Raw genomic sequence first — 54,607 nt, forward strand, 5'->3', positions numbered from 1 at the left:
AGGCTAAAACCCTTATCGAGTCGAAGATATCCTGCAGCGAGCTCACAGATGACCAGCTTGAGGAGATCGGAGATTACGCCATGGAGCAGATGCACCCTGGCGACGCGCATGAGCTCATGGATCAAATGATGGGAGGTGAGGTGTCTGAGCAGCTGAGACAGGCGCATATCGCAATGGCAGGGAGATGGTATTGCGGTGATACCTCTGGCACTCGATATGGGATGATGGGGGCATTTGATGGGGCAAGCTACGGAGGAATGATGGATGGATTTAATGGCATGATGGGAGGAACGATGAACATGATGGGAGGTGGAATGATGATGGGAGGCTATCCTTATGGATATGCATACAGTTGGAGTGGAATGATTGGCGGATTTCTGTTGATGGTGTTGTTCTGGGGCCTTGTGATATGGTTCATATTCTGGCTCATAAAATCAGGCTCAAAGCAGGAGTCAAGGCAGGAATCAGGGTCTGCAATGGATATCCTCAAGAAAAGGTACGCCAAAGGCGAGATCAGCAAGAAGCAGTTTGATGAAATGAAGAAGGAGTTAAAATGAGGGAGCAGAAAAAGCGGCTGAATGAGGCTGCGCTTGGCTTCAGCATTGCCGTTGTTTCAGCAGCATGCATGCTGCTCCTCGGGATCTTGGCTCCGATGGGGATGTATATGGGAGCATCCAGGATGATGGCACAGTGGCATATGTTCTATTCCCTGAGCCTGACAGGCATGATTGCGGGGATTATTGAAGGCGCAATAATCGGCTTTGTTCTTGGCTACGCAATTGCCTACCTCTACAACAGGTTTAACAACTAAATCTGTTTATTCCTATTTTTTCTTATTTTTGCATTCTTAATTGCCTTAGGCGGCATTGGGAAGATATGCAGCGGCCTTTGTGAGGTCATGATAAGAAGATAAGCGCATCGACAAGGGAGTTGCCCCCTACGGGGAATGTCGATATAAAGAGAGGAAAGCCCGAACCGAACCTGCCGCTGCCGAGCAACACGTGCGTCTTTTCAACCCCTCCCATCCATCGAAATTCTTATTAACATGCACATCCACGCCTTAATCATGGATCCTGTGAGTTCTCTCCGATGGATTGAGAAGCAGCATTTGGGGTATTACTGCAGGCCAAGTGTGGGGATATTTGAGCGGGTCCTGAAGACCTGCCTCCCAAAAGGAGAATCTATGCTGATTATCAGTGATTTTGGCCTGCCGCATCAGAACATTGCTGCCGAGATCTCCTATGCCTATTATCTTGCTGGCCAGAAGCTTGGCCTAAATCCAGGCATGATCCTGCAGTCCCAGAAGACCCGAGGCCAGGAAGCAGACAGGGACGTGATCAAAGCGCTTGAAGCTCTTCCAAGCAACAGCCTTGTTGTGGTCAATATCTCAGACAGGCTTGGGAGCATGGGCAGGCTTGGCAAAAGCTTCAGGAGCTACTGCAAGGCACAGCACCTTCCGTTTATCTCCATGCCAAGCCTTGGCTACCTCGATACACAGCAAGTTCCGCATTTGCTTGCTGCAATTGACATTGACTATAAGGCCCTCAGCCAGAAGCATGATTCAGTTAAGGCTGATATGGACTCTGCAAACACAATCCGGATTACAACAGATGCAGGAACTGATGCTGTCTTTGATGTGGAGGGAGTCATAAGCCGCAAGGCTGATGGCTTGTATGGAGGAAGCAGGCTGGGCGGCAACCTTCCTGCAGGCGAGGTCTACCTTGCTCCCAGAAATGCAGAGGGCAGGATTGTGGTGGATGCGAGCTCAAGAAACAGGCACAGCACAAGGCTAACTGGAGATGAGCCCATAGTGCTTGAAATCAGGAACGGCTCTGTTGTTCGGGTTTCAGGAGGGAAAAACGCCGAGATCCTGGAGCGCTCGCTCCTCTGGGCTGAGAAGCAGGCAGTCTACCCTGACCGCGTGAGAAGGGTTGCTGAGCTTGGAATCGGCCTGAATCCAAGGGCAAAGGTGATAGGTTCAACGATTCTCGATGAAAAAGCCGCCGGAACAGCGCACATTGCCATAGGCTCAAACCACTGGTTTGGAGGGGATAATTCAACAATCATCCACCTGGACCAGGTCTTCTTCAAGCCGGAGATTGAGTTCTTAGAAAGAATGTAGAGACCGGCCAATAACCGAAAGGCTTATATATTTAACATTATTTAATATCGTTTAACATGCGGATTATAGCCGATGCGTGCTCTATTATACTCCTTGCAAAGGCGAGTGTGCTGGAAGCCCTTCTGGATTGGAGGGATATATCGGTCCCAAGAGAGGTATATGGTGAGGTTATTGAAGGCAAAGAAAAAAAGCATTATGATGCCTTATTAACAGAAAGGCTTGTAAAGGATAAAAAGATGCATATCACGGACATTAAAAACAAGAGATCCTTGAAGAGGTTTGAAGAGAGTTATGGACTAGGAAAAGGCGAGGCAGAGGTACTGGCAGGTTACCTCGAAGGAAAATTCCAGGGGTTATTAACGGACAATAAGCAAGGAAGGAAAACGGCAAAAATCTACAACATACATCCTTTGGGAAGCCCGGATGTTATTATGGGCCTCTTTAAAGCAAAAAGATTAAATAAAGAAAAGGCAATGAATGCGTTGCATACCTTAAGAAAATACGGCTGGTTTGAGAATTCCCTCATTGAGTACGCGTTGGTTGAGGTTAACAATGGCTGAGACTAAATTTTTTGGAGCGAGAATTGATCCTAAGGAGTTTGAGATAATTGAGAAGGTCTCAAAAGAAAAGAAGGTTGATAGGACGTCAGCTATAAGAATTTTGATAGACAGGGGATGGAAAGGGCTTCAGTTGGAGAACGCCATGGAAGACTACAGAGATGGCAAGATTTCACTCGACAAAGCAGCAAGAAAAGCGGGCCTTACTGTGCATGAAATGATGAATGAGGCTGCTGCCAGAGGGATTACCACTGAGGAAGGGATAGAGGATTTAAGAAATGGGATTAAGATCCTTTTGGGGTCTTAGGGTTGTCATTATGAGCTTCAAGCAAGTAATCGTAGTCCGGCAGGATCTGAATCTTCCCAAAGGCAAGCTCGCCAGCCAGGTCGCTCATGCATCTGTAGAGGGGGTATTGCATTCAAAGAGAGACGTGCTCCAGGTATGGAGGGAGCACGGGATGAAGAAGGTTGTTCTGAAGGTGAAGGGTGAGAAAGAGCTTCTTGAGCTCAGGAAAAAGGCCCTGGCAATGAAACTCGTGGCCAATCTGATCCATGACGCCGGCAGGACCGTTGTAGCTCCCAACATGCTCACCTGTTTAGGCATCGGGCCTGATGAGGAAAAGAAGATTGACAAGCTCACAGGAAAGCTGAAGATGGTGTAGACACTCAGTTTACCAGAGTTTAATACCTACTTAGTCTGAGGAGATAAAGCTTCAATAGTAACATTGTCTGATTTGTAGGTATAGAGATTACGCAAGTCCCCAAATCGAGCTTGATCTTTGGGAATTTGGTCTCCTGGTTTGTGGTTGCCAACAGCACTGACCAAAAAGTCTATGGAAGGCATAAGCACTACAGATTCAATTAAACCATATCCTTCATTAGCCATATATTCCCTTTGACGGCAAATTCCAATTACACTTAATTCAGCTGGACTCGTAGTTTTCCTTCCCGTAATTATTGCATTCTCGTGAATGATGTAAGAAGCCGCATCGCCAGTAACCTGAGGCAAATGCGCCAACTGACCTTGGTACATAAAGTATTGAGAGTCTGTTCAAGTATAAAAAGTTTTCTATGGGGACCAAGTCAAAGTTGCTGAAATTAAGGGTTGAAGCTGACGTAACCTGCGTGTAGATAGTTTTTTAAATCATAGATTTTTCTTTTGGTTTAGGGGCTCGTAGCTCAGTCTGGTAGAGCACTCGACTCTTAACTTTGAGAGGTATCGAGTGGTCGCGGGTTCGAATCCCGTCGGGCCCATGTTTCCTCAGAAAGATAAGAGAGCTTACTTCTCCCTCATCGCAGGAAAGAACAGCACATCACGGATAGAAGCCGAGTTCGTCAGCAGCATCACAAGCCGGTCCATTCCGATGCCGATGCCCGAAGCAGGAGGCATTCCCACCTCTAATGCTTTCAGGAAATCCTTGTCGGTTCTCTGCGCCTCTTCATCTCCTTTTTTGAGGAGCTGCTCCTGCTGTTTCCAGTTTTCTTTCAGGATCCCCGGGTCGTTCAATTCTGTGTAGACATTTGCGATCTCCCTTCCGTTGATGACTAATTCGAAACGCTCAGTGAAATCAGGATTGGCGGGCTTTGCCTTTGCAAGGGGAGAGACTTCTTTCGGATAATCCAGGATGAAGGTCGGCTGGATCAGTTTTGATTCAACAGTCTCGTCATAGACTGCTGCAAGGATTGCTCCTTTTGTCTCCTTGTTTTCCAGGGGAACCTTGAGCTTCTGGGCTGCTTCTTTTGCCTGGGCTGCGTTCAGGTTTGTGAAGTCAACAGGGGTATGCTTTTTTACCGCTTCCAGCATCGTCATCTTTGCGAATGGAGGCTTGAATGATATTTTTGTTCCCTGGTATCCAATCTCCGTTGTGCCGAGAACAGCTTGGCAAACCGATGCAAGCATCTCCTCGGTAAGCTTCATGCTGTCATTGTAGTCATGATACGCAGTCATCGTCTCCATGAGGGTGAATTCAGGATTGTGCTGAGTATCAATGCCCTCATTCCTGAAATCCTTTGAGAATTCAAAGACTTTTTCAAAGCCGCCTACTAAAAGGCGTTTGAGGTATAATTCATTTGAGATTCTTAGGTAGAGATTCATTCCCAGGGTGTTGTGCTTTGTGGTGAACGGCCTGGCAGCTGCGCCGCCGTAGACGGGTTGCAGGATCGGAGTCTCAACCTCAACATAGCCTTTGCTGAGCAGGAATTCCCGCATCGCCTGAAATATCCTGGAGCGCATCTCAAAGGTCTTTTTGACTTGTGGATTCATGACAAGATCGGTGTAGCGTTCCCGGTAACGCAATTCAGTGTCAACAAGGCCATGGAATTTTTCCGGAAGCGGCTCTAGGGACTTCGCAAGAAGCGATATGGTCTTTGCCTCAACAGTGAGCTCTCCGGTTTTTGTCCTGAAGATGCTGCCCTCGATGCCCAGGATATCCCCGCGGTCAATGAATTGAAGAAAGCTGTAATGAGAGGTTCTATCCTGGCTCATGAAGATCTGGATTGATCCTGTGGTGTCCAGGAGATGGCCGAAAGCTGACTTTCCCATTCTTCGCAGGCTCATCAAGCGGCCTGCCACAGCCACCTTTACAGCCGCCCTTCCTGTCTTCTTTTCCCCATTTTTCTTTTCCCCAGTGTCCCCAAGATCGGCCGTATGAGCGTACTTCTCCTGCAGAGCTCCTGCATCATGTGTTTTCTTGAAAGAAGCAGGATAGGGATCAATTCCCTGCTTCCTGATGTCCTGGAGCTTTTTTAGGCGCTCCTGCCTGATCCGATCCTCAGTATTCATGCTCTCTGCAAAAGCCTGCTTCCTTTTTATAAGTATCGATTGGCTGGAAACATTCCTAAACGAAGGTTGCCGTCCTTTCTGCGAGGCTCTTACTGCAAAACATCACGCTGACAAGGGGGGTGTCCCTATGGAGGATATGTCAGCCCTCAGAGATCCCAGATAAGCCGAGCCTGACGGCAACCCGAGTATACGCGAGACTTAGGACAGAGCCGATTGGCTGCCTGATAAGCAAATATTTTAACGCTATATCGCTGACTATGGCGGTGCGACGGTTTTGCTTTGCAAAACCTGCTCGGCATCCCGTAGGGAGCATCCCCTGCCTCGCCGCACGCCACGTCGTGCCTGACGAAAAGGGGGTTGTCCTAATCAGTTGAGTAGTTTTCTTTACACTGCCATAATCTTTAAATACTGTGCTTCAATCGAATCATTCATGCGGGTTACCATTGGGTTGGTTGAGCCTATCACTCTTATCGGAGCCAACGGCAGGCTCACCACGTATGCCAAGGTGGATACAGGCGCGACAAAGTCAAGCCTGGACAGCAGGCTTGCAAAAGAGCTTAGCCTTGGCCCGGTGCTGAGGCGCAAGATCGTCAAGAGTGCATCCGGAACAAAGGTGAGGCCAGTAATCAAGGTCACGGCAATCCTTAAAGGAAAGGAGATCACCACACACTTCACCATTGCTGACCGCCAGGACATGAAATACAAGGTCCTGATTGGGCAAAATATCCTTAAACATCATTTCCTTATCGATCCAAAAAAATGAGCCAAATGAATAGAAGATGAAAGCATCAAAAAAATGAAAGCGGCGTTAATCTCCCTGGGAAGCGAAAGCTCGAAGTGGACTCTTAAAGCGATGAAGAAGTATTTCCAGAAAGTGGACGACTTTGACATCCGCAAGATGGAAGTTGCCATGACAAAGAGAGGGCTTGATGCCCTCTTTGAAGGCAATCCTCTCGAGGATTATGACTGCGTCTATGCCAAAGGCTCGTTCCGCTACCGGGCATTGCTAAGATCTATCACTGCTGCATTGTATTCAAAGTGCTACATGCCTGTGTCTGCCGCTGCATTTTCCACAGGGCACAATAAGCTATCCACCCAGCTTGAGCTGCAGAAGAACAACGTCCCTATGCCGAACACGTATTTTGCCGCAACGCCGAGGGCTGGCCGCAACATCCTCAAGCGGGTCAGCTATCCGATTGTCATGAAGTTCCCGCAGGGAACACAGGGCAAAGGAGTCATGTTTTCTGACTCTTTTGCGTCAGCAAGCTCTCTTTTGGATGCCCTGGATGTCATGAACCAGCCATTTATCATCCAGGAGTATATCGAGACAGAAGGCAGCGACATCCGTGCGATTGTTGTCGGAGAGCAGGTGGTGGCCGCAATGAGGAGGACAGCGCTGAAGGGAGAGGTCCGCTCCAACATTCACGCAGGAGGACATGGCGAGCCTGTGAGCCTTGATTTCCAGGCCAGGAAGATAGCGGTTCAGGCTGCAAAAGCCATTGGTGCTGAGATATGCGGCGTGGATATCCTGGAGTCTGTGACAGGGCATTTAGTCATAGAGGTAAACCTGTCTCCTGGCCTGAAAGGAGTGACGAGAGCAACAGGGATAGATGTCGCTGACAAGATCGCTTCGTATCTTCATAGCCAGACAAAGCAAAGGGTTGATACGTCCAAAAAGAAAGGAGCAACAAAGATCATGAAGCAGATTGAGCCTGAGCAGCTAAAGGAGTTCATCACCACCCTGAGCTTTAGGGGAAACCGGATTCTATTGCCTGACACAGCCAACAACATTGCAAAGTTTAAGGATGATGAAGAAGTCACGATTCACGCCGAAAGGGGAAAGATTGAGATCAAGAAAACTGGATTCTGAGTTTTCAGTATAGAAATGTTTTTATAGCTTAGAACGTTTTCTTTAGCATGGGACCTAAGGGTGAGAGTATTGATCTTGATTCTGTTTTGGCAGGTCATACATTGGTCGATTCCGCAAGCGAGTTTTTTGACGTTTCAGGAGCGATTCCGTAATGATGGGAGGGAGAGGGCCAATGCCAGACACAAACCAGAATGCATCTGAAAGACCGTATATAAGCCCCAAGATATCTGAAAGCCTGAGCGAATATTTAATTCTTCCCTGGTGGGTCACCGCAAAACCCGAAGAGGTCTCCCTGGAATGCAATCTGGGGAATATAAAGCTGCAATACCCGTTTATGACTGCGCGAATGCAGTCCGTTGTAGGGCCGGAGATGGCCGTAGCTGCAGGAAGGAACGGCATCTTGACGATGGTTCCAAGAAGCCTGAGGGATGAGGATAAACAGGCGATACTCGATGCGAATAATAATGCCCGCCTAAAGGCAGGAGATATTGAGTATCAAAGTAATTTTGTCTCTGCGCAACCGGAAACGAGATTTGACAATGTGGCAAAACTTGTTGAGACCTTTGGCTACTCAGTGATCCCTGTGATAGATAGGTTTTCAAAGCTCTATGGTGTATATGTCCATGATCCGAATAATCAACCTTCGGCTCCACCCTATACTCCTATTAAAGAACTCATGCTTCCTTTAAGAAAACAAGGGCCGGGCAGGGGAGTTCAGTGTATTACTCATCGTGACGACCAGAAGATTAAAGAGATTGCGGCGAGCGAGGAGAAGAAGTTTATTCCTATAGTCAACGAAGCAGGCATTCTCCAAGAGATTGCATTCTTGCGCAAGTTTGATACAAATTATGCAGGGATAGCAATAAGTACCAGAGATGGCCGTTGGCAGGAAGATCTGGAGAAATGGGGGCCTCAGGTGGACACCCTTTGTATTGACTCGTCAAATGCATGCTTTGATGATGCCCTCAAGATTCTTAAGGCAGCCAAAGAAAGGTTCCCTGATAAGCCGTTTGGGATAGGCAACATTGTCCACGGCGCACATTATAGACGATTTGCGGAAGATGGAGCAGATTATGTTATCGGAGGGATGGGTGTTGGTTCTATCTGCCAGACAGGAAGCGAGAGGGGGAATGGCAGGGGCCAGATGACTGTTGCCCATGAACTTGCCGTGGTGCGGGATGAATTGGAGGAAGAAGGGAAAAAGGTGCCATTTGTTATTGATGGGGCTATAGAGACTGTTAAGGATATGACCATTGCGCTGGCGCTGGCTGATCTCATTATGATGGGTAATTTCTTTAACAGATTTTATGAAGCTGCAGGAAGAAAGTTAACAGAGAAAAGAAGCGGCAAAAATATAACTTATATTGAGACCGGCGATGAATCTCTTATCAGTCACGTGGAGACTTGGGGGGAGGGCCATCCAACTGCAGGATTGGTTGCGATGTACGGGCTGCGTTTTAGAGAGGCCCTAGCCAAAGGATCTTCATCAAACAACGCCGAGGTTGCTGAGCGGTACGGACACTCAAATCTTTCAAGTTCTACGATAGAGGGAGTAGTTGGCGTAACGTCATACGCAGGGAGGCTGAAGCCCGGCATCGAGAAGGCGGGGAGGTATATTACAACAACCATATCCAATTCAGGCGGCCATGATCTGGCGAGCTTCAGAAAGTCTGTCAGGGAGAACCAGCTCCTTGAGCGAGCATCACAGAGAACAATCGAAGATATGCTTCCTCATGGTATTATAGTTACAGAAAGATAGGGGGTACAACGCATGCTATTAGAGTGTCTCCTGGGAAAGGCCCAGGTTGCAGCAGTCGTCTGCAACCAATGGGGGGATACAGGCAAAGGAAAGATCGTTGATTTATTTGCAGCCCAGTGGGCTGACGTGATTGCAAGGGGAACTGGCGGGAATAACGCAGGCCATACCGTTATTGTGAACGGCAAGCAAAGGATATTCCATCTTCTTCCTTCAGGGATTACCTATGATGAGCAGGGAAAGGTAAACTTAATGGGGAATGGAATGGTTATTGATCTTGGAGTTCTTTGCCGCGAGCTTGATGCTTTGGAAAAAGACGGTGGAACCTACCGGAATCTTATGATCAGCAGGGATGCCCAAGTCACTATGCCTTACCATATACTCAGGGATAAGGAAGATCAGTCTCAGGCAGCCGGAGGCATCGGGACTACGGGAAGGGGCATAGGCCCATGCTATGCGGACAAGATAGCCAGGAGAGGGGTGGCAATTCGCGACCTCTATAATAAGGATATCCTTGCAGAGAAGATCAGGAAAGCTGCTCAATTCTATCCTGAGCAGAAGATTGAGAAAGATCGGATTGAAGAGATTGTTGAGCAGCTTCAGCCTCTCGCAGGCCGCATCAAGCCCTATGTTCGGGACACGATTGGTGAAATGCACAGGTTTATCCAACAGGGAAAACATGTCCTTCTTGAGGGAGCGCAAGGATTGCTGCTAAGCATTGAGTACGGCACCTACCCCCACGTGACTTCATCTGACTGTTCTATCAACGGCACTGCTGCAGGAGTTGGATTGTCTGCGAGGATGGTGGATGCAACATTCGGGCTTGTTAAATTTCCCTTCATGACCCGTGTAGGAGGTGGGCCCTTTCCGACAGAGATCGGAGGATCTGCATCCGAAGCGGATTGTAGTAAGAAAGAGGTGACCAAGGAGTATGAATTGATTACATACGGAATTCCCTATACTAAGGGTGATGATGGTCTGATTGTGTATGACTGCAATCACAAGGATATAGGAGGCATGATCAACTCTGAAGATCCTTTGATCCAATCAGTTGGGATTCGCCTTGCAGCAGGAGAATATGGAGCAACAACAGGACGGCCAAGAAGAGTCGGGTGGACTGATGCGGTTGCCTTAAGATATGCTGTCCAAATCAATGGGCCGCTGCACCTTGTGCTGACAAAGGCGGATAGTCTGCATGCAGCAGGAGAATTCCGTGTATGCTTCGGTTATCGGCAAAACAATAAGAACGATTGTGTGGTCACAGAATTCGACAGGGATGAGAGATTCCTTAGGGGCATTCATCCCGAATACGCCAAGTATGAGGGCTACGGTGGACTTGGAGATATACGGGGTTTTGAAGGTCTCCCAAATACCCTGCGGACAGCGATTGCTGATTTGGAAAGATTCACAGGATCTGATGCTGCAATCGTTTCTGTCGGGCCAGAGCAGAGCCACACGATAATCAGATAGGTTAGAGAACTAGATTCACTCCTTCCTCAGCACTTCCCGTGAGATATGAGCGATTGAAGATATCATGGCCTTGAGATGCTCGAAGATTCGGATCAGGTCTTCAGATTGGTTTGGGATGGTTCGCATGAATTCTGTGATTAGGGGCAGCATATCTTTGGTCTGAAACTCGCTGGAAATCGCAAGCTGCAGGTCCTTGGTGTAGAAGGCATTCATTGCCTGCTCATAGAGCGGCTTTATTCTGGCGTAGAGATCCTTCAGCCCTTTTTTCTGCCTTGCGTCAAGCTTTGCTGCTGCCAGAAACCTGCCGATCCTTTTGACATGGTCCCCTATTTCCTCAATCCTGATCACGATAAGCCAGCGCGCAAAGAGGTAGGTATCCTTCACCCCGATTGATTTCAGGAAAGATGGATTTTGCTGGGCATAGTTGAGCAGCCGAAAGGAGAGATACGAGAGCCTGTTGATGTCCTGATCCCGGTGCTTGAGGGTTTCCGGGTTGTAGCCGTCAAGGCATTCAATCACATCTCCGAGCATGACTCTCAGCATCATGTCGATGCGCCGGATTGTCGCATCAATAGAGACCTCTTTTAGGTCAATAAGGTCCTTGGCAACAATTTTAGTAGGAGTCTGCTCAATGATCTCCATCCCGACAAGGCTATACAGAGTCTCCCGGATCTCGGCAAGATGCCGGTCAACAGCCTGTTTGCCCTTGATCTCAATAAAGGTTGAGTTCTTCAGATACGCTGAGATGATCTCCAGCTTGAGGTGCTTGATGTCCTTGTTTTCTGCTTCAATGATGATGGACTTGGTCTCCTTTGCAGAATGATCCTTCGGCGCAAGAATAAGATGATCTCCCTGCTCAAGGTAGTAGACCACGTCCCCCTTATGGAGGTTGTGGGAGTCCATCCACTCCTTGGGAAGCGAAACTACATACGAATTGACTCCAAACTTGATGATTTTTCTGAAGTCTATATCCTCCACCCCCATGCCAAAGCTATTGATAGCCTTAAATTCGAGTATATATAAGTTATATTGTATATAAGGTATATGGGCAATGTATATATAATTTTTGGTCTCATTCTTAGATAAGGAGGTGATAGCGTGAAAGAACAGGAGTATGCAGGGGCCAAAGAAGAATTTGAGCCAATAGAGGGAGTGATTTATGACGAGGAGGAGAGGAACGCCCTGCTTGAGAATGACGAGATCGCTCCCTGGGAAGAAGGATTCATGGATGGGTATGACGGGGCAGGGTGAGATTTCATCGTCTGCCCTTTTTGCGAGGGTTTTTCCTATAGTTAACAATAGCGATAGGCTTTTAAAATATACAAGGTTACAGTCCATTTCAAATGGTATGTAGTGTAAAGATGGCAACCACGTACGAATCACCTTGCCTTGATAGTTCCGGGGACAATTCAGCCGCGGAGCAAGATGGATTAAGACAGGTTGATGAATTTACGAGACCTAAGATTATCCTTGTTAGTGGACCAAAAGGCGCGGGGAAGCGCGAAATTGCCCAACTCCTAGAGATACAAAAATATGGAGTTGTCATAAAGAAGCACACTACCCGGAGGCCATCAGATTCACCTCTCCCGTGGGGGATAGATGAGACCTTGTTGTTCACCTTTGTTTCACCTACCGAATTCGAAAGTCTTGAACAGCAAGGCGAATTCAGGTTTATAACTCAGTCACAAGATCACAGGTATGGCATTCATCAGAAATCATTAGAAGAGGCATTGGGGGACTCATCGTTGCATACTCTTTCACTGGCATCAGGATACTCTTCGTTTCAGGATCATTATAAATTTTTTAATAAAGTGGCAAAGAATCATCCGAATAAACCGACCCTTGTATCTGTTCTAATCTATTCAACCCAAAGAGACCTCCAAGACAGCGTGCTGAAGAGCCAAGAATTGGTAACAAGTCAGATGCTCCACGATTATGCTAAGAAATGCCAGACGCTCTTGCGACATCAAGATGAATTTGATTATATTATACGTAACCCGCTGCCGTTTGGGTACCTGCTAAGAGACGAAAAAGCACAGATAACCCATTCTGAATATATCAACCGGACCACCTTGTTATTTGGAAAAATATTAGAATGGGAGAAATCCGAACAACGAAACCCCAATGATTCGATAGCCCACAATCACAAAAGGTTCGTCAATCATCTCATCAGTACCATTTTTTCAAAGTCTACGGAGGAAGTTTCGTCTTCGTTAGAAAACAACCATTTGGAAATCCGATTTACTGAAGGAGAGAGGGAGAGCTATGCGCAGTCAAAGCGTTATCCTAAAAGCAGCATCCCACAGGAGGTGAGAATCAGGGCCATGCACAGATCCTATGGTATTTGGACTATGTATATCTCAAGCAAGATGGGGGCAGAATCAAGAAACATGACCCTTGATATGATCGCGAGGAGAGCGGGGATGATCTATGCGCAAAGAATACCCCAAGAGGACTCCACACTCTTGGCGCCTCTGAGCCAAATTACTGAGCTTGGAAGAACAAAAACAAATGCAATGATTCACGAGGGCGGGCTATTCAGTTTACGTGATGTCATAGCTAAGCAGCACAATGCGCCGGTCTATGCAGTAAATATCGCTTTCATCTACAATCTGCCTCGGCACCAACAGCTTCAATGTACTCCTTAGAGTTGCGCTCGCCTGAGTCTTAAGTATAATCCCACATAATCCCGGCAAGCGGGATGACCACGGCAGCAGTTAAACGATAGCCTTTTAAACGGCCGGGGGTTAACCGATAGTGGGGGGAACTATGGAGATACCTTTTAGACATAATTCAAAAAAAGATCCAGATGCCAAGGAAGTGTCTCCCCTCGTGCTTATTTTGACCGGTCCACGGGCAGTGGGGAAGACAGAAATCAAAGACATCCTTACGGAGCGTAACTATGGATGGAGTCTCCCAAAGATAACTACAAGGGCCCCGCGAGAAGGTGAAACCCAAGTTAAGGATAAGGAATTTATTGATCAGAAGAGATTTGACACGCTCCAGAAGGAGGGCAAACTCTCAGTTACATGCGCATATAAGGGGTGCGATTATGGAGTTCTTCAAGAAGTCGAACAGGAGGCATTAACAAAACAAGAGGATATCATTATCACTGCAACTGGCTTTGGGATATTTAAGGCATTTTCATCTCATTTTCCTGATGCTGTTTCGGTATTAGTTTATTCCAGTATCGATGAGTTGCTGCAAAGGAAAGTGCTTCGGGATAAGATTGTGACAGAGGCTTCACTTCTGGAAGAGTTTATCCAGGAAATGAAGAAGTATGAGGAGCACCAGGAGCTCTTTACCTATATCGTAGAGAATCCTTCACCCTTTGGATTTGCAGTCGGCGATATTTTTAAGCAGGACCACGTTGCCCAAGTGGCTCGCGCTGCAAATCTTGTTGCGGCTGCACTCGAGTGGGAAAAGATCTATAGAGAAACACCAACATCAATGACGCGGAATATGGGGTTTATCAATCATCTTGTGGGGGCCATTTCCGATGGGGGGACAATGAAACAGATTGAGAGACAAATAAAGAAGAAGGGAAGCTACCAAATCAATTTTCCCAAAGATCTTCGCGGGAAATATGCACATGATACATCCACTGCTCTTGGGATGATTCCTGAAAGCGTCTCTATAAATCCTACTTGTCAAACGTATGGTGTAATATCGCTCTTTATCGATAATGGTGCTGGAGAACAGAGATATAACGGATATGAAAGAAAGATTATACTTGACCTGTTTGAGCGGAAGGCGGTAATCAAGGGCAACATGCATGCCATATATGCCGAGGTTGCTGATCAGGGTTACCCCGAACAAGATCTGTCCAGCTACGGAAAGGTTGCTATAGGGGGGGCAAATATTCAGGAGGGGGGGCTTATAACGTTGCGAAGGGACTTGGGGGTTCCAACACCGGACCAAGAACTTCATGGCTTAAATCTTGGGTTTGTTCGCCATGACGCCCAACTGCCGCTTAAACCTCAGGGGATATCACTGCAACGGCTCGCTGAAAAAGCCAGAAATCTCTATTCTCAGGCGCGAAGTTTTATGATACCCAGGACCTATCTTTAGTCCTTGAGGGATCTAGGGGCCTTAGCAGGGTATTCCTGAAGGGAAAGGAGAATTTTTGTCAGTTCTACCAGGAATTCCAGGATCGGCTCCATGCTGGTTAGAATGAGAAGTTCTGCGGGAGGGATTTTCTCCTTCAAATCTTTTATCCTTCTGATATACATATCTCTGTTGTGGTACATATCGGTTACTCTGTTCGGGTCATATTTGTAGAAAATACCATAAAAGAGGTGTAGGTTTTTATAAATTAAGGTGATGTTCGTAATGGAAGAGTCATCCATCTTCTTTTTGAGCAAGGCAGCCTCACGAGCAGAATATTTTACGGTGTCACGAACTTTATCAAGCATGGCTATGGTGTGGTAGATCACTGTAACCTTTTCAGGATCAGGCGGATATCCTCTTTTGTTAAGGATTCTTAGGGTATAGCTTGCAAACTTTGTAACAAGCCCATGCTTGTCCTCTATCGTGTGGATTTTATCATTTTTATGCTGCTTCAGACCTTCGATAAAGGTTTCGAGCATATCCAGCAAAAGCATAAATATCCGGCGGAGAACCACTTCAAAGTCCTTGAACGACGGTTCCGACAAATCTTTCAACATACAGAAATCATCCTTGAAACTGAGGACTTCAACCCCAATGAGGCGCTCAACCTCAGTCCGAATAATGCTCCGCATGTCCACAAATTCCCGTGTTCGGAAGTGATACGCAGAGGGCTTTGAAAAATGAATGCCTATCTCATCGAAACCTCTGATATATAAGCCGCGGATATAGATGATGATGGATGTGCGGTCAAGACCAGAAACGTCAATCTCAATCTTTTTAACTTCCGGGATTCTCTCTTTGCTTACAACAATCTGTTGCCCCTTCTCCTCCACCTCGATCTCATCCCCCTTCCTGATGTTATGGCTAAGGCACCACTTCCTCGGCAATGAGACGAGCTGCGTTGAATGGCCTACCTGGATGATTTTCCGCTTCATATTCCCCCGGAATCCTGGAGATACAACTTTTATATAAATCTTTTGATTCTATATAAAATCTATATAGATTATAAAATATTAGGGATAAGTATATAAAAATAGGGGAGTTCCCTCTCAACAGGGTAAGTACTACATTGTGAGGGGTGAGGCCGATGAAGGAATTTGAGATGGACGAAGAATTTGATGACCAGAACATCTACGCAGGGCGCACAAGAGAGCTGCTCGTTGAAGAGGATTCCCTAAGGCCCGAAGAAGATGGCTTTATGCAAGGATATGAAGATGCTGAAAATCCTGATGATATCATAGAGGCCGCAGAAGAGGAGAGCCTTATGCAGGAGGTGGAATCAGGATGAAGCTGAATTATCACTTCTTTTTTGAGAAGGAAATAAATCCGGTATTCGAAGAGATCGAAAACGACGGAAAGCCTTATCGCATCCTTGAAGCGCTCAAGATGCTCAAGCGGAGATTGTAGGAGCATTGGCGTTCTTTGGAAGCAGTGAACAGACATGTCATAAGTCATGATGCTGTGAGTTATGATAAGAATGTTTGTTCATGATTTTGCATAATTTTGTATATATTAAATATACCCCATATATGGCATATAGAAAATATCTATATACTTCAAGAGCTTCAGAGTATTCATGAGATGCGGACAGGGGGTGATCGGGATGAGGGCAGACAAAAATACCTTCAAGAGGATCGTGGGGCTTTTAGAGACCTATGAGGACAAGGATATGGAAAGGTATCTGCTTGAGAAGGAGTGGGATGATCTGATTAACGGCAGAGAGGCAGGAGAGCTATAAGCTACGTTACCTGTTGTTAGGAGTATATGCTTGCCGGATCATACGAGTTCTTTCTCTACCAGACTGACAGAAACTTATTCTGCCTTATAACTTTCAGAGGAGTTCAAATTGATTTGCAACTAGAGTCTACATTGATGCCAAGACGGTATTCGCTTGTGTGCGCTTCCACCACTAATTCTGCCAGGATACGACCTATAACGCTTGATTTCTATAGAAACATTTATAAGAAGAGGAACTTCCCAATGCATGCGGAAATCTCATTTTTGTCGTCGGGAAAACAAGGAAGATATCAGCAGGAACAATGCCAGAAAGCTACGAAGCAAAGGAGATCCAGGTCCTGGAAGGAAAAGAGGCTGTCAGGAAGCGGCCTGCGATGTACATCGGTGATATTTCTACCCGGGGCCTTCATCATCTTGTGTATGAAGCAGTTGATAATGCTATAGATGAGGCGCTTGCAGGGGTTTGCACTGTGATTTCTGTCACCGTGCATAAGGATGGCTCAGTTACTGTTGAGGACAACGGAAGAGGGATTCCTGTTGAGCCGCATCCTCGGTTTCCTGAGATGTCTGCATTGACAGTTGTCATGACAAAGCTGCATGCAGGAGGCAAGTTTGACAAGAGGGCGTATAAGGTTTCTGGAGGGCTCCATGGAGTTGGCATCAGCGTTGTGAATGCGCTCTCCAGCCAGCTCAGGGTTGAGGTCAGCAGGAATAACAAAGTCTATATGCAAAGATTTGAGCGAGGCGAACCTGTTTCCAAGCTTGAGGTCGTTGGGGAGTCAAGCCATACTGGCACAAAAGTCCAGTTCCTTCCGGACAGCGAGATCTTCCAGGAGACAGCATTCAAGATGGAGATTCTTGCTGCCAGGCTTAGGGAACTGGCATTTCTCAACAAGGGCATCGCCATAACTCTTGAGGACGAGCGGATCGGAAAAAGACTTGAGTTCCATTATGAGGGGGGCATTGTATCGTTTGTCAAATACCTCAACGAAAACAAAACAATCATTCATCCCATTGTCAGCTTTGAGAAGGTGAAGGAAGACTTTGAGTTAAGCCTGGCATTCCAGTACAACGACGACTTCAATGAGGCTGTTTTCTCCTTTGTGAACATGATCCACACCACAGAAGGCGGAACACATTTGTCAGGCTTCAAGGCTGCGATGACAAGGGCCCTTAATCAGTATGCGGAGAAGCTCAAGATGGACCTGAAAGTAAGCTCTGACGACATTTTGGAAGGGATGGCTGCAATTCTTGCTGTCCGCGTCAGGGAGCCGCAATTTGAGGGCCAGACCAAGACCAAGCTTGGCAACTCTGAAGTGAAGGGCATGGTGGACTCTATGGTCTATGAATTCGTGTCCTCCTATCTCGAAGAGACTCCGGCTGTTGGCCGGGTTATCATGAACAAGGTATTGACTGCTGCCCGCTCAAGAGAGGCTGCAAAGAAGGCAAGGGATCTTGCCAGAAGGAAAGGAGCCCTGAATCATGGAAGCCTGCCGGGAAAGCTGGCTGACTGCCAGGAGGAAGACCCAAGCCTGTGCGAACTGTATTTGGTGGAAGGAGATTCCGCGGGAGGCTCAGCAAAGCAGGGAAGGAACAGGGAGTTCCAGGCCATATTGCCCCTGCGCGGCAAGATACTGAATGTCGAGAAATCCAGGATCGATAAGATCTTCAGCTCAGGAGAGATCGTAAACATCATCACTGCTTTGGGCACAGGAATTGGCGAGGAATTTGACTCATCAAAGATCCGCTACCATAAGATTGTGATCATGACCGATGCAGACATTGATGGAGCGCACATCACGACGCTTCTGCTCACGTTTTTTTACAGGTACATGAAGGAAATCATCGATAAAGGATATTTGTATATCGCGCAGCCTCCTCTCTACCGGGTGAGGAAGAAGAACCATGTCTTCTACGCCTATGATGATGCAAAGCTGGAGCTCCTGCTCAGCAAGATTGGGAGGGACAAGATTACGCTCCAGCGCTACAAAGGACTTGGAGAGATGAACCCAGCACAGCTCTGGCAGACCACGATGAATCCTGAGCACAGGACCCTGCTCCAGGTAACAGTTGAGGACGCAGTCGAGGCAGACAAGATCTTCACCATCCTCATGGGAGATGCTGTTGAGCCCAGGCGCGAGTTCATCCAGGAGCATGCAAAGGAAGTTGTTGATCTGGATATTTGAGGTGCCAGGTGCTCGACACTGTCATTGAGGATCAAATGGATATACTACTCACCGGAGCAAGCGGGTATGTCGGGGCAGGAATCTATGGCTGCTTAAAAGATAAGCATAACACAACAGGAACGTATCATTCTAATAGATTATTCGCCCAACTGCATAAATTGGACATCACGAATAAAGAAGGGGTCTTGAAGGTTGTCTCTGAAGTTAATCCCGAAGTTATAATCCATGCTGCAGCCAATGCAAGCGGCAGTTGGTGTGATCAAAATCCGGATTTAGCGAGGTCTATTAACGAAAAAGGCACAGGGTATATTGTTGATGCAGCAAATAAGGTAAATGCGAAGATCATCTACATTTCATCGTTTGCTGCTCTTGGCACAACCGTATATGGCAAAACAAAATTATCCGGAGAGGATTTTGTCAGGAAAACAAATGCAGGATTTATTATCTTACGGCCCTCCTTAATTGTGGGATACAGCCCAAATACAGAAAATGACAGGCCGTTTAATAGATTACTTAAGAATTTAAGGGAACGAACTCCTGCAAGGTATGATACTTCCTGGAAATTTCAGCCAACCTACCTCAGGCACATCTCAGAGGTAATTTTGAAGCTCATTGAATCAGACATCTCAAATGAGATTATCCCAGTTGCAGTTCCTGAATTAAAATCCCGGTTTGATTTAGCTTACGACATTCTTTCGCCTTTCGGCATTGAGGTTGCGGGAGAAGATAGGAATGAGGGATCTCCGGTATTTTCCCAGGATTTGAGCAAATTGGGGGAATTGTGCTTGCCGCAATACTCGTATTCTGAAATGATTGAAGCTATCCGGCAGGAGATAAGAGACAAGGCATAATTGCCCCCTTGCTATTGAATCGTGCTTTGGCTGTTTTTTAAAGAATTAGAAAGTAAACTGCATATTCGCCCGGGTTGCCAGTATTTTTCTCAGCGCTTGGCTTGGCATTCCTTCTCCTGCCCCCGGGGTAGTAGTGAGCATCATACATAAAGTGTTTATCAAGTCGTGCGAAGAAACCTTTATAAACCAACCCCATTCCCTCAAATCCCATGCAGCAGCTCAAAGCAAAGAAACGATGGGTAAGGCTGATTGCGCCAAAGCTCTTTAATGAGCAGACCCTGGGGGAAACGCTTGTTTCTGATCCTGAAGAGGTCCTTGGAAGGAAACTGCAGGTCAATCTCACAGTTCTAACAAACGATCCAAAAACCCAGAATGTGAAGGTAGGATTCATTGCAAAGGAGGCGAAGCAGGGCGCTGCTGAGACCGAGCTTGTGAGCTATTACATGATGCCCTCTGCCATAAAGCGGATGGTGAGGAGAGGGGGGCGCAGGATAGACGATTCTTTTGCCTGCCTTACTGCAGACAAGATCAGTGTCCGGGTCAAGCCCCTGGCGATTAGTAGGCATATGGTAAAGGGTTCTATCAGCGCAGCACTTGGGAAGCAGCTCAAAAAGGCCATCACAGAAGAAGCAGGAAAGCTGTCATACATTGATTTTGCTTCAGAGCTGATCCAGAATAAATTCCAGACCCGAATCAAGCAGGCCATTTCCAAGATTTATCCGTTGCGTACACTGGTGATACGCTTTATGGGCATTGAGCAGAACGCGAGCTCTCAGGAAAAGCAGGCTCAAAAGGCCCCTCAGGAAGAGCCGCAGACAACAACTGCTCAGGAAAATGTTGAGGAAACTGCTTCTCAGGAAACTCCGGAGATGGCGCAAAAGAAGTCTCAGGACACGCCAGAAAGGTTGCAAAAGGAGCCAGAGAAATAAATTTATATAGCACACCTGTTTTCTAAAAAGTGCAGCCCCATGGTGTAGCGGTCAAATTCCTGTGAAGGAAGACGAAGCATCTTTGGTTCTGGGCCAAAGGACCTCGGTTCGAATCCGGGTGGGGCTATGGGTTTATTATTGAAAATTGGGCTTTGTTAGAACTCATGCGCCAGTGTGCGATTGCCGTATATCCAATCATCACATGGCAAAGAGGTGGAAGGGATAAGGATTTATAAGCACGATGCAATTCTTGATTGTTGATGAAAATCGAGACTGTATCAATTGACTGGCTTTTGCCAACACGGTGGGCTATTAAACAACGCCGTTACAAGAGAGCTGAAGATCTGGCTGAAGCCCATAAGTGGTTTTATGAAAAAGCAAAAGAGGCCGGACTATACCATCCTGAAACCAAGATATCAGTTGTCCGAAGAAAGATAGGAAACGAAGATCTTCTGGCTTTTGAAGCAGAATTTCCTGATCTGGAACTTCTTACCGATCCCATCGATCCGGTTAAAGAAGCGCTTGCTGATGATACAAGACATGAGGCATATAGATACTTGGATAGGGTATGCGCAGACGATGCTAATCCTAAAAGATTCATTAATTATGCTGCTTTGGATAATTATGCCGAATCAATGGGATTTGATCCAGGCAGCAGTAAAGTTTATCTTACAACTTTGTTATTGATACAACCGAAGTATCCTGCGATGCCAATCTTGCTTAGGCACAAGGAAGAAACCGGAATTGATTTAACGGGGCTTCTGCGTTGAGAAACCTCCGGCTGGGCTTAGTCTGGGAATGCCTCAGTCAAATCAGGATTTGAAAAGGGTATGATGGATGACCCCCCCCTCAGGGAATAATCCTTCGGGATGGCCAAAGTAGAGCACCTCAGCAACTGGTTTTGACCCGATGCTACCCGAACAAAGTGAGCAACCTTTCAATGAGCCGGATAAGCGAAGTCTTTATATAGCACCATACTATATCATACTATAAGGTGATGTAAAAATGGTCATGGTGACTCTGGACATACCGAAAGACATAAACAAAAAGATTGAGCATTTTAAAATAGACAATAACCTCAAAGACAAGAGGGATGCAATTCTGCTTGCGCTTAGGAAGAGCATGGATCAGGAGGATGATGCCCCCTCCATGGAGGAGATGTTTCGGATAGCAGACTCAATAAAACAAAAGAGAAGATATTCAACGAAGGAAGCGATCGCCCTCAGCCATGCATTGAGAAGGAAGAGATGACGCAGTTCATTGATGCAAATGTTATAATAAAAGCATTCACAGAGGGCGAGGATAAGGAGGAATGCAGGCTGGCCCTCTCAAGATATTTTGTTACAGATGCCTTATGCCTTGTTGAAGCGATGAATGGTATCGTTAAGATTAAATGCGATCCAGCCATGGCATGCCAATGCGTCAAGTCACTCTACAGGCAGGATTGCACAATTGTACCTGTTGACAAGAACCTTCTTTTTACAGCGTGCAAAAAGATGGGGAATTTGAACATCTTTGATGCAGCTCATTATGCAGCAGCGCGCCTTAAAGGCTGCTCCTCAATCCTCAGCTACGATAAGCACTTTGACGGCTTAGAGATACCGAGAGAAGAGCCATGAACTGGCTGAGAGTCATTGAGCAGATCGTCTGATGCTGTGCGGGATTCACCAGGAATCGGTAAGCATAAATAGGCTCGAAATTCCTTGACCCTCATGCAGATAACCTTAGACTACACCAAGACCCTTGAGCAAAATGCAGCCATGCTGTACGAGAAGGCAAAGAAGGCCAGAAAGAAGCGGCAGGGCGCTGAGGCAAGCCTCAAGAGGACTGAAGAGCAGCTGGAAAAGGGCGTTGCCCTGCAGAAGAAGACTGAGCTGGCAAAAGAGCGAAAACGCCCATGGTATGATCACTTTCACTGGTTTATTTCGTCAGAGGATTTCCTTGTTATCGGTGGGAGGGATGCAACCACAAACGAGATTATTGTGAAGAAGCAAACTGCTCAAGGCGATCTTGTGTTCCATTCAGAGCTGGCAGGCAGCCCTTTTTTTGTGGTAAAGGCTGAAGGAAAAAAGATAGGCGAGATAACCAAGACAGAGGCAGCTATAGCAACTGCATCCTATTCACGTGCATGGAGGCAGGGCCTTACAACCATGGAGGTATTTGCTGTGGCTCCAGACCAGCTCTCAAAGACCCCCCAATCAGGAGAGTACATTTCAAAGGGCTCTTTCATCGTCCGGGGAAGGAAAGAAAGGTTTATGGTTTCATTGCAGCTTGCCCTGGGAGTATATCGGGAGGGTATCATGGCAGGCCCGCTTTCGGCAGTCAGCCGCCATTGCAGCAGGCTTATCGAGATTGCGCCTGGGAAGGAAAAATCAGGCAAGGCTGCAAAGCTGATCCAGAAGAGGATCGGCGGAGAGCTGGATGATATCATCCGTGGCATCCCTGCAGGAGGCGTTCAGGTCAAGGGAGTGCGGTTGCGAGAGATTTAGGATCCTAGCAGGTGGATTTGGTTTCAATGACTCCCCTGCACTTCCTGCTTCCGCATTTGCAATCCATTCTCAGATCAGGGAGCGCGGTCTCTGCATAGTCTGATGTGATCTCCTCGCCTTTCTTGATATCCCTTTTCGCAACATCGCAGAGATTCTGGACAGTAGTGTTTGGATCGCAGGAATGGTTCACATATCGCTCCGGAGGCTGCTCGAGAAGGTACTTTCCATCGAGGAATGAGACATAGGGCTTTTCTTTTTCAGACACCTGCTCAACCTGCTCTTTGGTTAATTCCTTTGGCTTCCATCTCAGTACAATCTCGCCTTTCTTAAAAGACCGAAAGGCAAACACCCCTTTTCCGTGGATTTTTGAGGTTTTCACAACAACATCCATGGTTCTCCGGAAGAACATGGGGTTTATTAAGATTAGCCCTTTCTCCAGCGGACTGGGCTGCTTTCCTGCCAAGATTTAATTTGAGGGAAGCCGCAGTGTGCCAAACCATGTATGGCTTTGGGCTTTTCTATAACAGGCCGGATCAAGAAAATACTGAGAGGTCAATGGATGCTGCGAATCTGTGTTCTCATCAATAAGCACGACCATGGTTCCTGTGATCTTCCTAGCGCAGAAATAGCACGCATGTGCTTCTGCCTCTGCCTCCAGCACGCTTAGTTCTCCGGTGCGTATCCTTTCGGCAAGGTCTCCTCGCTTTGCATCATATGCTGCTCCGATACGTATTGCCATAGGCATCGAGATTTGATTTATGTTTAAAAACATTTCAGTTCCTGTAACTCTTGGTGAGATTCGGAAATGCCAGGAGTGTTACGCCGAATAGAAAGCCTTATATATCTTATTACACATCTGTAATGATTATGAGATAAAATGTTTAATAATTGTTACATATTTGTAATTATGGCAAGACGCATCGCAATATCAGTAGACAAGGAGCAGGAGCAGCTTCTCCAGAGTGTCAAGGGCTTTGGAAAGAAAGAGGCAGAGAAGGTGAAGAGCATCCTGATGGCATACCTATCAGAAAAAGGATATATCGAGCTGTTCAACAAGAGGAGATGAAGAAGTATGGGAGATGAAGCAGCATGAATATGGTGTTTTTTGAGCTGAGCATCGTCATTATCGTTGCGACAGTGCTTGGAGGCCTGCTGAAGGCACTAAAGCAGCCCCTGATTCCGGCATATGTGATCGCAGGCCTGATTATAGGGCCTATTCTGGGATATGTAACTGATTCAGAGCTTATCAGCTCGCTTTCAGAGGTAGGCATCGCATTCCTTCTGTTCATTGTTGGGCTGGAGCTTGACTTCAAGAAGATCAGGAGCGTTGCCGGAGTTGCATTTGCTGCAGGGCTCATCAAGTCGTTGATCCTGTTTGCTGGAGGGGCATTCCTCGGAACGTGGTTCGGGTTTACAGGAACTGAAAGCTCCTACCTTGGCATAGTACTTGCTTTCTCCTCAACTGTTGTCGTAGTGAAGATGTACGCTGATACCAGGGAATTGGACACTCTGCATGGCAGGACTGTTATCGGGATTCTTCTTGCCGAAGACTTTCTGGCAATCCTTGCGCTCAGTGTGCTTTCAACAGGATCCGTATCTGTTGGAGATGCATCATTCATGCTTGCGAAGCTTGCAGGATTGCTGCTGGGCGCCATACTCTTTTCAAGATTTATTTTGGGCCCGCTGTACAAGTTTGCTGCCAAGAGCCAGGAGGTCTTCTTCCTGGTTTCCATCTCAATCGCCTTTCTTTTTGCCCTGGTTGCCAGCGGGTTGGGATTGAGCATCGTGATTGGGGCGTTTATTGCAGGAGTGGCGTTGGCAAACCTTCCTTATGCCTATGAGATTATCGGAAAGATAGTGCCGCTGAAGGATTTTTTTGCAACCATCTTTTTTGTCAGCCTGGGGCTTGTGCTGCCGCTCAACGAGATTCCTGCCATTGCCCTTCCCTTTGCAGTGTTGTTTGGTGTAGTCATCATCTTCAAGCCGCTGCTCGCCATGCTCATCAGTTCATTGCAGGGATTCACCAAGAGGCCGAGCTTCCTGGGAAGCATTTCAATAAGCCAGGTCTCTGAATTCTCCCTGATCATCGTTGCCCAGGCGATGGCGGTTGGAGCAGCAACAGGCCAGGAGCTCATAGGCCAGGATGTATTTACCCTTACCGTGCTTCTTGCCATCTCCACGATGGCTGTGTCCTCCTACCTCATTGCCTATAAGGAGGCTATCTACGAGCAGCTCTCCCCCCTCCTGGGGATTTTCGAGCATCTGAGGGCAGGGAAACAGAGAGCTGAGTCAAAAAGAGTGAAGATCAAGCCGGAGATTATCCTTTTTGGCTACAACCGGATCGGGTATAGCATTGTGCGAAAAGCAAAAGAGTTAAAAAAGAGAATCCTTATCATCGACTACGACCCGGAGGTTATCAGGCATTTGATTAAGAGGAAGACGCCATGCATCTATGGGGACGTCACTGATCCGGAGATCCTCGATCGGGTGGATTTTGACACGTGCAAGATCCTCATCTCCACAGTTCCGGAATCGCATAATAACCTGCTGGTGCTGAGGAAGCTGCGAAAGATTTATCCGAAGATGATCATTTTTGTGACTGCAAATCATCTGCACGAAGCATTGGAGCTGTACGAGGAGGGCGCTGATTACGTAATCCTGCCGCATTTCCTCGGCGGCGAGCACGTCGGCGTATTGATCGGGCAGCTTAGCATAGACCTGAACAGGATACTCAAGCACCGGAAGATGCATATCAAGGAGCTGCATCAGAGGAAAAAAGTGGGGCACATCATCAGGCAATGACAGACGACAGCGTTTATAGGCTCGTGAAAGCAGGCTTCATAAAATCGAAGTACAAGCCGCTGTATGCAGGGCTTGATGCATCAGCAAGAGCTAGGCTTGCAAAGAGCTTCCCCGGCAAGGAGGTAGAAGAGCATGCTGACGTGGATATCATAGAGATCGCAAAGGACCAGATGATCTCCACAGAGTACCCGGCCTCAAAGAGGAAATGGAGGCTTATCTTCGAAAGCACAAGGAACATTGAAGAGACCTATTTCTGGATCCTGGACTACGCAAGAGATATGGGATTCTCAGAGTTTATCAAGACAACAGACAGCTTCACAGCAAGTGAGCATAGCTCATTTTTTGGAACAGCCCAGCAGCGCCTGGGATTGCAGCAGGACAGGGTATCGCAGTATCTTGCTACGATTGGCAAGATGGTCAAGGAGCTTTTCCAGCTGGTTCGGGAGCTGCGCATCCTGGATGAAAGGCTCGCGTACTACAGCGACAGCTATGACTATTTAAGCAGGAGCAGGGAAAGCGCAGAAATCACACTCAAAGGAACATTCATCGACCAGGTCGAAGGAGGCGCAAAGAACCCTGCTTCGGTCTATGGAATGTCCAGGGAGCTTCAGTTTACTGTTCTCCCTGACCTTTTCTTTACTGTGCACCCCAAGACAAGCAGGGATGTTGATGAGGCAGTGGACAGGCTTGAGTTTAACAGAAAGGTGAAGGAGGTGCTCAAGAGAAAGCTAAGGAGCTACATGGAGTGGAAGGAGCACACCTTTGACGAGCTTAAGAACAGGAGACGGTTTACGCTGAAGTACCTCAAGCAGCACTATGATGTGATCAAGATGTACATGACCTGGGTGAGGCCGTATTTGAGGAACATCCGCAGGCTGCAGTCAGAGGCAATGGATATCAAAAAAGCGAGCAGCGTGGACAGCATCTCTGCGTTTGAGGGATCGCTTATCGATATTGAGTTTATGGCTCTTGCCCTTCCTCAAGGCAATAAGGATGTGTACGCAGTTTCCCTGATCACCTTTGAGTACAGGACGATTCCTGCGATGAGCTTCCAGCAGGAGGGCTTTCAGCGAGGGCCGCTCCATTCAGGCGAGATCAAGATGAATTTCCGGTGTTATGCATGGACACGGGAGCAGATCAACAGCTATAAGCAGATGAAAGAGGAGGAAGACATGGCTCTGCTCGGAGTCATTGATGGCTCAGTCCGGGCTGCGATGGAGGCATTGGGGACAGAGCTGGAGACCTACTTGAAAGAAGCAGGGGAAGAGACATTCCAGAAAGGCGCTGTGAATGCGCCGGTAAGGGAGCCGGGTGTTGCTGAGCCGTTTATCGGAATTCTGAAGGGATTTAAAGAGCTGTTTGGCGTGAAATCCGCGCCTGGCAAGAAGCCCAAGGTGGATGCCTTTAAGAGGGAGAAGGAAACGGACAATGCGTTTAAGACTGTAAAATCATTGACCTGGGCGATCTATAAGAATTACAAGAAGGCCCATAAGATGGTATCGTGGTAGGATTGCCTTGAGGCTCTGCTGAAACCGCATGCAGTGCCATTTTTGCGAGGCGCAGGAATTGAAACAGCACACCGAGAGGAGGGTTGGCTCCTTCGGAGGATGTCGGTTTTCTGTAAGGCGTATCGAGCCGAGCGAAGCGAGAAGGATTTCAGCAGAGCCTAATTCAGAAACCTTTTTATAATCGCCTGCAATAAAAATCACTATGCTGGATATCAAGATTATCCGAGAAAAGCCGGATCTCATCAGAAAAGACCTGAAGAAGCGCAGAGACTCTGAAAAGCTCTCATGGCTTGACGGCCTCCTGCAAAAAGACAGGGAGTATCTCCTGACATTGCAGAAGGTTGAGGAACTCAGGGCAAGGCGAAACAAGGCAACAGAGGAGATACGGGAGCTGAAGAAGGAGGGAAAAGACATCAGCCAGAAGGTATCAGAGATCAAAGGGCTCGGAAACATTCAGGAACAGGAATCAAGGCTTAATGAATTGCTGGAAAAAATCCACTGGTACCTGCTCCGGCTGCCGAACCTTATGCATCCGTCTGTTCCTTATGGCAAGGATGAATCTGGCAATGTCCAGGTCAGGAAATGGGGCAGGCAGAAAAAGCCAGCATTCGAGCTTATCCCCCACGGAGAGCTTGCAGAAAAGCTGGGAGGCGCAGACTTTGAAGCAGCTGCCCAAGCCTCAGGAAGGGGGTTCTACTACCTTAAAGGCCATCTTGCCCTGCTCAATCGGGCATTAATCAATCTTGCAATTACTCATCTCGTGAAAAAAGGATTTACATTTATTGAGCCCCCCTTGCTGATTAATAAAAAGGTTGTTGAGGGAGTGACTGACTACGAATTCTTTGAGAATATGATCTACAAGATAGAGAATGAGGACCTTCATCTCATTGGAACGTCTGAGCACCCCTTGATGGGAATGTTTATGAACACGACAGTGAAGGAGGAAGATCTTCCGCTAAAGCTTGTCAGCTATTCTCCTTGTTTCAGGAAAGAAATCGGCAGCCATGGCATTGATGAGCGGGGGTTTTTCAGGGTGCATCAGTTCCATAAGGTTGAGCAGGTTGTGCTTTGCACACCACAGCAGTCTGAAAAGCTGCATGAGGAGATCACAAAAAATGCAGAAGAGCTGATGAAGATACTCAAACTCCCTTACCGGATCGTGAATATCTGCACAGGAGACCTTGGCATTGTTGCATCAAAGAAATACGACCTGGAGCTCTGGATGCCAAGGCAGAAGAAATACAAGGAGGCCGGCTCATCCTCAAACTGCACAGACTATCAGGCAAGAAGGCTGAACATCAGGTATGGGATTCCGGGGGCTCCAAAAAATCCCCTTGTCCATTCATTGAACAACACAGCAATTGCGACAAGCAGAGTGATAATTGCCATTTTGGAGAATTACCAGAAGAAGGACGGATCAGTTGAGGTTCCTGCTGCTTTACAGCCGTATATGGGAAGAATAAAAACCCTTAAATAACCATTCTGCCTCCTCAGGGCTATGGCCCTCTTCGACAAGATGCTTTCTTCAAATGAGTCGTTGTTCAAGGATGAGATTGCCCTTTCCTTTGATTATATCCCCAAGATTGTTCCCTATCGCGAAGCCCAGCAGAGGCATATTGCATCGTGCATCGCCCCTCTCTTCAGCAAGAGGAACGGAAAGAGCCTGTTTATTTCAGGCAGGCCAGGGATTGGGAAGACTGTTGCGGTCCGCCATGTGCTTGGAGAGGTGGAAGAAAAGACCGATGATATCATACCGCTCTATATCAACTGCTGGCAAAAAAATACCTCATTTAAGATTGCCATTGAGCTCTGCGAACAGCTCGGCTACAAGCTGACCATGAACAAGCGGACTGATGAGCTGTTTAGCATTGCAAAGCAGATGCTCAATAAGAAGGAATGCGTGCTTGTGTTTGATGAAGTGGACAAGCTTGAGGAGTTTGACATCCTCTACCATATCCTTGAGGAGGTTTACAGGAGAGCAGTCATCATCATAACCAATGGAAAAGAATGGCTCGGCAACCTTGACGAAAGGTTGCGATCAAGGCTTTCTACCGAGGTGCTTGAGTTCAGGCCGTACACCCAGTCTGAGACTGACGGGATCCTCCGGCAGCGGATCCAGTATGCGTTTGTTGCGGGCATCTGGGAGCCTGAGGCGATTAGCCTTGTCAGCGAGAGAACAAGCCAGCTCCAGGATATCCGTTCAGGCCTCTTCCTCCTCAAAGAGGCAGGGGAGATCGCCGAGGCAAAGGCATCCAGAAAGATAACATTGGATCATGCCAGGGAAGCAATCACCAAACTCGCTGATTTCGAGATTAACAGCTCCCAGGACCTTGACACCGATGCGAAGAAGGTCTTGGACATCATCAAGGGAGAGCAGTCAGAGATCAAGAGCGGAGACCTCTTCCGGAAATACCAGGAGGCAGGAGGCACTGCTTCCTACAAGACCATGCACCGCACCATCAAAAAACTCGAGCAGGGGAAATTCATCACTCTCCGCAAGGTCGAGGGCGGGAAAGAAGGAACGACATCATTGATACGGCTCAACACCGTGAAGAAGCTTACTGAGTTCTAGCTGCCGGTTTCACCAGCTCTGAAAAGAATCCTCTAACTCATCGCTTCAACTGTCCAAGAACTCTTTTAATTTAGCCGGAGCCCAAAAACCTAATATTTGAATCTTCGCGCATATGCTTTATGATCGAACCATTCAAGGATTACATTCAGAATCATAATCTCATTTGTTTGAATGGTATAGACGATTCTCCAACCATCAGGTAAATCATACTTCCATAAGTTCGTCACTGCATACTTTTTAATATACTCTTTAGGCCATAATCGTTTTTCAATTTTTGCTCCACAAGTAGGGTTCTTTTTCAAATCTTCTCTGGCCCGACTAATAAAACCATATAACTGCTTATCCTCAAACTTGCCTTCTTTCAATGATTCAAAGTCGTTCTCCAGCTTTTTGTTGCCAAACGAAACATAGATAGGCTTATCATTCATTTCAAAGTAACTCCTTCTGATAGTATCTTTTTTATCATTTGAGGATTATAAGTCCAAATAATACAGCCATCTTTATCGATCATTATTTTTCCTGATTGTTCTAAATAACCCAAGATTATCTGAAATGTCTGGTACATCATTTTTTTAGGTAACTTATTCCATAGCTGGTATTTGCCGCACTCTTGGCTGTATTTTTGTATCGTTTTCTCTACCATGAGCACAGATTCTAGTGTTGGGCTGTGCAAAATTGTTGTTTGTTTCATCTTATATAAGTGTATATAATAGCTAATATTTATACTTTTCGGTTTTGGGGCTCTGAAGCGATGAGAATTCTTGGGCCCTCTCAGACAATTCCGAGCTCCCATGGTCAGCTGGCGCTTGGAAGACCGCAGGCAAGAAGCCTTGTGGAGCTGGATGGCCCGAGGGAGAGAAGAGCTACGGTGAGCCCTCTTCCTTTGCAAGGAGCGCGAACAGCGTATCCTCCAGCGAGTAGATTGAGTCACCTGCGCCAAGGTCTTCGGTGTTTGATTCAAGCAGTTCCTGAAGCTTTGGAGTTGTAACATAGAATGAGTCGCCATTGCCAACAACAACTGCTGCTCCTGTCGGAAAGCCAGGAATGTTGACCCTTCCATCTTTGTCCACTGTCCTTGCATGCGCAACCATCAAGGCATAAAACTGTAACCGGTAAGGGTTGCCGATCGGGAATGCCCTATACTTTGATTGGAGCTGAGAGTATGTCTCAGGCGGAAAAACAATCGCCAGCGGGAGGTCTGGAACAACACGTATATAGAGATAGGGATCTGGGTCTGTGTTGATGATTGCCCTTATTTCAGCAGGGAGCAGCAGGCGCGACTTCGAATCCACTTTTTTCTTATATTTTCCAACAAGATAGCTCATAAATATCTGGAGTTGCGCGCCTCTTTAAAAAACATGCGGCGCACAGCAAAAAAACGGCTTCGGTGAAAATCAGTGCTGCCGCCTCTTTGCGAGGCTCTTAAGGGATAGTATGAGCTGAGTTGAGGGGGTTGCCCCATACGGGGCTTCACCGAAGCCCAAAAACAAAACATATAAAAACAGGAGCAATCAGCCAGCTCAAGAGGTGGCTTTTATGAAACAGAATATCGCAGTCATGGTGTTTTTCTCAATTATGGCCTTGGCTATTGCTGGGTGCAGCGAGCCTGCAGCAGTCATGCAGCCGCCAAGCGTAGGCCCAATGCCAGGAAATGCTCCATCAGGAGAAGATGATGGAACTCCGGTATCCTCAAACATGCCTGCGATTCCCGGGGATGATGTTCCTGAGATGATTGTTGTGCCAGATGGAGAGGCTATGCAGGATTTGCAGGACATGCCTCAAGCCCCACTTAAAGAGTTCACAATGACTGCGCGCCAATGGGAATTCAGCCCAAGTGAAATTCGCGTGAATAAAGGCGATCGCGTGCGCATCAGCCTTACGAGCGAAGATGTGACCCACGGATTCAGGCTTTCTGAGTTCGGTGTTGATGAAAGGCTTCCTCCTGGACAAGAGATTATTGTTGAGTTCGTGGCAGACAAAGCAGGGACATTTCCATTCTCCTGCTCAGTGCCCTGCGGCTCAGGCCATGGAAGCATGACAGGAACGCTCATCGTTGAATAGAACCCTGATTTTGGTTGATTTCCGAGTTGTTTTCACCAGAGCCCGCTACCCGATCCATCTTGCCTTGAGTTCTGCATACTTCTTTTTCTTTATTGCAACCCGTATCTCAGCGGTGAGGTTAAGAAAGAAGGAGACATTATGGTGGCTGAGAAGCGTAAATGCCAGCAGCTCTTTTGCATTGAAGAGATGGTTGATATATGCCCGTGAATAGAGCTTGCAGACACGGCATGGGCAATCAGAATCAATAGGGGCGGGGTCTTTCTTGAACGCTGCTGCCTTGAGCCTGACCCTGAATTTATTTCTCATAGTGCCAAGGGGCGGCCGGACATAGGCATACCCGCATCTGGCTAGCCTTGTAGGGCTTACACAGTCAAAGAGGTCTATCCCCCGATCTACTGCCTCAAAGATGTCTTCAACAACACCTATGCCAAGGAGATGCCTCGGCTTTTCTTCCGGCAGCTCCTCCACAACCCAGTCAAGGATGTTATGCATGTCCTTCTTCGTCTTTCCCAGAGAGCCCCCTATGGCAATTGCGTCAAATGGCTGTGATGCGATGAATCTTGCAGACTGTTTCCTGAGGTCTTTCCAGTGGGAGCCCTGAACAATGCCGGCCAAAGCCTGGCCAGAGGTATGGGCTGCAAGGGATTCCAAGGCCCACCTGTTGGTCCGTTCAAGGCTTTTCTTCACATAGGCTTTATCGCTGAGAGGAGACGTGCATTCATCCAGGGCAAGGATCATGTCTGCTCCCAGTTTTTCCTGCACCTCAATAGACTTCTTCGGAGTAAGAAACTGCCTTGAATTATCATAGATTGACCGGAAATGGACGCCTTTCTCAGCTACCACTGCCAGCGGCTTTCCGGGCTTGAGCTGCTCATTCTTCCTTGGCTTGTACATCTTTGTTGTGCCATGCTCTTTTCCCAAGCCAAGAGAGAATGCCTGGAAGCCTCCGCTGTCTGTCACCAGGGGCTTTTTCCAGTTCATGAACTTGTTTAGCCCACCCAGCTCCTCAATGACATCTGCTCCTGGCTTCAGCATGAGATGGTACGTATTGCAGATCAGCATTTGGGCCTGAAGGCGGTCCAAAGGCACAGCCTTGACGGTTGCATTGGTTGCAACAGGCATCAGTTCAGGAGTCTGCACGTTTCCATGCTTGAGCCTGAGGATTCCTATTCTCGCCATCCCGTCTTTGGCAAGCACCCGGAATTGCAATCTTCCCATTTGCAACAGAAAGAGTTAAGAATCATATAATACTTTGGAATTTCCTTGGAATCTATCGAGATCAGTCCAGGCTTCCGCAGGGCGCTCAGCCTTATTGAAGAGGGCAGCTCAGTGTTCATCACCGGAAAGGCGGGCACCGGGAAATCAACCCTGCTTGGGCATTTCAGGGACACGACAAGGAAGAAGATTGCTGTCCTGGCTCCTACAGGAGTAGCTGCAGTCAATGTTGCAGGCCAGACCATCCATTCTTTCTTCAGATTCCCGCCCAGAATCCTGAATCCTGCTGATATCAAGCTGCGCTCAGGCAGGATATTCAAACAGCTTGAGGCCCTCGTGATTGATGAGGTTTCCATGGTAAGCGCAAACCTGATGGATGCCATTGATGCTGCATTGCGGAAGGCAAGGCACAGCAGGGAACTCTTCGGAGGCGTGCAGCTCATCCTTTTCGGAGACCTGTACCAGCTCCCCCCGATAGTCCCGATGACAGAGAAAAGATATGGCTCTCCCTATTTTTTCAGCTCTGAGGCCATACGCAGGCTTCCTTTGCAGATCGTTGAATTAACCAAGGTTTATCGGCAGAAGGATCACCAGTTCATTTCGTTTCTTGATGCAGTCAGGAAAGGAGCGGTTGATAATGCCCATATGGATATGATCAATGCGAGAGTCACGGAGCAGATTCCTGAGGGAAGCATCATGCTTACGACAACAAATGCTTCTGCCCATGCAAGAAACCAGGCAGAGCTGAGAAAGCTGCCTGGGCCGGAAGCCAGCTATGAGGCAGAGCTTGATGGCAATATCTCACCCAGTGATCTGCCTGTGGACTTTGTTCTGCAGTTGAAGAAAGGAAGCAGGGTGATGTTTCTGAAGAATGATCCTGGGAAGAGGTGGTACAATGGGACGCTTGGCACAGTTGCTGATCTTGGCAAGGATTGGGTTGATGTGAAGACTGACGATGGAATAGCGACAGTTGGAAAAGAGACGTGGGAGAAGATCCACTACCAGTACGATGCAAAAGAGGACAGGATAACTGCTGCTGTGACAGGGAAGCTCCTCCAGATACCCTTGCGGCTTGCCTGGGCAGTGACCATCCATAAGAGCCAGAGCCAGACACTTGACAATGTCTATCTTGATTTTTCTCCGGGAGTCTGGGAATACGGCCAGGCCTATGTTGCGTTGAGCAGATGTCGGACGCTTGAGGGAATCTCCCTTGGGCATAAGCTGTATGCCTCGCACATCAAAACCGATCCTCGGATCAGGCAGTTCATGGCGAGGCAAAGCGGGCTCACAGAGTTCTGGGGGGAGTAGGCGTAGAGGGGGTTTAAAGCAAGGTAAGCTCAATGCCGCTCCGCCGCCAACCCCTAGTTTGATTGATTGGCTAAGTACCCTTTCCAGCGGGCTTCCAATTGGACGCATTCCCTTTTAAACGCAGCCAGTTTTTGCCCTTTAAAGAGCAGGCTGGACCTCCTGATGTCCTCCCTGACTCTTCCTAAATGAGGAAGTTCCCCATCCCATCTGTAGAATTCCTCGATTGCCTGAACCAGCTTGCTTGGATCTTCTGCTTCCTTTGGCCCATCATAATCACTTTGAGTAGGAGTGAAGCTAAAGTAACCTTCATGAGCCCAGGCATAAATCTGCCCTCCAGATACCAGTCCTCTGTCGGTTTCATAGCTCCATCCAAAGATCGGGACAGCCTGGATGCCGTCCTCAAACTGCATAGGCATTCCTGTGATATAGGGCTTCCAATGAGCTTTTCCCATGGCCGAGAGGTGCCAGTAAGCCATATAAAGATTTGTTTCTGCTTCGGCGAAAACCATCTGTCCAACAGCGGATTCACACAAACCACGCATCCAGTTTCTTCTGGTCTTTTGGAGCAACAAGGTTTTCTCTGGAATAGCCGAGGACTTCAAAGATCTTGTCCACAGCAGGGACGACCTGGTTATGAATATAGTAATCTGCATCGTACTCGCCTTCCTGCACTTCATCAGGAAGCTTGACCCTTTCCCTCACCTTTTCAGAGCCTGGCGTGATGATAAATTTTATCAGGGATCCCAGCGCTATTGTCTGGCCGCGCTGCTGCATGCGCCTTGCTGCTGCGACATGAGGGCCAATTGCCTCATAGCTAGCCATCTCCTTCTGGAGCCTGGTGTACATAATGACTTTTTCACAAGGAACCTTCCTTTCCCTGAGCTGCCTGATGACAGCCTGGGCGCAATTGAAAGCCTTTTCAGGATTCTGCTCCTTGAGGATGATATTCAGGACCTCAATCTGCGTTTCTTTTGCGACTGCAGACCAGTTTCTCCGCACAGTCTCAAAACCCCTGATCTTGATCTCTCTTTTTTCAGACAGGAGCGCGTACTTCTTCTTTGCCCCATACGGGCCAAGTTTTGCAGACACAAAGATGCCTGCAGGGTAATGGCCTTCATACTCGAGCTCCATCAGGCCAGGCAGGTCCCGGTTGATTTCAGCAACAAAGTCAGTTGCTTTTTTGAGCGGATTTTCTTTGAGAAGGAAGAATACGCTATCAGTGTCTGAATAGATCACCTCAAAGCCTTTTGCCTGCGCTCCATCAATAACCTTATGGATGTAGAATCTGGCAAGCGCGGTTGTTGAAGAGGCTGACTCCAAGCTGTACCATCTGCTCATGTAGAACCCTAAATAACCGTAGAAGGAGTTTCCTAACAATTTTAAGGCGTTGGAGCGCGCTTTCAAGAATTCGTCCTGGGATTCCCTGAGGATCTCCTTGATGCGCATCCTCCGTGTGATCAGCTCTTCGATCAGAAGCGGAATAAATCCCTTCTGCTTTTCGCAGAACCACCACTCTTTGCCCTCTAACGGAACTTTCTTTGCAGACAAGGAGCAGCAGGTGCAGTTGAATGTCGCAGGAGAGATGTTATGCGAGGAGATAATGGAAGGATACAGGCTGCGGTAGTCATACACCATGATGTCCTTGTAGAGCCCGGGCTTTGGCTGGAAGACAAACGCGCCTTGGTAGGATTTCGCGAGGCGCTCCTTTGATTGCTGGGAAGAAGGCTTGTTGGGAGCAAGCTGGTTATGAGCTTTTGCTTCCTTCAGGAGATACCATTCAACGAGCTGGGAGAAGCCCATCCTGTTGACTTCGTATAAGGTCAGGCCAACAATCTTGACCATCTCGACAATTGTTGGAAGGTTTTTTACTGCTAACTGGTAGGTGAGGAAGGCATCATGAAGGTTGTAGGTGCAGAAGCGCTCCAGCTCTTCGGGGTTATTGTCCCATATGGCATAGAGATTGTCAAGATCCACTTCCTGCTTCCTGATGCCAAGCATCTCCTCTGCAATCGCATCAAGGCCATAGGTTTCTGTGTCAAGGCTTCTTCCGATGATTTTGCTTATGAATCTGAAGACGTCGAAATGAGGGATTCCAGCGATGTATGCTTTGATTGTCATGCCTGAAGAAATCTTGAGAGGGCTATTGTCCATTCCAATATCCAGATTCACCTTATTGATTTCAGCCCTTGTTTTTATGTATGGAAGGTCAAAGCCGTCTGAGTAATAGCCTGTGAGGATGTCAGGATTCTGCTCTTTTATAATCTGGACAAACCTCTCGAGCAAGGATTTCTCTGAGTCAAGGAATTCGATATACGTATTCTGGGTGGAGAATCTCTTCCAGGTCAGCACTTTCTTGTACTCCTTTCCGTGAAGCGCGATCATCAGGATAGGATTCTTGTTCATGTCCATCTGCTTGCCTTCAGGATTATACGTTTCTATGTCCAGGCTGAGGATGTTCGGGTCAGCTAAGGTCTGTGGGTCTTCAGAAGGCTTAATCTTTTCTGCTTTGAAGATGTTGTTTTCCGTCTTTCCTTCAGCAGTGCAGGCAGTCATAGGAACAAGAGAGGTATCGATCATGTAGCGGTTTACAAAGAGGATATCATATTCATGTATTGATTCAATGATATCCCATACCTTGACTGCCTCTCTCAGGACAGGAACATCCCTGGGAAGGTTTGTGTATGCTTTAATTGCCTCAACCTCTTTTCCATTGAGATTTTTCTTACGGATCTCAGTACGGCTTATCTCTGAGACTTCTGCGTTGTTCTGGATCTTCAGTTTTGTCAGCTTTTCCTGTACATTGTCAAGCTGGCCTGGCTTGGGGATAATCCAGAAATAAGGCCGGAAGGTGTCGTCTTCAATGATAAGTCTCTTTCCATCCAATGTTCTTGCAAACAGAACGATAATAGGCTTGTTCTCTGCCACTCGGTAGGTGATGTCCAGGAGGTAGAAATCTATGGCTGGCATAGAACCTAGAAAGGGAAGTTTGTTTATAAATGTAAAGGTAAATTATTTATAGTTTAAATGAATGGAAGTATCGTATATGGAAGAATGGGAGCATGGACTGGAAGGCGTGCATCAGTCACGCAAGAGAAAATGCCCTGCATGCTCTTCTTTCAATGTCATTATTGATTCCAGGCTTGGCAGGATTCACTGCGTAGAATGCAGCTATGAGGGGAGGAGCTAGGCAATCTTATAGAGGTCTTCGTTTCCTTCCCTAAGAGGAAACTTTTTTGTATGTGTTGCATTCACAATAAGAGCTACGGTTTCGAGAGGAAGGACAGCTGTAGCCTTCTCTACAGAGGCATTCGGATAGCTTGGCTGGCCTTTGCCGTACATTTTGAATTCAAAGAGGAGAGGCGCATCTACTTTTTCAGGAATGCTTACTTTATTTTTGCCCATCGATGTTCCAGAATAAATTCCCTTTAAAACATTTTCAACGATGCTCTGAGGTATTGTGCCTCCTTTTCCTTTCTTGTAGATGTTTCCTGGGTCAATAGCCCTGTTCGGGATATTTTCCAGTGTAGGTGAAGCTAAGAATCGTTTAAGGGTCTTGGAAACCTCCTCAGATTCGCCAGGGTTGTTTGGATTCCAGCGCTTTCCTGCTTCCATGATGTAGGTTACGAGATTGTTATTCTTAGCCGCAGAAGGGGAGAGCTTAAAATCAATGCTCTTCTGCGATTTGGATGCATCCTCTCCTGCATTCCACAGTGGTCCGTATGCCCCCAGCATCGCATACCATAGTATTTCCTCGACAGGGCCCTGAAGTTTAAAGGAAGAGGAATTTGCTGTTTTAATGCCTTCCAGCCAGTTGAGATAATCTATGACCTTTTGCTCTACAGTCATGCGCTTAATGAGAGGACCAGAGTTATTTTGCAAATAGGTCTGGAGATCAATTAGCAAAGGCATAGGGTCATCCTTGTTTTGAGCGAGCAGAGGAGAAGGCATTCGGCCTGTTAAACGAGTGAAGAGCTGAGCCACCAGAGTATTGTTCTTCGGATTGATGAGATCCTGCGCAACAGAGTCTTGGCCTTTTTGGATTCTTTTCTTCGGGCTCAACTCATGCTGCAAAACCTGGTGGATATTGTACAAGTCTGCAGCCTTAGTGGAGTCCACTAAAGCCGTCTGATAAGGTAAGAGCCCCGTCATTTTGTCTGCCATTTTTGTGTTCTTTTTGTTGATTATGTATATATTAGTATACCTTTTGGTATATTAATTTTTGGTTTGTTATATTTTGGTTTGTTATAATTACCTTTGATATATCCTCTGAGGGTATGTAAACATAGCTCCTTTATTAATCTTTTGTTTTTAGTATCACTATACAGGGACTATAAGTTATCGGAACATTTTTATAGGAAGAGCAAGAGACATACCCATTGGGGGAAATTGTAAAGAGGTGATAGTATGGTGGAATGTATGCCTGTTATCGATTTGTCTGACAAAATCCAGGATGGCTCTTTAGAGAAGAGCATAGTAAGGATGGCTCCAAAGCCGGATTCACCAAGATTCAAAACTGAGGTGGATTACTTTCTTGCTGCTCTTGAGTCCTATAAAACCATGGCTGAAAGCCAAGGGGTGAGAGGGATAGGAGACCGGCTGCTTGAACTCTCAAATTTCTACAGGCAACATCATAAGTATGATGGGGCGAAACAGGTTGAAGAGAAGATTGCGTACTGGATTATCCAGGACATCCTGGCAGCTTGATCTAGGGGGTTGATCAAAATTATGTTTTTTCTGATCATCACATCAGAATAGCATAAAGAATACCATAAGCAATTGTTTTTTCAGCTACTGCAAAAACATAAATTATATTAATCAGTTGGAGTGCTAAAGTTAACGATGGTGAAGCAATGGAGCATATTCCTCAACAGTGTCTTTTTTGTGCTTGGATTTAGTGTGATTTTCTCGTTGGTTGGAGTGCTGCTGCAGAGCATATTAAGCGATGTTTCGTATGAAGCACAGATCTGGCTTGGCAGGGTTGGCGGGCTGCTGATTATTTTCTTTGGGCTCTATCTTTTGGGCTTAATCAGGATCCCTTTTTTGGAGAGGGAGCACAAACTCCATGTCAAGAAGAGATTCAGAAGCTCGTATATCACCTCATTTGTATTCGGGGCTGCCTTTGCAGTGGGCTGGACTCCTTGCGTCGGAGCTGTTCTAGGAGCAATACTGTCTTTTGCTGCAACCAACCCGTCAATAGCATTTTTTTTGCTTTTAGCGTACAGCCTTGGGTTGGGAATTCCTTTTTTGGTTGTTGGCCTGTTTACGACGCAGATTTCAGTCTGGCTGCAGAAGGAGCATTCCTGGCTGAAATGGGTGAATATGGTGTTTGGGGTTATCCTTATTTTATTGGGGATACTGGTGTTTACAAATCAGCTCAGCAGGATTGCTTCCCTGCAGTTTGCAAGCGATATCCTGATCAGATTTAATCAGGCAGGGATTGGGTTTAGCGGAGAAGGTGTTGGAATCGGGATTGCTTTCTTGGCAGGCCTTGTTTCGTTTTTAAGCCCATGCATCCTTCCCCTGATTCCTGCATTCCTGGCGTATCTGGGAAGCACGGTAAAGAGGGAAGGATGAAAAAGAACCATGTCCTGGTTATCGTGGTAATCCTTATCATAGCTGCCATCGCCTATCTGGAGAGCGCCAGCCCAAAGATCCAGGAGGTTGAGGTTAAGGCAGCCCCTCGTGAGTATAAGGTATTAGAAGAGGTGTTGGCTGAAAAATCACAGGCATACAAAGCTGCGCCTGAATTAGCAGGCATTTCCGGGCATATCAACACAGACGGGAATATCAGCATCGGAGGCCTGAAGGGAAAAGTCGTTCTGGTCGATTTCTGGACCTATACCTGCATCAACTGCATCAGGACGCTTCCGTATCTCAAGATGTGGGATGAGAAATACAGGAATGAGGGGCTCGTCATTATCGGTGTTCATACGCCTGAGTTTGAGTTTGAGAAAGAATACGGAAATGTGTTAAATGCCGTTGAGGAGCATGGGATTCAGTATCCTGTTGTCCAGGATAATGATTATGCAACCTGGAGGGCATTCCAGAACAGGTTTTGGCCAAGAAAATACCTGATTGACATTGACGGGTTTATTGTATATGACCACATTGGAGAAGGAGCCTATAAAGAAACTGAGGAAAAGATCCAGGATCTTCTTAAAGAGAGGATGGAAAAAGAGGGTGTTGCGAAGGAGCTTCCTGAATCTGCAGGAGAGCTTCCAGAAGCTGTTAAGGTAACAGGGAGGGTTGGAACTCCTGAGATTTATTTAGGCTCTGGCTTTTACAGGGGAAACTTCGGAAACAAGGAAGGACTGGCTGTCTCTGGGCCTGTCGAGTATACACTGCCTGAGGAGCTGCAGCACAATACCGCCTATTTTGAGGGAACTTGGGTTACAGAAAATGATGCATCAAGGCTTGTGAGCGAAACTGGAAAGATTGTGCTTCCCTATGATGCAAAGGTGGTTAATATTGTCGCAGGAGCGATGAATGAGAGCGAGATTGCCGTATTTGTGGATGGCAGGCCTGAGGATAAGGAATCAAAAGGAGCAGACATAGAGCTTGTTAATGGCAAGCCAATTGGCAGGATACAGGATCACCGCTTGTACAGCCTTGTGGAGTATCAGTATGGGCAGCATGTTGTCGAGATTGAGGTGAAAGGAAAAGGATTTATGATTTACACCTTCACGTTCGGATAGCTCTGTAGAAAATCTCGTTTTGCTCGGGCAGCATCAGGTTCGCCTCGCATAGCCTTAAGTTCAAAGCGACATATCCCCGCAACCTTTTTCCGCTCGCTACGCTTGCGCAAAAAGCTTGACCAGAAAAGAGTGGGTTACTGCGTAACCCACAAAGGGCGGTTCGGAGGGCTTCATGCCCTCCTTAAGCACTTTTGGTCGAACTTTTGGTAAAAGGTCGTGGGACACCCCCCTTGTCGCTGCTAACTTCTTTGTTTCCAAGGCTCACATAGGATGCTGCCCTTATTTTCCACAGAGCCCGTTCGGATAGGATTGATAGAATTCTGAGCAGAGCTTTATCGCAAGGCTGCTCTCCCTGGACTGGAGGCACAAAAGCCTGAGATTCCTGAGCAATGCGATTCTCTGGACAAAATAGATCAGTTCCCGCCGTGTCAGGCCTGCTCCGCCAGCAACTCTCTCATGGATGAAGACAGCAGCATGAGCATACTTGTTTGTGGCAGCAAGGATATTGTCTGAAACCTCCTGCACCCCTTCAACAGAAATCTCTTTCATCGCATAATTCTTAAGCCTGTTTTCCCTGAAGAAATTGTATCCGAGGAGGTCATAGGAATGGCTGCCAGCATACACAACTGCCTCCTTCTGGATCCCTCCCTGTTTTATTGCCTGGAGGAGGCAGGGGAACAAGGACTCCTTTGCTGCAAGGTTGGAGTCAAACACAATCACAGCGCAATTCCCAAGGCCTGCGCAGAGATCAAGGATTTCTGCAATGCTGTCATCGTCTCCCAGAAGCACAGCACAACGACGGCCTGAGGCAAGTTCCTGGCTGATGTGATCGCTGTTGAGATCCTCGATTTCCAGGGAAACAGAACAGCCTGATTCGTTGAGTATCGTTTTTGCAGGCAGAGGATTCTCAGTAAAGATTTTCATAAAGTCGTAGGGCGCATGCCTCCAGACGCCCTATTTGCCATCTCGTGTATTGAGGTTAGTAATTGGTTCTGCAATCTCTCTCTTTATCTCTTTTTCTTGGGTTGCTGGGTTGCTAATTCGGAAATCCTATTAATCAGAGTCCTGCCTACCTGATTTTTTATGTTCTATCGTATCCGCGTCCTTCATTGCGGCAATCATCTGCTGAATGGCAATATAAGCTCCTGCTCCAAACATTTCTTCAGCTAAATCCTTTTTTGACATTGCTTTAAGCTCTTCTTTTCGTTCACTCCAAATATCCGGAAAAGCCTCTTCCATCAAAGAATTAGTCATGTTTTCAGGGATAATCTCTTCCATCTTGTCCATAGGGATATCAACGTGGATTTCTCCTAAGTCTTCCCCTTTCGCCAATTCCCCTGCGTTCTGAAAGCAATCATAGCACATGTGCTTCTTTGATTTTTGCAGCATATCCTTGGGGCATTCAATTTCCTTGCCGCAAAAAGTGCAGTTGACTTTTACTGATTCTTTCTTGTCTTCCCTGATATCCCTCACCCCTTACACAGCAATTTCAGACCATAATGAACGGTTTTTTCTTTTTTCATTTCAGAGCTTATGATTCATCTTCAGTTTTTTTGTCTCAAGGTATTTCTGGTTGATCTCATTCGGCTTGGTTCTTAGAGGGATTGCCTTTTCAACCTCAATCCCGTATCCCTTAAGCTGCTCCTCTTTTTCCGGGTTGTTTGTGAGCAGCCGGATGCTTTTCACCTTGAGGTGCTTGAGCAGTGCGGCTGCAGGCAGATAGTCCCTGCTATCCGCCTCAAAGCCAAGCTCGATATTTGCGTCATGCGTATCCTTTCCCTTGTCCTGGAGGCTATAGGCTTTGATTTTCTGCACAAGGCCAATCCCCCTCCCTTCCTGGTTCAGATAGATGAGAAGCCCTGCAGGCTCTCTCTGGATCATCTTCAGCGCCTTCATCAGCTGCTCCCTGCAATCGCACCGCAGCGAGTAGAGGGTCTCTGAGGTAAAACAGCTCGAATGAACCCGTACAAGGACGTTGGAATCATCCACCTTCCCTTTAGAGAGCACAACGATCTCCTGGCCTGCAACAGAAAAGACGCTGATCTCAAAATCCCCGTACAGCGTTGGAAGCTTGGATGATGCCTCACGCACAACTGAGAGCTCAGACTGCCTGTCAGCAAAGTATTCCTTAAGCCCTGTGACTGAGGGGAGTATTCCGTCTGCGTTCCCAAAATGCTCTTCTTTGTGCCATCCGGTCAGGACTCCAATAAATGGGATCTCAGCATTCTTTGCAGTTTCCAGATCATGGACGCTGTCTCCAACATAGACGACCTGATCAGGCCTCAGCCCATACCTCTCAAGAAAAACCTGAAAGATCATCTTGCTGGGCTTTTCATATCCCAGATCTTCTGATCCCTGGATGCTGCTAAAATACTCCTTGGGGATCCCTGTCTGGCTCAGCAGGGTAATAAGGCTTTCTCTGGATCTTGAGGAAATGATGTGGAGAGCATACCCTGCTTGCTTGAGGAATTTGAGGGTCTCTGAAGCGCCTTCAATCTGCCTCCTCGGAAATTCCTTTGCTATCTCCAGATAGGTCTGCTTGAAAAGCTCAGGATGCGCCCTTGGCCAGAGCTTCCGGATGATGACTTCCCAGGGCTTGCCGAACTGGGATGCAATCTCCTCATCTGTTGGAATGCGAAGATCAAGCTTCTCTGCTGCCTTTTTATGGCTTTCTAACCCTATCTCTTTGTATTGGATAAGAGTATCATCAAAATCAAAGACGATCGCCTTGATGGTGTTCTTGTTCATGGTAGCTGTTCCAGTCCTATCTCAGTCCTATCTCCTGTCTATCTGTTGTCCTTTACTTAATATCTTCTATTTGCTGTCTTCTCGTATTTGGTATCTTCTAGGTACTGTCTCTTTTATTTGCCGTCCTGCCTGTAGCGTGCAGTAATGAGGAGATCTGGCCCAAAGCGCTGGACATCCTGAAATTCAAGGCCAATTGCATTGCTGATTTCAGGGATCCTGCCCCCCATCACCGATATGCCGTCTCCCAGGAGCTTTGGGACAACGATGAAGTAAAAAGCATCCACATGCCTTCCCTTGATGAAGGATGTGAAGACCTTTGAGCCGCCCTCAACAAAGAGGTGGCTGATGTTCCTTTGCCCAAGCTTCTCCAAAAGATCCGTAATGTCTATGCCAGTTCCGCTGCGTTTGCACAGCAGAACCTCTGCCCTTGCCGTAAGGAGCTCTTGTTTCTCTTTTTTTAAATCTTCCGGAACTGCGATGATGGTCCTGCCAGGCTGGCTGAAGATTCTTGCCTCAGGGAAAATATCCCCTGAATGTGACAATACGATCCGGGTTGGATAGTATACCATTTCAGTTCTCGCGCTAAGCTGAGGATTGTCCTCCCTGACAGTGCTGGCTCCAACAAGGATGCCATCAATAGTATTCCGAAAATCATGAACCCAGAGCCGCGACTGCTCTGAGCTTATCCACTGGGAACTATGAGAAACTGTTGCAATCTTGCCATCAAGTGTTATGGCTGCCTTTAATGAGACATACGGAAGCCCTGTGGTTATCCATTTGAAGAACGGAGCATTGAGAGCCTTGGCTTGCTCCTCTGCAATGCCGCATACCACCTCTATTCCTGCATCCCTGAGTTTCTGCAGTGATTTTCCATTGGTTTTGGGATTTGGGTCTTTTGTTGCAACAATGACTTTTTTGATGCCTGAATCTATGATCCTGTCAACACAAGGAGGAGTTCTCCCATAGTGAAAACAGGGCTCAAGATTGACGATCATGGTTGCGCCTTCTACTGATTCTGTGCAGGCGTTCAGACAATTGATCTCTGCATGAGGCTCTCCAGCTTTTTGGTGGTGTCCTTTCCCGATTATCCTTCCATTTTTGACAATCAGGCAGCCGACATAGGGATTAGGATGGGGGAAACCTTGCCTAGCAAGCTCCAGAGCCTGCTCCATGAGTTGGGTGATATCCATGAGTGCTATGATCTCCAAGCATGATGAGCACAGCCTCAGCAGCGCGCTGTGCATACTCCTTGTGGCGCTGCACTGCAAGCTCCCATGTAATTCTTGGGCCTACGATTCCGAGGCCGATTGGCTTCCCATATGCAATCGCAAGGTCTGCAATCTTTCTGGCAGCATTCTCTCCAACAATTCTGTCATGATCTGTCTTTCCTTGGATGACAACTGCGAGCGTGACAATTCCATCAACCTGCTTGACAAGCCTCTGGCAGGCAAGCGGAACCTCAAATGCTCCAGGAACGTGAACAGCCTGAATACGGCAACCATGGTTTTTCAGGACATTGGCTGCAACCTCAAGCATTGCGTGGGTCAACTCGCTGTTGAAGTCAGAGACAACAATGCCTATGCTGAGCTGCCCCCCTTCTTTATCCAATGGCCCGGCATGCTCCCTGCCCTGCCTCCTTCCTTTGCCTGCAAAAGGGGTTAACGCGGTTTTTCCCTTCAGCAGCTCGAGAGCATTCAATGCGTGCTTGATCGTCCTGTCTTCAAAAATACTGATGAGGTCTTTGGCGTCCCTGCCCTCTTCCTCATGAACAACAACTTCCAGGATATGGGTATTCGTGAGGAGCTGAACTTGCTGGATTCCGAGAGAGGCTTCATGGCTGCACTGTTTGTCAATCTGCTCCTTTCCAGCCATGCCCAAACAAAGCACAAGAGTGCACTTTTCCTCCTCAATCAGCTTCTTTGCGGCAACAGGCAGGTCCTTGATTCCAGGGACGGTGGTGCGCTCAATCTCGATGCCAGGAGCCTGCTCTCGGATAGTCTTGATCGCCAGGCCCCCCATGTCATACCTGCTGAACGTGGTGTCTGCAATGCCGATCTTTGCCATAGCCTCATGAGAACTCGTTCTACTTAAAAATGTTTGTGTACTCAGGAATGAGTAGAAATGATGCACGCAACCTCTCCTGCGTTACAAGATTCACTCTTGGTAATACTCCGTCCCTAACGCCAGGCTAATCTCTGCCTTCTTCAGCTCTTTTCCGATGTAGGCTATGTGGTCCTTGGCAGTAAACCACTTGAGGTTATGCTTTTTCTCATATTCAAACAGTTTTGTATAGATGCCCTGGGCCTTGCTTCCGATCACTTCAAGGAGGATCTCATGCTTGTAGTTGCAGACCGCCAGATGGATTTTCAGCGTATCGAATTTCGGCTTGATCAGGACATAGCAGCCAGGATCTGCCTTGAAGTCCTTATAAGGATCATAAGGAGCGCATTCTATCTTTTCAAAAGAATCTGCTACGGTCTTGTCCTTGACCCAGGTCGGGCGTTCATCTGCCATAGAGGATAAGTGGTCGAGGGGGGTTTTTAAATGTTATGGACGAAAACTCTTCCCTAAATGCCCGAAGTACGAGGAACCACTATTTCTAAAACTCAATCCCTTTCCTGCCAGTCTCTCCCTTATCGAAGTAGTGCTTCAAAGGCTTCATTTCAGTGACAAGGTCTGCCATCTCGCAGAGCTGCTGAGGCGCCCCTCTTCCTGTGAGGATAATATTCAGCCTTTCCGGCTTTTGCTTGAGGAGCTCAACAACATCCTCGACCCTGATCAGATTGAGGGTGATGGCCACATTCACCTCATCAAGGACAAGGAGATGAAGCTCAGGATCCTGCATCTGCTCACGCGCAAGGTGAAGCGCTTTGTACGCCTCCCTCTGATGCGTCTCGAGAGGGTATTTGTCATCCAGAATTCCCACAAAGCCCTTTCCCGACGCATAGATCGTCACATGAGGATTCAGGAGGACAGGGATGGAATCCCTCTCTCCTGTATGCCAGGTTCCTTTTACAAACTGGATAACACAGGATTTCAGGCCATACCCTGCAGCCCTCAGGCAGACCCCGAGGGAGGCTGTTGTCTTTCCCTTGCCGTCTCCTGTGTAGATGTGGACGACTCCTTTTTTCATGGTGCTCCTGAAGTGTATACCTGATCTGACCTGCTTCCATCACGGTATACAGTAATCCCCTTGCAGCCGGATTTATAGGCAAGAAGGAATGCGTTTTCGATATCTTCGATGGATGCACCGTTGGGGATATTGATGGTCTTTGAAATAGAATTATCCACATATTCCTGGAAGGCTGCCTGCATCCTGATATGCCACTCAGCTGGGATTTCCATTGCTGTGACAAAGACCTTCTTCATCTCAATGGTAAGGTTCTTGGTTTCCTTGATGTTGCCTGTCTGGCAGACTTGGCTGATGAGCTCCTCTGAATACAGATCCTTCTCCCTGAGCGCCTGTAGGAAATATTTATTTACGATCACTGCTTCCTGGTCTCCCATCAGCTTCCGCTTGTAGGCCAATGCATAGACCGGCTCTATCCCAAAGCTGGTTCCTGCCAGGAGGCTGCGGGAACCTGTGGGGGAAATTGTTGTTATGGTTGCATTGCGTATCTTTTTGCTCCGATAGCTGGAGGTCTCCCATAACGGAAATGGCCCTTTCTCTTCTGCAAGCTCTTCAGAAGCAGTCCGGGCTCCCTTGCGTATGGTCTGCATAACCTTCTTGCCAGTTTCCAGGCCAAGCTGGCTGTTGTAGGGAATCCTCATCTGATAGAGCATATCTGCAAAGCCGAGAATCCCAAACCCGATCCTCCTCAGCTCCTTTGTCCGTGTGGTCACAGCATTGAGCGGAAGCTTGCACGCATCAACCGCATTATCAAGGAAACGGACTGCGATAGGCACAGCTTCCTCCAGCCTGTCATAATCAACCTCCTTGTCCTTGACAAATTTGCTCAGGTTGAGCGCTCCAAGCGGCACCCCTTCATAGGGAAACAGGGGCTGGTCTCCGCACGGGTCTGTGGTCTCAATCCTCCCTATCTTTTTTAGCGGATTGTCTTTATTGATCGTGTCAATGAAGAGTATCCCCGGCTCGCCATTCTTCCATGCCATCGTTGCAAGCAGATTAAAGGTCTGCCGGGCTGAGTTTCTTCCCACAACTTTCCCTGTTGCCGGGCTCATCAGGTCATATTGCTCATCCTTCTCCAGCGCCTTCATGAACGCATCAGTGATCTCAACGCTGAGGTTGAAATTTGTGAGCTTATTTTCTCCCTCCTTCGCTGTGATGAAGTGGATGATGTCAGGGTGATGGACACTGAGGCTCCCCATGTTTGCGCTTTTCCTGTTTCCCGGCAATTTTGTCAGCTCAGTTGCATGGTCAAAAAGCTCAAGGAAATCAAGCGGGCCATGCGCATAGCCCTTCATGGTGGAAAGGATTCCTCTTGGCCGTATTTTTGAGAATGAAAATCCAATCCCTCCCCCAACCCTCTGGATCAGCGCCTTTTCATAGAGCGTCTTGAAGATGTTCTTCATCGAGTCTTCAAGCGGCAGGACAAAGCAGCTGAAGAGCTGAGAGCTTTCTGTGCCTGCCTCAGCAAGGATCCTCCCCCCAGGGATGAATTCAAGCGAATTCAGAACTGAAAAGAATTTTTCTTCTATCGGCTTTGCATCATTGCCATATCTCCGCTCAACTATCGCCATTGCTTTGGCAACCCGCCGGAACATTTCAACAGGGGTCTCAATCGTGTTGCCCTCCTCGTCTTTCAAGAGGTACTTCTCCCTTGCGATCCGAAGCCCGTCGTTGTCAAAGGGAGCATCGTCCTCCTTCAGGCCCTTGCGGAGCTCTGCGTGCTTCTGCCTGTAGAGGATATACGCCTTTGCCGTTTTTGGAAATCCCTTCTCCATCAAAGCCTCTTCTACAGTATCCTGGATCTCCTCTACTGCAGGGATAGAATTCTTGTGGAACTTCTTATTGATCCTTTCCGTAACTGCATCAGTCACTGCCCAGGCCTGTTGCTCCGAACCCTCATCCGTTGCCTCAAAGGCCTTGTCCAGAGCCTTTGCTATTCGCGCCTTGTCAAAGTCAGCGATAGAGCCGTCCCGCTTGCGTATTTTTGAGATTCCCTCTGCCATGTTTCCCCTATGTGCAGGAGGTGATGGCTGTTTAAAAATGTTTTGAACAGAAGGGCTCAGGTGAAAGCCGAATCTGGATGAGGGGGGCTTCCTGCTTATATCTCTTATAGAGGTTTGTTATTCTTCTCGACCTCTCTTTAATGATTTGCGAAGAAAGCTGCATCAGAGTTGCTGCTTTTGTCCCTGGCCTTGAGGAAAAGGTTGAGATATTGAGCACTTCCGGTCTGATTTCCTTGATGAGGCTGCACGTTTCCTGGAAATCCTCCTCGGTCTCTGTGGGATATCCAACAATGACGTCGGTTGCAACAGTAATGCCTGGAAATTCTGACCTGAATTTTTTCACAGCCTCCCTAAAGCTCTCCACAGTATGGATCCTCTTCATGTCCCGCAGCACTTTTTCTGAGCCTGACTGCACGGGGATATGGAGGAACTTCATTATTTTTTCTGACCGGTATGCTTCCAGCAATGGTTCCGCAATTCTCCGCAAATGCCATGGATTCATCATGCCTACTCGGATCTTGTAGTCTCCCTCAACAGTTACCAGCTCGTTGAGCAGCTCAGGCAATGAAGTGTTTATATCAAAACCGTAGCATCCATTGTCCTGGGAAGTGATGTAGATGGCTGCGCGGCCTTGTCTCACCGCAATTTCAAGTTCCCGCTTAATGTCTCCGATCCTATAGCTCTGCAGCATGCCCCTTGCCAGCTTTGTTGCGCAGAATGCGCAGGTGTTGAGGCAGCCTTGGGATGTTTGGATGATTGCAATGCCGTTTTTCTTTCTGAGTGCCGGCACGTTGATCCTTTCTTCCTTTTTGCCTGAAAAAACATCATGAGGATTTTCAACAATGTCATTGATTTTTAGTATTGAATTAGTGTCAAAGACAGCAGAGAGGTCAGGTATTTTTTTCCGGAGATTGAGCGTTTTGGTGAGGCATCCGCCGATGATTATTTTTTTGGGTTTTTCATTTTTTAAGTGGGTATTGAGATAATTCAATATCTTTGACTGGGTTGCGTTCTTGACTGAGCATGAGTTTACGATAATGGCATCTGCATCAGATTCGTTGGCAACAAGGGTATGGTTATTGGCTTTAAGAAGGCCTGCCATCTGCTCGGAATCTGCAATGTTTGCCTGGCAGCCATACGTTTTGATGAAGATGTTCATAAGAGGTAAAGATAGCTGTCAATTTAAAAATTTTATTGGTCTCTTCTGGCCTTAGGAGCATACTCTGAGATCATTTGTGCTATCCCAACAGCTCCAATCGCGCCTATAATCGCAGCTGTTCCATACAATACTGCCTCATTCGAGTAGAGTTCCCAGGGGATGCCGGTTTCTTCAGGATGGTAGATGCTTCTCTCGAAGAGGTACTGTTGCTGCTGTCCCTGTCTCGCCTGAGTGGCGTAGGTGCCAAGAAGGCAGGCCATTCCAGAACCAACACAACACGCTTTGATGAGTAATGCATCAAGCAAGGCTTTTTTGAGCTCTCCGGAATTCCAGGAGGAGTTTATTCTCTCTAACAGATTCAAAATGGTCACCTGTGCAAATACCAGAACGAGAGCTTGTTTTTATCTTTTTTGTCTAATGTGCAGAAGCCGAAGCGCTCGAACTGGATAATATCTCTTTCTTTCAAGGCAGTTACTCCTTTCTCAGCCAGTCCCTTTCGCCGCGACCCGTCAGGCATGACCACCTCTGCCAGAGGCAGGCCTTTCTCAACAGGCAGGTAATGAAGCATGCCGTCTCCCTTATATTTTTCATGCTCCCTGCTGTGGAAATTGAATCCTTTCTTCTTGACAAAATTCAGGCAGCCCATCAGGCGGTAGATCTTGCCTCTCTTAAGGCTCTTGTAATCGCCCGGAGTGATATAAAAGGCATCCTTTGTAGTGAAGACCCTGCCTCCCTTCTTATTGGTAGGATGCAGGTCAAGCTCCCTGCTGAACACTGGCGCTCCCTCAACGACAATCTTTTTTGGCGCCTCAACAAAGAAATACCGGTGGGCAAGGGGATCGATGATGTCTTTGTTGAATGCATTGAGTGTTTTCATAAATTCTTCCAGCGAAACCGTCTTGTCATGGCTGGTGACTCCCATCTCCACTGCATATTTTATGATTGCGTCAGCCTGGTAGCCTCTTCTCCTGAGCGCCTGCAGGAACGGCAGCCTGATATCATCCCAGCCGGTGTATTTCTTCTTGCGTATCAGCTCCGCAGTAGTCCTTGTCGAAAGCTTGAGGTTAGTAAAATTAATCTTTCCGATATACAAGTGCTCAGGCATCATCCAGCCCATCGAGTTGAATATCCATTCCTGCTTCTTCTCATTGTCTGCATGGTCCTTTGCCCGGATGGTGTGCGTGATTCCTTCATCATGGTCATCAACAGCAACTGCCAGATTGAGGAGGGGCCAGACCCTGAATTTCTTCCCGGTCCGTGGATGCTTTGCTGTCTTGATGCGTGCTAAAGGAAAATCCCTGAGCGAGGGATTAGGATGCGTGAGATCTGCCTTCATCCTGACAACAAAAGAACCTTCCTTTGCATTGCTCAGCATCTTTTCCCAGCGTGCCAGGCTTTCCTCGCCATATCTGCAGGGGCATGCCTGCTGGTTATCAAGGAGCTTCTTGAACTTTGCAGGCTTGCATCCGCACACATAGGCATGGCTGCTGCTCAGGAGCGTTTCTATAACCTCATAATACCGCTGCAGATTATCGGACTGGATGATAAGCTCTTTGATATTGCCTTTTGTGATCCAGTTCGCATCCTCAGGGATGAGCTTGTATGCCTCCTCCCGGATCGCTTCAGGGTTTGTGTCCGCTATCCTCAGGATGAGCTTGCCATTGTATTTTCGGCAGTACTCGGAATTAAGAGTGAGTGTATATGCATGGCCGATGTGGAGCGGTCCTGAAGGCGAGGGCTCAAAGCGCATAATTACCTCTCCAGGCTTGGCATTGATGAGCTGACCGATCCCTTTAGGCTCCTCCAATCGCTCCTTTTGCGGAATCTGCACAGCCTCCAGCTTTGCTTTTGAGAGGCCATTGACCTTGTGGATGGCTGAGTGTATCTGCTTCAGCAGCCCCGGGATGTCCTTCTTGAGCTCAGGATGCTCTGCCAGGATCTTTCCGAGAACAGCCTCAGGCCTTGCTTTGCCGAATTTGGCAGCATTCACCAATGCATGCTGCTCGATTTCCTTGATAAGAGACATGGGCGGTTTGATATGATTTCGGTATTTAAATTTTGGTATTTTGCTGTTCTAGAAAGATATTAAAATGACACGGATGCTCCGCTTTCTATGAAGTATTCCCTCTTTGTGTATGAAGAAACACAGCACAAAGTGTATTTTGCCATAGAGGGAAGCAATCAGAAAAAGGTTCAGGGAAATACTCTGGAACAATTAGCAGCCGAAGCGGCAATTCGCCAAATTGAGGCGAGGGATATTGAAGACTCAGTTGAGGAGGGGTTGCTCAAGCATGTGCAGAAAATGTATAGGATTACAGATTCTATCCGGGCAGCCACTCCAAAAGAGATCATTGCTTTGAAGAAGGCGATGGGCAATCAAAAGATTTAAATAGCCGTCCTGTTCAGGACATGCTACACAAAAACCAGGGGTTTTCTTCTTCGTGAAGAAAGCCCCGGTTTCTTTATAGATGGTTCGCCTTATCATTCCACGAGCAGCAGCAACAAGGATATTGATGGATTGCGGCGCAAAGAGGGTATCTTCAAAGGGAGCTGCTGCGTTTTCTGAACTCATTGAGAAATGCGGCATCAGCCTTGCAGGCCGCGCAGTTGAGCTTGCCAGGCACGCAGGCAGGAAAACCGTGGATGCTGCAGATATGAAGATGAGCAGGCGATGAGCATAAAAAGCCTCGCTTATTTCTCAGTCAAAAGGGCCAATAGCTCAACCTGGTAGAGTGCCGCATTGGCTATGCGGAGGTTTCGGGTTCGAATCCCGATTGGTCCATACCGGCTGCGGTGAAAATCTCGCGGTGGCTTGCGAGTGAGCTCGTTCTCACTCGCTCACCAGCCACCGGCTGCCGCCAAGTTCGCAATTTGCGTTCTTTGTCCTCATAATCGACATTCGTCCCCGATGGGGCATCCCCCTCGAAGTCGATGCCCTGATTCCAGTTGTGCTGCTCACAAAGGGCGGCAGCATTGATTTTCACCGCAGCCTCCATGACCGCAACAGTTAAAAAACATGGAAGAATCCCTTTTTTAATGGATCCGCTGCTTATTGAAGACCCAGTCTACGGAAAAAAGGAATTGCGGAATGAAACCGTTCTTGCCATTATCAAAACCCCTGAATTCCAGAGGCTGAAGGGCATCAACCAGTACGGAACCGGGAACTATATGACCCCCAAGATGCCTACTACGAGGTATGAGCACAGCATTGGGGTGTATCTGCTCCTGCAGAAACTCGGGGCATCCTTCGAGGAGCAGATTGCAGGGCTACTGCATGACATCAGCCATACAGCTTTCTCCCATGTCGTTGATTTCCTGAGGAATGAGAGTATGAAGCAGGACTTCCATGAGCTGCATTTGAAACGGGTTCTGGAGAGTTCAGAGATCAAGGAGATTCTGGGAAAAGAGGGATTCCGCATCGACAGGATTACTGATCATTCCGGATACAGCCTCCTGGATTCGGATGACCAGAGCCTGAATGCAGACCGGCTTGACTATGGGATGCGGGACGGGCTGTTGTTCGGCACCTTTCGGAAGGATAGGATTGATAAGGTCCTAGGTTCTCTCTTGGTTAAGGATGGGCAGATTGTGCTGGCAGATGAGGAAGCTGCTTCTGCCGCTGCATGGGGCTATTTTCACACCTCAACGCAGTTCTGGAGCAATCCGCTGTTCGGAGGAAGCTATATGGCTTTGGTTGCTGCTTTGAGGGCAGCGCTGGATAAAGGAGTTATCAGGGAAGAGGACCTTTTTGGGACTGATGAGGAAGTGATGGGGAAGCTGAAGGCTTCAGAGGATGCCAGGATCATGCATTATCTCGGTTTCATAGACTGGGTCAACCTTAGCGAGCAGGAACACGGAGAGTTTATGATCAAGACCAAGGCAAGGTATATTGACCCGCTTTTTTGGAAGAAGGGCAAGCTCATCAGGTATTCAGAGGCTGACGAGGTGTTTAAGGAAAGGGTTGAGGCCTGGGTAAGGGAGATGAAAAACGGCCATCGGGTCGGCATAAATACAAAACTTTAAATGAGGGTGAGGATTCCGGATTCGCATGAAAGCCATACTATTTGATTCCTGGGGCACTCTGATCGAGAACGGCGTCAAGCCAAGCCCGCTGAGGCAGGTTCAGGAGATCTTGAGGGTCAGGCTTCCCTTTTCAGAATTTGTCCAGCAGTTTGAGAAGTCATTCATGACCAGGAAATACACAGACCTAGGAGAAGCATTTTACGCAGCTATTGATGATCTTGGGATCCGTGTTGCTCCTTTTGTAGTCGAGAAGCTCATCGGGCTCTGGAATAAGAACATGCTGTTTGCGAAGCCGTTTGAGGATATCACTGAGCTCACAAAGCTTAAGCAGAAGTACAAAATCGGGCTGATTTCAAACACGGATCCGTTTTCGCTCACTCCGGTGCTGGAGAAGCACGATCTTACCAAGTATTTTGATGCCGTAGTGCTGTCATGCGACGCAGGCGTTCTGAAGACTGACCCAAAGATGTATGAGCTCTGCCTGCAGCAGCTGGGGGTTTCCAAGGATGAATGCGTGATGGTAG

Annotated in this window: 63 protein-coding genes and 3 tRNA genes (1 of these 66 cut by a window edge); 41 read left to right on the forward strand and 25 right to left on the reverse strand. The window is 47.5% G+C overall.

The window, feature by feature from the left end; genetic code table 11:
* From VJB08_04555 to pth2, 6 genes are all read left to right on the forward strand, one after another.
* A partial coding sequence (locus VJB08_04555; protein ID HLD43228.1) for an SHOCT domain-containing protein occupies positions 1-557 on the forward strand: 557 nt, incomplete at its 5' end.
* Entirely contained in the window at positions 554-811 is a 258-nt protein-coding gene (locus VJB08_04560; protein HLD43229.1) for a DUF5676 family membrane protein, read from the forward strand. The genes VJB08_04555 and VJB08_04560, both read left to right, overlap by 4 nt.
* 255 nt (positions 812-1,066) lie before the next feature.
* Complete coding sequence (locus VJB08_04565; protein HLD43230.1) at positions 1,067-2,122, forward strand: hypothetical protein; 1,056 nt, start codon at positions 1,067-1,069, stop codon at positions 2,120-2,122.
* 56 nt (positions 2,123-2,178) lie between these two features.
* Positions 2,179-2,682, forward strand: a complete 504-nt coding sequence (locus tag VJB08_04570; GenBank protein HLD43231.1) for a hypothetical protein — start codon at positions 2,179-2,181, stop codon at positions 2,680-2,682.
* The gene (locus VJB08_04575; GenBank protein ID HLD43232.1) at positions 2,675-2,986 is read left to right on the forward strand and encodes a UPF0175 family protein; all 312 of its coding nucleotides are present in this window, start codon (positions 2,675-2,677) and stop codon (positions 2,984-2,986) included. The genes VJB08_04570 and VJB08_04575 overlap by 8 nt, the downstream gene beginning before the upstream one ends.
* Before the next feature lie 10 nt (positions 2,987-2,996).
* Positions 2,997-3,341 carry a peptidyl-tRNA hydrolase Pth2 gene (gene pth2, locus VJB08_04580; GenBank protein ID HLD43233.1) on the forward strand — a complete coding sequence of 115 codons (345 nt, stop codon included), beginning with the start codon at positions 2,997-2,999 and terminating at the stop codon, positions 3,339-3,341.
* 26 nt (positions 3,342-3,367) lie between these two features.
* Here the strand turns inward: pth2 and VJB08_04585 are convergent, their stop codons facing one another.
* Positions 3,368-3,712 (reverse strand): hypothetical protein, encoded by a 345-nt coding sequence (locus tag VJB08_04585; GenBank protein ID HLD43234.1) that lies wholly within the window; start codon positions 3,710-3,712, stop codon positions 3,368-3,370.
* Between the two features lie 135 nt (positions 3,713-3,847).
* Between VJB08_04585 and VJB08_04590 the strand changes: the two genes are divergently transcribed.
* Positions 3,848-3,933, forward strand: a tRNA-Lys gene (locus VJB08_04590).
* A 25-nt stretch (positions 3,934-3,958) separates the two neighbouring features.
* On the opposite strand, the gene lysS is transcribed toward VJB08_04590, so the two are convergent.
* Complete coding sequence (lysS, locus tag VJB08_04595; protein ID HLD43235.1) at positions 3,959-5,461, reverse strand: lysine--tRNA ligase; 1,503 nt, start codon at positions 5,459-5,461, stop codon at positions 3,959-3,961.
* 430 nt (positions 5,462-5,891) lie between these two features.
* On the opposite strand from lysS, the gene VJB08_04600 reads away from it, so the two are divergent.
* The 4 genes from VJB08_04600 (at position 5,892) to VJB08_04615 (ending at position 10,557) form a co-directional block, all read left to right on the forward strand.
* Positions 5,892-6,224, forward strand: a complete 333-nt coding sequence (locus VJB08_04600) for a RimK/LysX family protein (GenBank protein HLD43236.1) — start codon at positions 5,892-5,894, stop codon at positions 6,222-6,224.
* A 33-nt stretch (positions 6,225-6,257) separates the two neighbouring features.
* Entirely contained in the window at positions 6,258-7,331 is a 1,074-nt protein-coding gene (locus VJB08_04605; GenBank protein HLD43237.1) for a RimK family alpha-L-glutamate ligase, read from the forward strand.
* 172 nt (positions 7,332-7,503) lie between these two features.
* Complete coding sequence (locus VJB08_04610) at positions 7,504-9,090, forward strand: IMP dehydrogenase (protein HLD43238.1); 1,587 nt, start codon at positions 7,504-7,506, stop codon at positions 9,088-9,090.
* A 12-nt stretch (positions 9,091-9,102) separates the two neighbouring features.
* Positions 9,103-10,557, forward strand: a complete 1,455-nt coding sequence (locus VJB08_04615) for an adenylosuccinate synthetase (protein ID HLD43239.1) — start codon at positions 9,103-9,105, stop codon at positions 10,555-10,557.
* A gap of 15 nt (positions 10,558-10,572) precedes the next feature.
* Here the strand turns inward: VJB08_04615 and VJB08_04620 are convergent, their stop codons facing one another.
* Positions 10,573-11,541: a phosphate uptake regulator PhoU gene (locus tag VJB08_04620; protein HLD43240.1), complete on the reverse strand. Its 969-nt coding sequence runs from the start codon at positions 11,539-11,541 to the stop codon at positions 10,573-10,575.
* A 114-nt stretch (positions 11,542-11,655) separates the two neighbouring features.
* Here VJB08_04620 and VJB08_04625 point away from each other — a divergent pair, with 114 nt between their 5' ends.
* The 3 genes from VJB08_04625 (at position 11,656) to VJB08_04635 (ending at position 14,628) form a co-directional block, all read left to right on the forward strand.
* On the forward strand, positions 11,656-11,808 hold the full coding sequence (locus VJB08_04625) for a hypothetical protein (GenBank protein HLD43241.1): 153 nt from the start codon (positions 11,656-11,658) through the stop codon (positions 11,806-11,808).
* Between the two features lie 92 nt (positions 11,809-11,900).
* Positions 11,901-13,205: a hypothetical protein gene (locus VJB08_04630; GenBank protein HLD43242.1), complete on the forward strand. Its 1,305-nt coding sequence runs from the start codon at positions 11,901-11,903 to the stop codon at positions 13,203-13,205.
* Between the two features lie 121 nt (positions 13,206-13,326).
* Entirely contained in the window at positions 13,327-14,628 is a 1,302-nt protein-coding gene (locus VJB08_04635) for a hypothetical protein (GenBank protein HLD43243.1), read from the forward strand.
* Here VJB08_04635 and VJB08_04640 read toward each other — a convergent pair.
* Complete coding sequence (locus VJB08_04640) at positions 14,625-15,602, reverse strand: AbrB/MazE/SpoVT family DNA-binding domain-containing protein (protein HLD43244.1); 978 nt, start codon at positions 15,600-15,602, stop codon at positions 14,625-14,627. The two genes, VJB08_04635 and VJB08_04640, sit on opposite strands and share 4 nt — an antisense overlap.
* Positions 15,603-15,754: 152 nt before the next feature.
* Here VJB08_04640 and VJB08_04645 point away from each other — a divergent pair, with 152 nt between their 5' ends.
* The 5 genes from VJB08_04645 (at position 15,755) to VJB08_04665 (ending at position 19,441) form a co-directional block, all read left to right on the forward strand.
* Entirely contained in the window at positions 15,755-15,955 is a 201-nt protein-coding gene (locus VJB08_04645) for a hypothetical protein (GenBank protein ID HLD43245.1), read from the forward strand.
* Positions 15,952-16,074, forward strand: coding sequence for a hypothetical protein (locus VJB08_04650; GenBank protein ID HLD43246.1), 123 nt, complete (start codon positions 15,952-15,954; stop codon positions 16,072-16,074). The genes VJB08_04645 and VJB08_04650 overlap by 4 nt, the downstream gene beginning before the upstream one ends.
* Positions 16,075-16,243: 169 nt before the next feature.
* Positions 16,244-16,405 carry a hypothetical protein gene (locus VJB08_04655; protein ID HLD43247.1) on the forward strand — a complete coding sequence of 54 codons (162 nt, stop codon included), beginning with the start codon at positions 16,244-16,246 and terminating at the stop codon, positions 16,403-16,405.
* A gap of 301 nt (positions 16,406-16,706) precedes the next feature.
* Positions 16,707-18,590 (forward strand): DNA topoisomerase (ATP-hydrolyzing) subunit B, encoded by a 1,884-nt coding sequence (gene gyrB, locus VJB08_04660; protein HLD43248.1) that lies wholly within the window; start codon positions 16,707-16,709, stop codon positions 18,588-18,590.
* A 35-nt stretch (positions 18,591-18,625) separates the two neighbouring features.
* Positions 18,626-19,441, forward strand: a complete 816-nt coding sequence (locus VJB08_04665) for a sugar nucleotide-binding protein (protein HLD43249.1) — start codon at positions 18,626-18,628, stop codon at positions 19,439-19,441.
* A gap of 37 nt (positions 19,442-19,478) precedes the next feature.
* Here the strand turns inward: VJB08_04665 and VJB08_04670 are convergent, their stop codons facing one another.
* The gene (locus VJB08_04670) at positions 19,479-19,652 is read right to left on the reverse strand and encodes a hypothetical protein (GenBank protein HLD43250.1); all 174 of its coding nucleotides are present in this window, start codon (positions 19,650-19,652) and stop codon (positions 19,479-19,481) included.
* Here VJB08_04670 and VJB08_04675 point away from each other — a divergent pair.
* The 6 genes from VJB08_04675 (at position 19,651) to VJB08_04700 (ending at position 22,859) form a co-directional block, all read left to right on the forward strand.
* Positions 19,651-20,370, forward strand: coding sequence for a hypothetical protein (locus VJB08_04675; protein HLD43251.1), 720 nt, complete (start codon positions 19,651-19,653; stop codon positions 20,368-20,370). The two genes, VJB08_04670 and VJB08_04675, sit on opposite strands and share 2 nt — an antisense overlap.
* 33 nt (positions 20,371-20,403) lie before the next feature.
* Positions 20,404-20,497: transfer RNA gene (locus VJB08_04680), tRNA-Gln, on the forward strand.
* Positions 20,498-20,630: 133 nt separating this feature from the next.
* Positions 20,631-21,140: a hypothetical protein gene (locus tag VJB08_04685; GenBank protein ID HLD43252.1), complete on the forward strand. Its 510-nt coding sequence runs from the start codon at positions 20,631-20,633 to the stop codon at positions 21,138-21,140.
* Between the two features lie 235 nt (positions 21,141-21,375).
* Positions 21,376-21,621, forward strand: coding sequence for a hypothetical protein (locus tag VJB08_04690; protein HLD43253.1), 246 nt, complete (start codon positions 21,376-21,378; stop codon positions 21,619-21,621).
* Positions 21,618-21,989, forward strand: a complete 372-nt coding sequence (locus VJB08_04695) for a PIN domain-containing protein (GenBank protein HLD43254.1) — start codon at positions 21,618-21,620, stop codon at positions 21,987-21,989. Before VJB08_04690 ends, VJB08_04695 begins: the two co-directional genes overlap by 4 nt.
* A gap of 93 nt (positions 21,990-22,082) precedes the next feature.
* The gene (locus VJB08_04700) at positions 22,083-22,859 is read left to right on the forward strand and encodes an NFACT RNA binding domain-containing protein (GenBank protein HLD43255.1); all 777 of its coding nucleotides are present in this window, start codon (positions 22,083-22,085) and stop codon (positions 22,857-22,859) included.
* A gap of 4 nt (positions 22,860-22,863) precedes the next feature.
* On the opposite strand, the gene VJB08_04705 is transcribed toward VJB08_04700, so the two are convergent.
* Positions 22,864-23,250 (reverse strand): SET domain-containing protein-lysine N-methyltransferase, encoded by a 387-nt coding sequence (locus tag VJB08_04705; GenBank protein ID HLD43256.1) that lies wholly within the window; start codon positions 23,248-23,250, stop codon positions 22,864-22,866.
* Positions 23,251-23,325: 75 nt separating this feature from the next.
* A complete protein-coding gene (locus VJB08_04710; protein HLD43257.1) occupies positions 23,326-23,598 on the reverse strand; it encodes a hypothetical protein in 273 nt (90 codons plus the stop codon).
* A 168-nt stretch (positions 23,599-23,766) separates the two neighbouring features.
* Between VJB08_04710 and VJB08_04715 the strand changes: the two genes are divergently transcribed.
* The 5 genes from VJB08_04715 (at position 23,767) to VJB08_04735 (ending at position 29,741) form a co-directional block, all read left to right on the forward strand.
* Positions 23,767-23,925 (forward strand): hypothetical protein, encoded by a 159-nt coding sequence (locus tag VJB08_04715; GenBank protein HLD43258.1) that lies wholly within the window; start codon positions 23,767-23,769, stop codon positions 23,923-23,925.
* 23 nt (positions 23,926-23,948) lie between these two features.
* Positions 23,949-25,661, forward strand: a complete 1,713-nt coding sequence (locus VJB08_04720) for a cation:proton antiporter (GenBank protein ID HLD43259.1) — start codon at positions 23,949-23,951, stop codon at positions 25,659-25,661.
* Complete coding sequence (locus tag VJB08_04725) at positions 25,658-27,169, forward strand: hypothetical protein (GenBank protein ID HLD43260.1); 1,512 nt, start codon at positions 25,658-25,660, stop codon at positions 27,167-27,169. The genes VJB08_04720 and VJB08_04725 overlap by 4 nt, the downstream gene beginning before the upstream one ends.
* A gap of 202 nt (positions 27,170-27,371) precedes the next feature.
* Entirely contained in the window at positions 27,372-28,646 is a 1,275-nt protein-coding gene (gene serS / locus VJB08_04730; protein ID HLD43261.1) for a serine--tRNA ligase, read from the forward strand.
* Between the two features lie 21 nt (positions 28,647-28,667).
* Positions 28,668-29,741: an AAA family ATPase gene (locus VJB08_04735; GenBank protein HLD43262.1), complete on the forward strand. Its 1,074-nt coding sequence runs from the start codon at positions 28,668-28,670 to the stop codon at positions 29,739-29,741.
* A gap of 89 nt (positions 29,742-29,830) precedes the next feature.
* On the opposite strand, the gene VJB08_04740 is transcribed toward VJB08_04735, so the two are convergent.
* The 3 genes from VJB08_04740 to VJB08_04750 all read right to left on the reverse strand — a co-directional run bounded on the left by VJB08_04740 (position 29,831) and on the right by VJB08_04750 (position 31,066).
* Positions 29,831-30,169 carry a hypothetical protein gene (locus VJB08_04740; GenBank protein ID HLD43263.1) on the reverse strand — a complete coding sequence of 113 codons (339 nt, stop codon included), beginning with the start codon at positions 30,167-30,169 and terminating at the stop codon, positions 29,831-29,833.
* Positions 30,166-30,432 carry a hypothetical protein gene (locus VJB08_04745; protein HLD43264.1) on the reverse strand — a complete coding sequence of 89 codons (267 nt, stop codon included), beginning with the start codon at positions 30,430-30,432 and terminating at the stop codon, positions 30,166-30,168. The genes VJB08_04740 and VJB08_04745 overlap by 4 nt, the downstream gene beginning before the upstream one ends.
* A 172-nt stretch (positions 30,433-30,604) precedes the next feature.
* Positions 30,605-31,066, reverse strand: a complete 462-nt coding sequence (locus tag VJB08_04750; GenBank protein HLD43265.1) for a hypothetical protein — start codon at positions 31,064-31,066, stop codon at positions 30,605-30,607.
* A 211-nt stretch (positions 31,067-31,277) separates the two neighbouring features.
* Here VJB08_04750 and VJB08_04755 point away from each other — a divergent pair, with 211 nt between their 5' ends.
* A complete protein-coding gene (locus VJB08_04755; protein ID HLD43266.1) occupies positions 31,278-31,802 on the forward strand; it encodes a cupredoxin domain-containing protein in 525 nt (174 codons plus the stop codon).
* Positions 31,803-31,847: 45 nt separating this feature from the next.
* Here VJB08_04755 and tgt read toward each other — a convergent pair whose 3' ends face one another.
* Positions 31,848-33,020 carry a tRNA guanosine(34) transglycosylase Tgt gene (gene tgt / locus VJB08_04760; GenBank protein HLD43267.1) on the reverse strand — a complete coding sequence of 391 codons (1,173 nt, stop codon included), beginning with the start codon at positions 33,018-33,020 and terminating at the stop codon, positions 31,848-31,850.
* A 45-nt stretch (positions 33,021-33,065) separates the two neighbouring features.
* Between tgt and VJB08_04765 the strand changes: the two genes are divergently transcribed.
* Positions 33,066-34,325 carry a DEAD/DEAH box helicase gene (locus VJB08_04765; protein ID HLD43268.1) on the forward strand — a complete coding sequence of 420 codons (1,260 nt, stop codon included), beginning with the start codon at positions 33,066-33,068 and terminating at the stop codon, positions 34,323-34,325.
* A 53-nt stretch (positions 34,326-34,378) separates the two neighbouring features.
* Here the strand turns inward: VJB08_04765 and VJB08_04770 are convergent, their stop codons facing one another.
* Positions 34,379-34,777 (reverse strand): hypothetical protein, encoded by a 399-nt coding sequence (locus tag VJB08_04770; GenBank protein HLD43269.1) that lies wholly within the window; start codon positions 34,775-34,777, stop codon positions 34,379-34,381.
* Between the two features lie 73 nt (positions 34,778-34,850).
* Entirely contained in the window at positions 34,851-37,292 is a 2,442-nt protein-coding gene (locus VJB08_04775; protein HLD43270.1) for a DNA-directed DNA polymerase, read from the reverse strand.
* A 76-nt stretch (positions 37,293-37,368) separates the two neighbouring features.
* Between VJB08_04775 and VJB08_04780 the strand changes: the two genes are divergently transcribed.
* Positions 37,369-37,512: a hypothetical protein gene (locus VJB08_04780; GenBank protein ID HLD43271.1), complete on the forward strand. Its 144-nt coding sequence runs from the start codon at positions 37,369-37,371 to the stop codon at positions 37,510-37,512.
* Here the strand turns inward: VJB08_04780 and VJB08_04785 are convergent.
* The gene (locus VJB08_04785) at positions 37,509-38,486 is read right to left on the reverse strand and encodes a hypothetical protein (protein ID HLD43272.1); all 978 of its coding nucleotides are present in this window, start codon (positions 38,484-38,486) and stop codon (positions 37,509-37,511) included. The genes VJB08_04780 and VJB08_04785 overlap by 4 nt on opposite strands.
* 243 nt (positions 38,487-38,729) lie before the next feature.
* Between VJB08_04785 and VJB08_04790 the strand changes: the two genes are divergently transcribed.
* The 3 genes from VJB08_04790 (at position 38,730) to VJB08_04800 (ending at position 41,020) form a co-directional block, all read left to right on the forward strand.
* Positions 38,730-39,029: a hypothetical protein gene (locus VJB08_04790; protein ID HLD43273.1), complete on the forward strand. Its 300-nt coding sequence runs from the start codon at positions 38,730-38,732 to the stop codon at positions 39,027-39,029.
* 135 nt (positions 39,030-39,164) lie between these two features.
* On the forward strand, positions 39,165-39,899 hold the full coding sequence (locus tag VJB08_04795; GenBank protein ID HLD43274.1) for a cytochrome c biogenesis protein CcdA: 735 nt from the start codon (positions 39,165-39,167) through the stop codon (positions 39,897-39,899).
* A complete protein-coding gene (locus tag VJB08_04800) occupies positions 39,896-41,020 on the forward strand; it encodes a thioredoxin family protein (GenBank protein HLD43275.1) in 1,125 nt (374 codons plus the stop codon). Before VJB08_04795 ends, VJB08_04800 begins: the two co-directional genes overlap by 4 nt.
* A 279-nt stretch (positions 41,021-41,299) precedes the next feature.
* Here the strand turns inward: VJB08_04800 and VJB08_04805 are convergent, their stop codons facing one another.
* The 11 genes from VJB08_04805 to VJB08_04855 form a co-directional block, all read right to left on the reverse strand.
* Positions 41,300-41,944, reverse strand: a complete 645-nt coding sequence (locus VJB08_04805) for a hypothetical protein (GenBank protein HLD43276.1) — start codon at positions 41,942-41,944, stop codon at positions 41,300-41,302.
* A 129-nt stretch (positions 41,945-42,073) separates the two neighbouring features.
* Positions 42,074-42,493: a hypothetical protein gene (locus VJB08_04810; GenBank protein HLD43277.1), complete on the reverse strand. Its 420-nt coding sequence runs from the start codon at positions 42,491-42,493 to the stop codon at positions 42,074-42,076.
* A 51-nt stretch (positions 42,494-42,544) separates the two neighbouring features.
* On the reverse strand, positions 42,545-43,768 hold the full coding sequence (gene ribA, locus VJB08_04815; GenBank protein ID HLD43278.1) for a GTP cyclohydrolase II: 1,224 nt from the start codon (positions 43,766-43,768) through the stop codon (positions 42,545-42,547).
* A 113-nt stretch (positions 43,769-43,881) separates the two neighbouring features.
* Complete coding sequence (gene ribD, locus VJB08_04820) at positions 43,882-44,976, reverse strand: bifunctional diaminohydroxyphosphoribosylaminopyrimidine deaminase/5-amino-6-(5-phosphoribosylamino)uracil reductase RibD (GenBank protein ID HLD43279.1); 1,095 nt, start codon at positions 44,974-44,976, stop codon at positions 43,882-43,884.
* Positions 44,915-45,832, reverse strand: coding sequence for a riboflavin synthase (gene ribC, locus VJB08_04825; GenBank protein HLD43280.1), 918 nt, complete (start codon positions 45,830-45,832; stop codon positions 44,915-44,917). Before ribC ends, ribD begins: the two co-directional genes overlap by 62 nt.
* 90 nt (positions 45,833-45,922) lie before the next feature.
* Entirely contained in the window at positions 45,923-46,282 is a 360-nt protein-coding gene (locus VJB08_04830; GenBank protein ID HLD43281.1) for a hypothetical protein, read from the reverse strand.
* An 85-nt stretch (positions 46,283-46,367) separates the two neighbouring features.
* Entirely contained in the window at positions 46,368-46,901 is a 534-nt protein-coding gene (gene cobO / locus VJB08_04835) for a cob(I)yrinic acid a,c-diamide adenosyltransferase (GenBank protein HLD43282.1), read from the reverse strand.
* The gene (locus tag VJB08_04840; GenBank protein HLD43283.1) at positions 46,898-48,901 is read right to left on the reverse strand and encodes an adenosylcobalamin-dependent ribonucleoside-diphosphate reductase; all 2,004 of its coding nucleotides are present in this window, start codon (positions 48,899-48,901) and stop codon (positions 46,898-46,900) included. Before VJB08_04840 ends, cobO begins: the two co-directional genes overlap by 4 nt.
* A 31-nt stretch (positions 48,902-48,932) precedes the next feature.
* On the reverse strand, positions 48,933-50,060 hold the full coding sequence (locus tag VJB08_04845) for a tRNA (N(6)-L-threonylcarbamoyladenosine(37)-C(2))-methylthiotransferase (protein ID HLD43284.1): 1,128 nt from the start codon (positions 50,058-50,060) through the stop codon (positions 48,933-48,935).
* Positions 50,061-50,092: 32 nt separating this feature from the next.
* A complete protein-coding gene (locus VJB08_04850; GenBank protein HLD43285.1) occupies positions 50,093-50,422 on the reverse strand; it encodes a hypothetical protein in 330 nt (109 codons plus the stop codon).
* A gap of 5 nt (positions 50,423-50,427) precedes the next feature.
* Entirely contained in the window at positions 50,428-52,086 is a 1,659-nt protein-coding gene (locus tag VJB08_04855) for a glutamate--tRNA ligase (protein ID HLD43286.1), read from the reverse strand.
* A gap of 87 nt (positions 52,087-52,173) precedes the next feature.
* Here VJB08_04855 and VJB08_04860 point away from each other — a divergent pair, with 87 nt between their 5' ends.
* The 5 genes from VJB08_04860 to VJB08_04880 form a co-directional block, all read left to right on the forward strand.
* Positions 52,174-52,449, forward strand: coding sequence for a hypothetical protein (locus tag VJB08_04860; GenBank protein ID HLD43287.1), 276 nt, complete (start codon positions 52,174-52,176; stop codon positions 52,447-52,449).
* Between the two features lie 79 nt (positions 52,450-52,528).
* Positions 52,529-52,735 (forward strand): histone, encoded by a 207-nt coding sequence (locus VJB08_04865; GenBank protein HLD43288.1) that lies wholly within the window; start codon positions 52,529-52,531, stop codon positions 52,733-52,735.
* 33 nt (positions 52,736-52,768) lie between these two features.
* Positions 52,769-52,842: transfer RNA gene (locus VJB08_04870), tRNA-Ala, on the forward strand.
* Positions 52,843-53,096: 254 nt separating this feature from the next.
* Positions 53,097-54,083 (forward strand): HD domain-containing protein, encoded by a 987-nt coding sequence (locus VJB08_04875; GenBank protein ID HLD43289.1) that lies wholly within the window; start codon positions 53,097-53,099, stop codon positions 54,081-54,083.
* A gap of 25 nt (positions 54,084-54,108) precedes the next feature.
* Positions 54,109-54,607, forward strand: partial view of an HAD family hydrolase gene (locus VJB08_04880; protein HLD43290.1) — the 5' portion only. Its footprint extends 137 nt past the window's final position; 499 of the gene's 636 nt are visible here — the first part of the coding sequence; the start codon lies at positions 54,109-54,111; its stop codon lies beyond the right edge, outside the window.

The organism is Candidatus Nanoarchaeia archaeon (genome assembly GCA_035290625.1).
In the GTDB taxonomy this organism is placed as follows: Archaea; Nanobdellota; Nanobdellia; order Woesearchaeales; family DATDTY01; genus DATDTY01.

Excerpts from the sequence above, each read along its gene's own strand:
- VJB08_04805 (HLD43276.1), bottom strand. The coding sequence starts at position 41,944 with ATGAAAATCTTTACTGAGAATCCTCTGCCTGCAAAAACGATACTCAAC.
- ribC (HLD43280.1), bottom strand. The coding sequence starts at position 45,832 with ATGGCAAAGATCGGCATTGCAGACACCACGTTCAGCAGGTATGACATG.
- VJB08_04570 (HLD43231.1), top strand. The coding sequence starts at position 2,179 with ATGCGGATTATAGCCGATGCGTGCTCTATTATACTCCTTGCAAAGGCG.
- VJB08_04675 (HLD43251.1), top strand. The coding sequence starts at position 19,651 with ATGCAGCAGCTCAAAGCAAAGAAACGATGGGTAAGGCTGATTGCGCCA.
- VJB08_04640 (HLD43244.1), bottom strand. The coding sequence starts at position 15,602 with ATGAAGCGGAAAATCATCCAGGTAGGCCATTCAACGCAGCTCGTCTCA.
- serS (HLD43261.1), top strand. The coding sequence starts at position 27,372 with ATGCTGGATATCAAGATTATCCGAGAAAAGCCGGATCTCATCAGAAAA.
- VJB08_04770 (HLD43269.1), bottom strand. The coding sequence starts at position 34,777 with ATGGGAAAAGCTCATTGGAAGCCCTATATCACAGGAATGCCTATGCAG.
- VJB08_04830 (HLD43281.1), bottom strand. The coding sequence starts at position 46,282 with ATGGCAGATGAACGCCCGACCTGGGTCAAGGACAAGACCGTAGCAGAT.
- VJB08_04645 (HLD43245.1), top strand. The coding sequence starts at position 15,755 with ATGAAGGAATTTGAGATGGACGAAGAATTTGATGACCAGAACATCTAC.
- lysS (HLD43235.1), bottom strand. The coding sequence starts at position 5,461 with ATGAATACTGAGGATCGGATCAGGCAGGAGCGCCTAAAAAAGCTCCAG.
- VJB08_04685 (HLD43252.1), top strand. The coding sequence starts at position 20,631 with ATGAAAATCGAGACTGTATCAATTGACTGGCTTTTGCCAACACGGTGG.
- VJB08_04720 (HLD43259.1), top strand. The coding sequence starts at position 23,949 with ATGAATATGGTGTTTTTTGAGCTGAGCATCGTCATTATCGTTGCGACA.
- VJB08_04665 (HLD43249.1), top strand. The coding sequence starts at position 18,626 with ATGGATATACTACTCACCGGAGCAAGCGGGTATGTCGGGGCAGGAATC.
- VJB08_04615 (HLD43239.1), top strand. The coding sequence starts at position 9,103 with ATGCTATTAGAGTGTCTCCTGGGAAAGGCCCAGGTTGCAGCAGTCGTC.
- VJB08_04755 (HLD43266.1), top strand. The coding sequence starts at position 31,278 with ATGAAACAGAATATCGCAGTCATGGTGTTTTTCTCAATTATGGCCTTG.
- VJB08_04875 (HLD43289.1), top strand. The coding sequence starts at position 53,097 with ATGGATCCGCTGCTTATTGAAGACCCAGTCTACGGAAAAAAGGAATTG.
- VJB08_04780 (HLD43271.1), top strand. The coding sequence starts at position 37,369 with ATGGAAGAATGGGAGCATGGACTGGAAGGCGTGCATCAGTCACGCAAG.
- VJB08_04630 (HLD43242.1), top strand. The coding sequence starts at position 11,901 with ATGGTATGTAGTGTAAAGATGGCAACCACGTACGAATCACCTTGCCTT.
- VJB08_04785 (HLD43272.1), bottom strand. The coding sequence starts at position 38,486 with ATGGCAGACAAAATGACGGGGCTCTTACCTTATCAGACGGCTTTAGTG.
- VJB08_04745 (HLD43264.1), bottom strand. The coding sequence starts at position 30,432 with ATGAAACAAACAACAATTTTGCACAGCCCAACACTAGAATCTGTGCTC.
- cobO (HLD43282.1), bottom strand. The coding sequence starts at position 46,901 with ATGAAAAAAGGAGTCGTCCACATCTACACAGGAGACGGCAAGGGAAAG.
- VJB08_04845 (HLD43284.1), bottom strand. The coding sequence starts at position 50,060 with ATGAACATCTTCATCAAAACGTATGGCTGCCAGGCAAACATTGCAGAT.
- VJB08_04605 (HLD43237.1), top strand. The coding sequence starts at position 6,258 with ATGAAAGCGGCGTTAATCTCCCTGGGAAGCGAAAGCTCGAAGTGGACT.
- VJB08_04715 (HLD43258.1), top strand. The coding sequence starts at position 23,767 with ATGGCAAGACGCATCGCAATATCAGTAGACAAGGAGCAGGAGCAGCTT.
- VJB08_04690 (HLD43253.1), top strand. The coding sequence starts at position 21,376 with ATGGTCATGGTGACTCTGGACATACCGAAAGACATAAACAAAAAGATT.
- VJB08_04575 (HLD43232.1), top strand. The coding sequence starts at position 2,675 with ATGGCTGAGACTAAATTTTTTGGAGCGAGAATTGATCCTAAGGAGTTT.
- VJB08_04710 (HLD43257.1), bottom strand. The coding sequence starts at position 23,598 with ATGGCAATACGTATCGGAGCAGCATATGATGCAAAGCGAGGAGACCTT.
- VJB08_04610 (HLD43238.1), top strand. The coding sequence starts at position 7,504 with ATGCCAGACACAAACCAGAATGCATCTGAAAGACCGTATATAAGCCCC.
- pth2 (HLD43233.1), top strand. The coding sequence starts at position 2,997 with ATGAGCTTCAAGCAAGTAATCGTAGTCCGGCAGGATCTGAATCTTCCC.
- VJB08_04860 (HLD43287.1), top strand. The coding sequence starts at position 52,174 with ATGAAGTATTCCCTCTTTGTGTATGAAGAAACACAGCACAAAGTGTAT.
- VJB08_04725 (HLD43260.1), top strand. The coding sequence starts at position 25,658 with ATGACAGACGACAGCGTTTATAGGCTCGTGAAAGCAGGCTTCATAAAA.
- VJB08_04650 (HLD43246.1), top strand. The coding sequence starts at position 15,952 with ATGAAGCTGAATTATCACTTCTTTTTTGAGAAGGAAATAAATCCGGTA.
- VJB08_04865 (HLD43288.1), top strand. The coding sequence starts at position 52,529 with ATGGTTCGCCTTATCATTCCACGAGCAGCAGCAACAAGGATATTGATG.
- VJB08_04655 (HLD43247.1), top strand. The coding sequence starts at position 16,244 with ATGAGATGCGGACAGGGGGTGATCGGGATGAGGGCAGACAAAAATACC.
- VJB08_04560 (HLD43229.1), top strand. The coding sequence starts at position 554 with ATGAGGGAGCAGAAAAAGCGGCTGAATGAGGCTGCGCTTGGCTTCAGC.
- VJB08_04700 (HLD43255.1), top strand. The coding sequence starts at position 22,083 with ATGCAGATAACCTTAGACTACACCAAGACCCTTGAGCAAAATGCAGCC.
- VJB08_04840 (HLD43283.1), bottom strand. The coding sequence starts at position 48,901 with ATGGCAGAGGGAATCTCAAAAATACGCAAGCGGGACGGCTCTATCGCT.
- VJB08_04565 (HLD43230.1), top strand. The coding sequence starts at position 1,067 with ATGGATCCTGTGAGTTCTCTCCGATGGATTGAGAAGCAGCATTTGGGG.
- VJB08_04600 (HLD43236.1), top strand. The coding sequence starts at position 5,892 with ATGCGGGTTACCATTGGGTTGGTTGAGCCTATCACTCTTATCGGAGCC.
- VJB08_04795 (HLD43274.1), top strand. The coding sequence starts at position 39,165 with ATGGTGAAGCAATGGAGCATATTCCTCAACAGTGTCTTTTTTGTGCTT.
- VJB08_04585 (HLD43234.1), bottom strand. The coding sequence starts at position 3,712 with ATGTACCAAGGTCAGTTGGCGCATTTGCCTCAGGTTACTGGCGATGCG.
- VJB08_04775 (HLD43270.1), bottom strand. The coding sequence starts at position 37,292 with ATGCCAGCCATAGATTTCTACCTCCTGGACATCACCTACCGAGTGGCA.
- gyrB (HLD43248.1), top strand. The coding sequence starts at position 16,707 with ATGCCAGAAAGCTACGAAGCAAAGGAGATCCAGGTCCTGGAAGGAAAA.
- VJB08_04800 (HLD43275.1), top strand. The coding sequence starts at position 39,896 with ATGAAAAAGAACCATGTCCTGGTTATCGTGGTAATCCTTATCATAGCT.
- VJB08_04740 (HLD43263.1), bottom strand. The coding sequence starts at position 30,169 with ATGAATGATAAGCCTATCTATGTTTCGTTTGGCAACAAAAAGCTGGAG.
- VJB08_04635 (HLD43243.1), top strand. The coding sequence starts at position 13,327 with ATGGAGATACCTTTTAGACATAATTCAAAAAAAGATCCAGATGCCAAG.
- VJB08_04735 (HLD43262.1), top strand. The coding sequence starts at position 28,668 with ATGGCCCTCTTCGACAAGATGCTTTCTTCAAATGAGTCGTTGTTCAAG.
- VJB08_04620 (HLD43240.1), bottom strand. The coding sequence starts at position 11,541 with ATGGGGGTGGAGGATATAGACTTCAGAAAAATCATCAAGTTTGGAGTC.
- VJB08_04855 (HLD43286.1), bottom strand. The coding sequence starts at position 52,086 with ATGTCTCTTATCAAGGAAATCGAGCAGCATGCATTGGTGAATGCTGCC.
- ribA (HLD43278.1), bottom strand. The coding sequence starts at position 43,768 with ATGAACAAGAACACCATCAAGGCGATCGTCTTTGATTTTGATGATACT.
- VJB08_04670 (HLD43250.1), bottom strand. The coding sequence starts at position 19,652 with ATGGGATTTGAGGGAATGGGGTTGGTTTATAAAGGTTTCTTCGCACGA.
- VJB08_04790 (HLD43273.1), top strand. The coding sequence starts at position 38,730 with ATGGTGGAATGTATGCCTGTTATCGATTTGTCTGACAAAATCCAGGAT.
- tgt (HLD43267.1), bottom strand. The coding sequence starts at position 33,020 with ATGGGAAGATTGCAATTCCGGGTGCTTGCCAAAGACGGGATGGCGAGA.
- VJB08_04750 (HLD43265.1), bottom strand. The coding sequence starts at position 31,066 with ATGAGCTATCTTGTTGGAAAATATAAGAAAAAAGTGGATTCGAAGTCG.
- VJB08_04705 (HLD43256.1), bottom strand. The coding sequence starts at position 23,250 with ATGGATGTTGTTGTGAAAACCTCAAAAATCCACGGAAAAGGGGTGTTT.
- VJB08_04695 (HLD43254.1), top strand. The coding sequence starts at position 21,618 with ATGACGCAGTTCATTGATGCAAATGTTATAATAAAAGCATTCACAGAG.